This window comes from Actinokineospora pegani (assembly GCF_009745975.1).
In the GTDB taxonomy this organism is placed as follows: domain Bacteria; phylum Actinomycetota; class Actinomycetes; order Mycobacteriales; family Pseudonocardiaceae; genus Actinokineospora; species Actinokineospora pegani.
This window is the reverse complement of the sequence record NZ_WHOL01000083.1, coordinates 1-43,638: the sequence shown is the minus strand read 5'-3', so window position 1 is coordinate 43,638 and position 43,638 is coordinate 1. Positions and strand designations below refer to the sequence as shown.

The following is a 43,638-nucleotide window of genomic DNA, read 5'->3' as shown; positions in this document are numbered from 1 at the left end:
CCTCGGCGATGCGCATGGCCTCTTCGATGAGGGTCTCGACGATCTGGTGTTCGGGGACGGTCTTGATGACCTCGCCCTTGACGAAGATCTGGCCTTTGCCGTTGCCGGAGGCGACGCCGAGGTCGGCTTCGCGGGCCTCGCCGGGGCCGTTGACGACGCAGCCCATGACCGCGACGCGCAGTGGGACCTCCATGCCCTCCAGGCCTGCGGTGACCTGCTCGGCGAGGGTGTAGACGTCGACCTGGGCGCGGCCGCAGGACGGGCAGGAGACGATCTCGAGCTTGCGTGGGCGCAGGTTCAGCGATTGCAGGATCTGCGTGCCGACCTTGATCTCCTCGACCGGTGGGGCCGACAGCGACACCCGGATGGTGTCGCCGATGCCCTGGCGCAGCAGCGCGCCGAAGGCGACCGCGGACTTGATGGTGCCCTGGAAGGCGGGTCCGGCCTCGGTGACGCCCAGGTGCAGCGGGTAGTCGCACTGCTCGGCGAGGATCTCATACGCCCGGACCATGACCACGGGGTCGTTGTGCTTGACCGAGATCTTGATGTCGTGGAAGTCGTGCTCGGCGAACAGCGACGCCTCCCACAGTGCCGACTCGGCCAACGCTTCCGGGGTGGCCTTGCCGTGCTTGGCCAGCAGGCGGGGGTCCAGCGACCCGGCGTTGACCCCGATCCGGATGGGGGTGCGGTGGTCGCGGGCCGCGTGGGCGATCTGTTTGACCTGGTCGTCGAACTTGCGGATGTTGCCCGGGTTCACCCGCACCGCCGCGCACCCGGCCTCGATCGCGGCGAAGACGTACTTGGGCTGGAAGTGGATGTCGGCGATCACCGGGATCTGCGACTTGGCCGCGATCGCGGGCAGCGCCTCGGCGTCGTCGGCGGACGGGCAGGCCACCCGGACGATGTCGCAGCCCGCCGCGGTCAACTCCGCGATCTGCTGCAACGTGGCGTTGACATCCGAGGTCAAGGTCGTCGTCATCGACTGCACCGAGATCGGGTGGTCCGAACCGACACCCACCGTCCCGACCTGCAACTGCCGGGTCTTGCGGCGCGGGGCGAGGACGGGCGGGGGCGCCTCCGGCAGGCCGAGCGAGACCGGGGCCGACGCTGTCGTGGTCATCGGGGAGCTCCTTCCAGGCCCACGGGCAGGGCCTTCGGGGTTGCGGAGGTGTGCTGGGCCAGTGCGGTGTCGGCGATCGCGGCGGCGGACAGGCCTGCCTTGTCGAGGATGCCGCCGCGGGGGCCGTGGTCGAGGAACTCGTCGGGCAGGCCCAGGGTGCGAACGGGGGCGGGCACCCCCGCCTCGGCGCAGGCGCTCGCCAGCGCGGAGCCCACGCCGCCGGTGCGCACGCCGTCCTCCAGGGTGAGGACCGTGCGGTGCCGGGAGGCCAGGTGCACCAGCGTCGGGTTGACCGGCAGCAGCCACCGCGGGTCGACGACGGTCACGCCGACGCCCTGGGCGGCCAGCAGTTCGGCGGCCAGCACGGCGGGGGCCGCGAGGACGCCGGAGGACACGATCAGCACGTCCAGCGGCAGCGACTTGCTGCGGTGCAGCACGTCCAGGCCGTCGATCCGGCTCAGCGCCGGGATCTCCGCCCCCGCGCCTGCCTTGGGGAACCGCAGCGCTGTCGGCCCGTCGGTCATGGCGACGGCCTCGCGCAGCAGCGCGGCGAGCTGGACGGTGTCGCGCGGCGCGGCGACCCGCATCCCCGGCACGGTGGCCAGCAGCGCCAGGTCCCACATGCCGTGGTGGCTGGCCCCGTCCGGGCCGGTCACGCCCGCCCGGTCGAGCACGAACGTCACCGCCAGCCGGTGCAGCGCCACGTCCATCATCACCTGGTCGACCGCCCGGTTGAGGAACGTCGCGTACAGGCACACCACCGGGTGCAGGCCGCCGTCGGCCAACCCGGCGGCGCTGGTCACCGCGTGCTGCTCGGCGATGCCGACGTCGAAGACCCGCTCCGGGAAGCGGGTCGCGAACCCGTGCAGCCCCACCGGGCGCAGCATCGCCGCGGTCAGCGCCACCACGTCCTGGTTCGCCTCGCCGACTGAGACGAGTTCCTGGCCGAACACGCTCGTCCAGCTCCGCGCGCCGCCGGGGGCCTTGCCCGTCTCGGGGTCGAGCACGCCGATGCCGTGCATGCGGTCGGCCTCGTCGTTCTCCGCGTGCGGGTAGCCGCGCCCCTTCTCGGTGACGCAGTGCACCAGCACCGGGCCGGTCTCGTCCGCGCCCGCCGCGCGCAGCGCCGCCTCGGTCGCGGCGGTGTCGTGCCCGTCGACCGGGCCGAGGTAGGTGAGACCGAGGTCCTGGAACAGGTTCGGGCCCTCGTGCGTGCCCTCGCGCAGGGCCCGCAGGTGCTCCGCGAGACCGCCGACAGTGGGGTCGTAGGAGCGGCCGTTGTCGTTGAGTACGACGACAACCCTGCCGTTGCCCGTGCCCAGGTTGTTCAGCGCCTCCCAGGCCATGCCGCCGGTGAGCGCGCCGTCGCCGATGACCGCGACCACCCGCCGGTCGTGGTCGCCGCGCAACCGCAGCGCCTTGGCCAGGCCGTCGGCCCAGGACAGCGAGCTCGACGCGTGCGAGCTCTCCACCAGGTCGTGCTCGGACTCGGCGCGCGAGGGGTAGCCGGACATCCCGCCCTCGGCGCGCAGGGTGTCGAACCCCTGCTGGCGGCCGGTCAGGATCTTGTGCACGTAGGCCTGGTGGCCGGTGTCGAACACCAGGCGGTCGGCGGGGGAGTCGAACACCCGGTGCAAAGCGATGGTCAGCTCCACCACCCCCAGGTTCGGGCCGAGGTGCCCGCCGCTGCGGCACACCCGGTCGATCAGGAACTGCCTGATCTCGGCGGCCAGCGCGGGCAGGTCGCCGGGGTTCAACGCCTTGAGCCGGTCGGGGCCGGTGATCCCGCCGAGCAGACTGAGCTGGCCCGTCATGCGCTCGCCTCCGTCTCGTGCCTGCCTCGCCCGCGCAGCGCGGAGGGCAGTTCGAACTGCGTGGTCTCCCGGGTGATCTCGCGCTCCTCCACGGTGACCGGGCCGCGCAGGCGCAGCGCCTCGACGACCTCCTCGACCAGCGCGGGCGGCGCCGAGGCGCCCGCGGTGAGGCCGACCGTGGTCACGCCGTCGAGCCACTCCGGCTTGATGTCCGCGGCCCGGTCGATCAGGTACGCGGGCGTGCCCTCCTTGCGGGCCAGCTCGACGAGCCGCACCGAGTTGGAGGAGTTGGTGGAGCCGACGACGAGCACCAGGTCGGACTCGGCGGTGATCTCGCGCAGGGCGTTCTGCCGGTTGGTGGTCGCATAGCAGATGTCGTCCGCGGCGGACTCTTGCAACAGCGGGAACTTCTGCTTGAGCTCGTCGATGAACACCGCTGTCTCGTCGACCGACAGCGTCGTCTGGGTCAGGTAGGACACCTTCTCCGGGTCGGGCAGGTCCAGCGCGTCGATGTCGCCCGGCTTGTCCACCAGCACCATCGACTCCGGGGCCTCGCCCATCGTGCCCTCGACCTCCTCGTGCCCGGCGTGGCCGATGAGCACGATCGTGTCGCCGCGCGCGGCGAGCCTGCGCGCCTTGGCGTGCACGCGGGTGACCAGCGGGCAGGTCCCGTCGATCACCTCGAGGCCGCGCTGGTCGGCGTCCTCGCGCACCGCGGGGGAGACCCCGTGCGCGGAGAACACGACCGTCGCGCCGTCGGGGACCTCGTCCAGTTCCTCGACGAACACCGCCCCCCGATTGGCCAGGTCGTCGACCACGTGCGCGTTGTGGACGATCTGCTTGCGCACGTAGACCGGGGCACCCTGGTGCTCCAGCGCTTTCTCCACGATCTCGATCGCGCGTTCCACCCCAGCGCAGAACGATCGCGGACCGGCCAACAGGACGCGGCGGGCACCGCCGTCCTCGGACTGCTCCTGCGTGCTCGCGAGTTCCATGGCCGCAACGTAAGCCGACGCGCGGCGGCGCCTCAACGCCGAGTCCCGGATTTCCGAACACCCGGCCGTCGCCGCCTCGGCCGAACAGTCGCAAAGGGCCCCGCCCGATGACAGCACGGGCCAGGCGTGCTGTGCCCCTTTGCGCGAGCCGCGCAGCGGCCGGTAGACCAAGAATCGGTGACATCGAACGAGGACGGGAGGCACACCATGGGCCACACCCCGCTCAGCCCCGACAGCCGCGCGGGCGGCGGACCACTGCGCCGGGTCTTCGCCGTCCTGGAGGTCCTCGCCGAGGCGCGGGGCGTGTTGACCCTCTCCCAGCTCGCGGACCGCCTCGACCTGCCCAAGTCCTCGCTGCACCGCACCATGAGCATCCTCACCGACCTGCGGCTGGCCGAACGCGACGCCGACAAGGCCTACCGCACCGGCGACTACCTGCGCACCCTGGCCCGCCCCCGCGCGGAGGCCGCCGTCGACACCCTGCCGACCCTGCTCACGCCGCACCTGCTCGAACTCGTGCAGCAGACCCGGCAGGTGGCCAGCCTCGCCATGCTCACCGGCGCCACGATCACCCACACCGCCGTCCTGCACGACCACGACCACACTTCCATGGCCCGCGCCGTGCGCACCCCGTCGCCCGCGCACACCACCGCCCCGGGCAAGCTCTTGATCGCCACGTCGTCGCGGGCGCTCACCTCGGTCAGCCTGCGCGAGGAGCTGGAACTCGTCCGCCGCACCGGCCTCGCCTACGCCCGCCCCTCCTCCGGCCTCGTGGAGGTCGCGGCGCCGTTGTGCCTGGGCGGGCCCGCGCCGGTCGCCGCCATCGTGCTGACCGGGGCGGTGCGCCAGCTCGACCTCAAGAGCGCGGGCGCGTTGCTGCGGCGGACTGTTGCGCTGGTGGAGGAGAAGGTGGCCCTGGCAAGTTAGGCGCGCAGGCTCGACCGGTCAGGTGTCAATCTCAGCACCGCGAACGCAATTCGGTGACCCCCACTCCGGTCAGGTCGTCACAAAACGCGACTCGGCCGGTCATCGCCATCACCAGGGAAAGGGTTGGGCCCCGCACCTCGCGGCCCGTCCCCGTGGTGAACCCGGTGTCGGTGGCGGTGAGCCGCAGGCCGGTGACGCGGCTCTTGGCGAGGACGACCATGTCCGTGCCCGCGTAGTGCGCCGCGACCTCGGTGAGAACCTGCTCGGGGTAGTCGCGGCGCAGGTCAAGCGGGCGGCGGATGTCCTCGGCGTGCACGACGGTCTCCGCCAGGGCGCCCAGTGCGGTCCCCCGGAAACCCAGTGGTGTGCTGGTGTTGCCCACCGCCGCCCTGAACCGGTCGAGCGTCTCAGCGCCTGAATCGCCCAGGTGCTCGCGCAGGCGCATGTCGACTTGTTTGTCGAAGTCGAAGCGGTGGCGCAGGACGCCTGCGAACCACCGGGGGAAGCGCAGCGTCGCCCCGGCGGTGAGATGGGCGAGGACCTCCCGCGCGGACAGACCCGTGCATAGCGACGGGGTGTCCCAGTGGTCGGCGCTGATGTGGGCGAGGTCGTCGGCCAGTGTGGCGCGTTCGGCGTGGACCAGGGGCCAGAAGTCGTTCATATTCGGTGAGACTCCGCTCGGGGCGCGCAATCATCGGTGGAATCGCCTCATCGTGCTGGCCTGGCCCCGTGGTCGCAGAATGGGGCAGGTGACACCGACCGAAAAGCGCCTCGCGACCCACCACCCCGACAAGCACGACCCCGGCACGGTGGGCGAGGCCACCTGGGCCGTCCACGGGGGAAACCACGTCGACCCCGCCACCGGGGCGCTGCGCGGGCCGTTGGTCATGGCGAACTGCTACCGGCTGCCCGACGACCCGGCCACGATGGACTGGTCCGGGGCGGGCGAGTTGATGTACAGCCGCAACGGCGGGTTCAACCAGCACGCGCTCGAGACCAAGCTGGCCGCCATGGAGGGCGGGGGGTCGGCGATCGCGTTCGCCAGCGGGGTGGCGGCGCTGCACGCGCTGTTCTTCGGCCTGCTGCGCACCGGCGACCACGCCGTGGTGTCCACCGTCGGGTACGAGGCCGTGTGGCGGCTGCTCGGCGACCTGCTGCCCAAGCGCTACGGGGTCGAGGCCACCTTCGTCGACATCACCGACCACGACGCCGTCCGCGCGGCGGTCCGGCCCACCACCCGGCTCATCCACGCCGAGACCATCGCCAACCCCACCACCGCCGTGGCCGACATCCCCGCCCTGGCCGAGATCGCCCACGCCGCCGGGGCGCTGCTCACCGTCGACAGCACCTTCACCCCACCGCCGGTCTACCGCCCCCTCGCCCACGGCGCCGACCTCGTCGTGCACTCCCTCACCAAGTACATCAACGGCCACGGCGACGCCATGGGCGGCGCCATCATCGGCTCCCACGTCCTTCTCGACCCCATCCGCGCCGACGCCTTGGTCGACGTCGGCGCCACCCTGTCCCCGTTCAACGCCTGGCTCATCATGCGCGGCTCGGTCACCCTCCCCCTGCGGATGCGCCAGCAGCAGGCCACCGCCCACGCCGTCGCCCACTACCTCGCCGCCGACCCCCGCATCGCCTTCACCGCCTACCCCGGCCTGGCAGGCCACCCCCACCACGCCTTGGCGCAACGCCAGTTCCAGGGCAACGGCGGCGTGCTGTCCTTCGCCCTGGACGGCCCCCCGGACCTGCAGAACAGCTTCGTCTCGGCGCTGCGGGTGATCACCTCCGCGGTGTCCCTGGGGCACGACGAGACGCTGATCGTGCATGTGGGGACCGACGGCCGGGCGGGGACCGAGCACTACCCGGCGGTGTTCCGGGAGTACGGGCACCTGCGGCTGTCGGTGGGCCTGGAGGAGCCGGAGGACATCATCGCCGACCTCGCCACCGCCCTGGACAAGGTCATGCCCTGAGCGCTGGGCCGTGTTTCGGCAAGCCCATGGACCTAGTCGGTCCTGCGGCCGTCGAGGTAGGCCAGGACGGCGAGGACGCGGCGGTTGGCGTCGTTGGACTGGGGGATGTCGAGCTTGAGGAAGATGTTGGTGGTGTGCTTGCTGACCGCCCCCTCGCTGACCACCAGGCGGTCGGCGATGGCGGTGTTGGACAGGCCCTCGGCCATCAGGGTGAGGATGTCCTGCTCGCGCGGGGTCAGGGCGGCCACGGCGTCGCGCTTGGTGTTGCGGGCCATGAGCTTGGTGATGACGTCGGGGTCCATGACGGTGCCGCCGCCCGCGACGCAGGTGACGGCCTCGATGAACTGGTTGCCGCCCATCACCCGGTCCTTGAGCAGGTAGCCGATGCCCCCGGTGCCGTCGGCGAGCAGTTCCCGGGCGTAGAGCTGCTCGACGTGCTGGGACAGGACCAGCACGGGCAGGTTCGCGTGCTTGCGGCGCGCCTCGAGGGCGATCTTGATGCCCTCGTCGGTGTAGGTCGGCGGCAGCCGGACGTCGACGATGGCCAGGTCGGGTCGGTGCTCGTCGAGCGCGGCGCGCAGTTCGGGGCCGCTGCCGACGGCGGCGACGATCTCGTAGCCGCGGGTGCTCAGGACCAGGCTGAGCCCGTCGCGCAGCAGGTGCAGGTCCTCAGCGATCACGATGCGCACGGGATGAGCCTACCCAGGGGATTTCTGACCGGGCGCGCTCGCGGGGCTATCGAGGGGGGAGCAGGGCGCAGGGGATGCCGATGACGGCTTTGGTGGGGCCGCCGGTCGGGCTGGTCACCTGGAGGGTGCCGTCGAAGACGGCTATCCGGCGCTGGATGCCGGTGAGGCCGGTGCCCCGGGTGGGGTCCGCCCCGCCCCGGCCGTCGTCCAGGACGGAGAGGGTGAGCGTGCCCCGTTCGTGGCGCAGGTCGATCCAGGTCTCGTCGGCGTCGCCGTGGCGGATGGCGTTGCTGAGCAGTTCGGCGCCCGCGAAATAGGCGGCGGACTCGACGGGGGGCTCCAGGGAGCCGGGCAGGTCGACGGTGACGTGGGTGGTGAGGGGCAGGTCCAGGGCCAGGGCCTTGAGGGCGTCGCCCAGGCCGCGCTCGGACAGCACCGGGGGGTGGATGGAGCGGACCAGGGACCGCAGTTCGCCCAGGGCGGTGACGGAGGCGGCGCGGGTGCCCGCGGCCAGGGCCTTGGCCTGGTCGGGGTCGCTGTCGATGAGGAACTCGATGTTGCTCAGGGCCATGCCGATGGCCACGAGCCGGGCCTGGGCGCCGTCGTGCAGGTCGCGTTCGACGCGGCGCAGTTCGGTGGACTCGGCCCAGGTGGACTCGGGGCGGGTCTCGGTGATGGCGCGGGTGCGCTGCTCCTCGCGCTCCGTCGCCGTGGGGCCGAGGAGGGCGCTGGTGCAGGCGGCGTGGGCGCGCATGAGCGGCGCCGAGATCGCCGCGGCCAGCAGGGCGATGGCGTAGCCGAGGGGGATGGCCACCCAGGGGGTGAGGCCCCAGGCCCAGTGGTCGCGCCAGGGCAGGGGCCAGGCGATGCCGAAGATGCCGAGGACGAACAGGGCCGTGGCCAGCGCCGGGATGACCGCGAGCAGCGGGCTCAGCAGCAGGAAGCCCAGGTCCCGCCAGGTCGCCGGGTCGCGCAGGGCGCTGCGGGCCCGCAGGCGCAGCGCCGGGACCGCGGGGGTGCGGTAGAGGCGGTGCCCGTACTCGTACATCCCGTCCTCGCGCTGGGCGGGGGCCTCGGGGGGCAGGCGGTACGGGCGGGGGACATGCACGCCCGACCACTGGTGGGCCTGTCTGCGGTGCAGGTCGGCCAGCGGTCGGACGGCGTGGAGGAGCGGGGTGGCGACGACGCCGGTCAGGGTGACGCCGACGAGCGTCACCAGGCCGACCACCAGGTTGCCGAGCGACTGTCCTAAGAGGATCAGGGGCCTGGCCAGGGCGTAGCCGCGCGCGATGAACCAGCGGGTGCGGCGTTGGCTGCGGACGGCCGCGCGCGCTGACTCGGGGGCCAGCAGGACGCGTGTCCAGCGGGCGTGCGCGCGCAGCAGCGGCGCACCGAGCGCCAGGCCTGCCGCTATCGCGACCACCCCGCCCGCCACCTCGACCGCGGCGGGGATGGGGAGGGTGAGCAGGGGCAGGGCGATGGCGGCCGCGCCACCGAGGACGAGGGCTGGTCCGATCAGGACCAAGGGCAGTCCGACGAAGGGGTCGACCAGCATCCACAGGATGTCGCGGGCGGTGGCGCGGTCGCGGTTGAGCCAGGTCATGTTGTCGAGGAACTGCGGCCACCAGCGCCGTCGGTAGAGGCGGGCGCCGTGTTTGAAGCGGCCGTCCTCCTGCGGCTCGATGGCGGGTGGGCGTGGTTCGTACGGCTCGGGGATCTGCACCGCCGACCAGCGGCGGGCCGCCCTACGGTGCGCGGTGGCGGTGCGGCGGGCGCTGAGGACGGCGGGGACGAAGGGGAACCAGAGGCCGAAGCACAGCAGCAGCAGGCTGAGGAGGATGGCGAGGCTCTTGAGGACCTGGCAGAGCTTGAGCACGACCAGGAAGCCGCTGCGGGGGAGCGCCAAGGCGTGCTCGCGCAGGCGCTCGTGCACGGGGGCTCCTTCGGGTGCGGGCTGGTGGCACGATTGTCCGGAAGGGGGTCGGGGGGCGTCAAGGCGGGTGGGGCCGCGGGCATGATGTCGGCCATGAGTCGCACCGCCCGCCGCATGCACGAGCTCCTGGAGCCGATCTGCCTGGTCACCTACTTCGCCGACGAGTGCGATCGGGAGTTCGCCGCGCTCGGGCACCGCACCTACTGGGGCGGCTACTTCGCCAGCCGGGCCGCGCCGCTGGGGCGGGTGTCGGCGGAGGTCGTGCACGCGGCCTTCTACAGCTTCGCCGACGGGGAGGCCGCGCGGCACATCCCGAGCGCGTGGGAGACGATTCCGCCGGAGGCGTCCCTCGCGGCGCGGGAGCGGGGCAGCGCGGCGTCTTTGCGGCGGATAGTCGGGGAACTGGCCGAGTCGCCGGGGGTGGCGCGCGCTGCCGACCTGATCACGAAAGCCGCGACGAGCGCGCCCACGGAAGGTCGGGTGGTGTACGCGGGGATGCGCACGCTCGCGGTGCCCGCGGATCCGGTCGCCCGGTTGTGGCATTCCGCGACGATGTTGCGCGAGCACCGCGGGGACGGGCATGTCGCCGCTCTGGTGGCGGCGCGCGTCGGGGGGACGGAGGCGCATCTGCTCAGCGCGTTGGAAATGGGTATCTACCCGGCGGAGTCGTTCGGGCGCGTTCACCATCTGCCGGGGGAGCGGTTGGCCGTGGTCATGGGTGGGTTGCGGGAGCGGGGGCTCGTTGACAGCGATGGCCGGCTCACCGCCGTCGGGCGGGAGACCAAGCGGCGCATCGAAGCGCTCACCGATGAGTTGGCTGCTGCGCCGTATGACGCGCTTTCTGGTGCTGAGCTCGATGAGGTGGTCGCCGAGCTTGAACCCGTCAGTGCGGTGTTGGTCGCCGCGGGGTCGCGGTGATGCGGTTTCGGGGCCTTGCTTGTGGCTGGGCGGGGGCGGGAGAAAGGGGTGCGGAGCCGGTGGCGGTGCGGGAAGGGGGGCGTCCCGGACCACCACCGGCTCCATGCGGTGGAGACCTCTATCGGTGAGAGGTGAGAAAGGCCTCCACTTGGTCCGCGGCGGTGGTGGTGCCGCCTGCTCTCTCGATCGCCTCGCGCATGCGGCGGGTGCGGCGGCGGATCGTCTCGTTCTCGTCGGTCTTGTTGACCAGGTCGCGCAGGGCTGTGGCTGTGATGCCCTCGGGGGCGAGGGTGTGGCCCAGGCCCAGGTCGGTGGCCCGGCGGGCGATGGCCCTCTGCTCCGGGGTGTGGGGGGTGAAGACCAGGGGGACGCCGTTGGCCAGGGACTCCATGGTGGAGCCCATGCCGCCGTGGGTGATGAACAGGCGGGTGTGGGGGAGGATGTCCAGTTGCGGGATCTGTTGGTGGGCCTCGACGTTGGGGGGCAGGGGGGCGAGGGTGGCGGGGTCGATGTGGGTTCCGGTGGCGATGACCACGTGCCATGGCTGGTCCGCGAAGGCCTTGGCGCAGTCCCGGAAGAAGTCGGGGGTGGCGAAGCCGGTGGTGCCCATGGAGATGAGGAGCACGGGGTTGTCGGTCGGTGGGACCCAGGTGCCGGGGGTGGGGCGGGGGCAGGGCCCGACGAAGGCGAAGTTGTCCGGGAACGCCTCCCCGTCGAACTGGAATTCGCGGGGGAGGAAGACCAGGTAGAGGCCTTCGGACTCCAGGGGGTCCAGTTCGGGCAGGGGGATCTCGGCCGCGCCGTGGTCGGCCAGGTAGCGCTCCATCCGGGCCATGACCTCGGCCAGGGAGCCGGGGGGCAGGGGGGCGGGCGGGGGCGCGTCCTTGGCCAGTTCCTCCATGAGGGAGAACGCCTTGCCCGTGGCGAAGGTGGGCCAGAACTGGACGCCCGGGCGGTTCCAGTGCCTGCGCAGCACGCGCACGACGTGGGCGAAGTGGCCGTCGTAGACGACCAGGTCGGGCAGGTCGGCGCCGAAGCGCTCCTCGGCGGCGGGGACCGGGGCCAGCGCCTGGCGGACCAGTTCCAGGGGGAACTCGGCGGCCTTGCGCTCGGCCTCGGCGGGGTCGCCCTCCGCCTCCGGGTTCCACCGCGACTCGTAGACCACCGCCTCGGCGCCCGCGGCGCGCACCAGGTCGGCGAAGGCGTCCGTGGTCAGGTAGGTGACCCGGTGGCCGCGCGAGACCAGTTCGGACACCACGGCCAGCGTCGGGTAGACGTGGCCCGCGGCCGGGAGGCTGAAGAAGGCGATGTGGCTCATGCGGACCGGACCTCGTCACCCATCGGCTCGCCCTTCTTCAGCGCGGCGAAGAAGCCGGAGAACTTGCCGTGGAGCTGGGAGTAGGCCTGCAGCGCGAAGATGAGCACGACGATCAGCACCGTGTTGACCACCGGGACCGCGTCCAGGTCCAGGGTGTAGGCCACGACCACGCGGGCCACCGAGTCGAGCAGGAAGCCCAGGCCCCACACCCACGTCATGGTGCGCAGCACCCGGCGGGCCTTGGGGGAGTCGCGCCACAGCTCCTCGAGGCGCACGACGTGCTTGTTCGGCATGATCGGCACCATGAGCCGGTAGAGGAACGGGCGCGCGGCGAACAGCGTGCCGCAGATCCACACCCCCGCGATCAGGGTGATCCACGCGTCCTTGGCCAGCAGCAGCCTCGGGTCCCCGGTGAGGAACGAGGCCAACGTGCCCAGCAGGATCGCCGAGATCATGAACAGGCCGAGGCCGTCGACCCTGCGGTTGCGGGCGAACTGCCACGCGTAGTGCGCCGCGGGCGGCACGCTGCCCGCCAGCAGCGCCACCCAGATCGACACCCCGGCCGCGCGCAACCCGTAGAACAGGCCGAGCGGGGCGATGATGTCGAAGAACAGCATCGCCCCGATCGCCGCGATCCGCGCGCCGGTGCTGGGCTCGTCGACCCGGGTGTTGTCCGGCTCGTCATGTGCGATTCGACTCGTCACCTGGCTCTGTGTCATATCCGCTTCCCTGAGTCGCTGAATTCCCCTCCCCACTGACAGTAGGCCGGTGCCGGGGGTGGGGGAATCCGGCTGGGCACCCTGTTCACGGTGGGTCCAGACCCACCCCCACCCGTGCGGCGGGTGCGGGCCTGACCTGCGCGAACAGTGCCGCTCACCCCCTCTGAGCTGCCATTTAGGGGCGCGTCGGGCCACCTAGGGGTTGTCGCTAGGGGACAACCGTCCATAGCGTCGCCAGCAGTTGCGATCAGTGCCGAAGTCGCGTGTCCCGTGCTTGCGTGGAGGTTGCCTTGACATCGGTCTCGCCGGATTCGCCGGACCGGGAGCGGGCACGGGGAAATGCGGGCCGGGTCGCGGTCATCGGTATTTCCTGCCGTTTTCCCGGTGCGCCCGACCGTGTCGCGTTCTGGCGTTCGCTCGTCGCCGGGACCGACTCCGTCGGGCCGGTCCCCGAGGGCCGCTGGGACCTCGACGCGCTCGCGGGCGCGCTGCCCGAGGCCGCCCTGCGCGGCGGGTTCGTCGACGGGGTGGACCGGTTCGACGCCGCGTTCTTCGGGGTGGCGCCGCGCGAGGCCGCGGCCATGGACCCCCGCCAGCGGTTCGCGCTCGAACTGGGCTGGGCGGCGGTCGAGGACGCGCGCGTGCGCCCCGCCGACCTGCGCGGCACCCGCACCGGCGTCTTCCTCGGCACCACCTGGGACGACTACGCCGAGCTCAGCGGCCCCGCCGCCGACCACCACGCCGCCGCGGGCCTGAACCGGGGCATGATCGCCAACCGGCTCTCGCACGCCCTGGGCCTGACCGGGCCCAGCGCCGTGGTCGACACCGGGCAGTCCTCCTCGCTGGTCGCGGTGCACCTGGCCTGCGAGTCGCTGCGCGTGGGCGAGTCCGACACGGCGCTCGCGGGCGGCGTCAGCCTCAACCTCGCCACCGGGTCCACCCTGCGCATGGCCCGCTTCGGCGCGCTGTCCCCGAACGGCCGGATCGCGGTGTTCGACGAGGCCGCGGACGGGTTCGTGCGCGGGGAGGGCGGTGCGATCGTCCTGCTCAAGCCGCTGGACGCCGCGCTCGCGGACGGCGACCCGGTCCACTGCGTCATCGGCGGCAGCGCCGTCACCCACGACGGCGACCAGGAGGCGCTCACCGTCCCCAGCGCCGCCGCCCAGCGCGAGGTGGTCCGCCTCGCCCTGGCCGAGGCCGGGATCACCCCGGACGACCTCGGCTACGTCGAGCTGCACGGCACCGGCACGCCCGTCGGCGACCCGGTCGAGGCCGCCGCGCTCGGCTCCGTCGCCGGGGACCGCGCGACCGCGCTGCCCGTCGGGAGCGTCAAGACCAACATCGGCCACCTCGAGGGCGCGGCGGGCATCGCCGGGCTGGTCAAGGCCGCGCTCGTGGTCAAGCACGCCACGCTCGTGCCGACCCTGCACCACCGGGCCCCGGGGCCGGACCTGGCGGGGTTGAACCTGGTGGTGCAGCGGGAGACCGCCGCCTGGGAGCCGACCGCCGCCGGTGTGTCGTCGTTCGGCATGGGCGGCGCGAACTGCCACGTCGTGCTCCTGCCCGCCCCCGAGGCCGCGCCCCGGACCGCTCGACCCGAGCCCGCCGGTCTGCACGACGGATCGGTCGTGCCGTGGGTGCTCTCGGCCAAGTCCGAGGCCGCCCTGCGCGGCCAGGCCGCGGCCCTGGACCAGGGCGACCCCCTCGACACCGGGCTCTCGCTGGCCCGCCGCACCGCCTTCGCGCACCGGGCGGTCGCGTTCGGGGCCGGTGGGCTCGCCGCGCTCGCGGCGGGGGAGCCGTCGGCCGATCTCGTCACCGGGACCGCCCGCGCGCGGCGCCCGGTCTTCGTCTTCCCGGGCCAGGGTTCGCAGTGGACCGGGATGGGGCGCGAGCTGCTGGCCTCGTCGCCGGTGTTCGCGGCGCGGTTCGCCGAGTGCGCCGCGGCGCTGGCCCCGCTGGTCGACTGGGACCCGGTGGCCGCGCTGGACACCGAGATGTCCGAAGTGGACGTCGTGCAGCCGCTGCTGTGGGCGGTCATGGTGTCGCTGGCCCAGGTGTGGCGGGCGGCCGGGGTCGAGCCCACCGCCGTCATCGGGCACTCGCAGGGCGAGATCGCGGCCGCGTGCGTGGCGGGCGGGCTGTCGCTGGCCGACGGCGCGAAGCTGGTGGTGCTGCGGGCCAGGGCGATCGCCGACTCGCTGGTCGGGCGGGGCGACATGGTGGCCGTCGCGCTGGGCGAGGCCGCCGCCGCCGAGCTGGTCGCGGACTGGCCGGGGGTCGGGATCGCGGTGGTCAACGGGCCGTCGTCGGTCGTCGTCTCGGGCGAGAACGCCGTGCTGGACGCCTTCTGCGCCGCCGCCGTCGCCGCCGGAGTGCGGGCCCGCCGGGTCCCGGTCGGCTACGCCTCGCACTCGGCCCAGGTCGAGGTGCTCCGGGAGCGGCTGGCCGGGGACCTGGCCGGGGTCGCCCCGCGCTCGTCGGAGATCCCGTTCTTCTCCACCACCACCGGCGCCGAGGTCGACACCGCCACCCTCGACGCCGGGTACTGGTACCGCAACCTGCGCGGCACGGTCCGCTTCGCCGACGGCGTCGCCGCCTACGACGACGCCGTGTTCATCGAGGTCAGCCCGCACCCGGTGCTGACCGCGGGCGTCACCGACGCGGGCGCGGCCGCGCTGGGCACGCTCGTGCGCGACCAGGGCGGGACCGCCCGGCTCGCGCACGCGCTGGCCGAGGCGCACGTCGTCGGCGTCGAGGTCGACTGGGAGGCGTGGTTCGCCGGGTCCGGCGCGCGGGAGACCGACCTGCCGACGTACGCGTTCCAGCGCAAGAGCTTCTGGGTCGACACCCCGACCGGCGGCGCGCCCCGCGCCCTCGCGCCCGCGCCCGAACCGGTGGTCGAACCCGGCTTGGACCTGCTGCGGCTGGTCCGCGCGCACACGGCCGTGGTGCTGGGCCACGACGGCCCCGCCGACGTCGACCCGGACCAGACCTTCCGCGACCTCGGCGTCGACTCCCAGGCCGGGGTGCGGCTCGCCACCCGGCTGGGCACTGCCGCCAGCGCGCTGTTCGACCACCCGACCCCCGCCCGACTGGCCGCGCACCTGGGCACGACCGAGCCGGGGGAGACCGAGCCGGAGCCGGTCGCGGCGACCGACGAGCCGATCGCCATTGTCGGGATGGGCCTGCGGCTGCCCGGCGGGGTCGACACGCCCGAGGCGTTCTGGGACCTGCTGACCAGTGGGACCGACGCCATCGGCGGGTTCCCCACCGACCGGGGCTGGGACCTGGCCGCGCTGGCCTCGAACGACTCGGACGACCCGGACGCCCCCCGCCCGGTGACCGGCGGGTTCCTGCACGGCGCGCCGGAGTTCGACGCCGCGTTCTTCGGGATCTCCCCGCGCGAGGCGCTGGCGATGGACCCGCAGCAGCGGCTGCTGCTGGAGGCCTCCTGGGAGGCGGTCGAGCGGGCCGGCCTGGACACCGCCGCGCTGCGCGGGTCGCGCACCGGGGTGTTCGTCGGCGCGATGGCGGGGGAGTACGGGCCGCGGCTGCACGAGGGCGCGGACGGCGTGGAAGGGCACCTGCTGACCGGCACCACCGGCAGCGTGGCCTCCGGCAGGCTGGCCTACGCCTTCGGCTGGCACGGCCCGGCGATCACCGTCGACACCGCGTGCTCGTCGTCGCTGGTCGCCCTGCACATGGCGGTGCGGTCGCTGCGCTCGGGGGAGTGCTCGCTGGCCCTGGCCGCCGGGGCGGCGGTCATGTCCGGGCCGGGGATCTTCGTCGAGTTCGCCCACCAGCGCGGCCTGTCCCCGGACGGGCGCTGCAAGGCCTTCGGCGACGGCGCGGACGGCACCGGCTGGGGCGAGGGCGTGGGGGTGCTCGTCGTCGAACGGCTCTCCGACGCCCGCCGCAACGGCCACGACGTCCTGGCCGTCGTGCGCGGCACGGCGGTCAACTCCGACGGCGCCTCCAACGGCCTGACCGCGCCGAACGGCCAGGCGCAGCAGCGGGTCATCCGCGACGCGCTGGCCGACGCCGGGCTGCGGGCCTGCGACGTGGACGCGGTCGAGGCCCATGGCACCGGGACCGCGCTGGGCGACCCGATCGAGGCCGGGGCGCTGCTGGCGGCCTACGGCCGGGACCGGGAGACGCCGCTGTGGCTGGGGTCGCTCAAGTCGAACATCGGGCACACCCAGGCCGCCGCGGGTGTCGCCGGGATGATCAAGATGGTGTTGGCGCTGCGGAACGGCACGCTGCCCAAGACGCTGCACGCGGACCCGCCGTCCTCCCGGGTCGACTGGTCGGCCGGGTCGGTGCGGCTGCTGAGCGAGGCGCGGCCGTGGGACTCGGCGGTGCGCCGGGCCGGGGTGTCGTCGTTCGGCATCAGTGGGACCAACGCGCACGCGATCATCGAGCAGGCCCCGGCCGCGGTCGTCGCCGAGCGGCCGCAGAGCGCTGTGGCGCCGTGGGTGCTGTCGGCCGCGTCGCCGGAGGCGCTGCGGGCGGTGGCGACCAACCTGCTGGACGTCGACGCGGGCCACGACGAGATCGGCGCGGCGCTGGCGGTCCGGGCCCGGTTGGAGCACCGCGCCGTCGTCGTCGGCGACGCCCAGCGGCTGCGCGCGGGGCTGGCGGCGGTCGCGGCGGACGAGCCGTCCGCCGACGTCGTCACCGGCGCCGCCGGGTCGGCGCGGGCCGTGTTCGTGTTCCCCGGCCAGGGTTCGCAGTGGGTCGGGATGGGGCGCGAACTGCTCGCCGACCCGGTGTTCGCGGGCCGGATGGCCGAGTGCGCGGCGGCGCTGGGGCCGTTGGTGGACTGGGAACTGCTGTCGGTGCTGGACGATGCCGAGGCCCTGGAACGGGTCGACGTGGTGCAGCCCGCGCTGTGGGCGGTCATGGTGTCGCTGGCCGAGGTGTGGCGGGCGCACGGGGTCGAGCCCGCCGCCGTCGTGGGGCACTCGCAGGGTGAGATCGCGGCCGCGTGCGTGTCCGGCGCATTGTCTCTTGAGGACGGTGCGCGGGTCGTCGCGCTGCGGTCGGCGCTGATCGCGGCTGAGCTGTCCGGGCGCGGTGGGATGGTGTCCGTGCCGCTGCCGGTGGCGCGGACCCGGGAGCTGATCGGCGACGGCCGGGTCGGGGTCGCCGCGGTCAACGGGCCGAACGCCACCGTGGTCTCCGGCGACGCCGACGCACTCGACGAGCTGGTGGAGCTATGCGCGGCACGCGACATCCGCGCCAAGCGGGTGCCGGTCGACTACGCCTCGCACTCCGCCCACGCCGAGGCGATCGAGACAGACCTCCTGGCGGCGCTGCGAGGACTCGCGCCCCGCGCGGGCCGGGTGCCGCTGCACTCGACGGTGACCGGGACCGCGCTGACCGGCGCGGAGGTCGACGCCGCCTACTGGTACCGCAACCTGCGCCAGACCGTGCTGTTCGACGACGTCGTCACCGCGCTCGCCGGGGCGGTCTTCGTCGAGGTCAGCCCGCACCCGGTGCTGGTGTCGGCGATGGCCGGGCCCGCGGTGGGCACGCTGCGCCGCGACCAGGGCGGCCTCGACCGCTTCCTGCTCTCGGCGGGCGAGGCGCACACGCTCGGCGTCCCGGTGGCGTGGGGGAACCGGTTCGCGGGCGTACCCCGGGCCGACCTGCCCACCTACCCGTTCCAGCGCGAGCGCTACTGGCTGATGCCCACCGCGTCGGCCCCCCGGTCCGACGGCAGGCAGTACGAGGTCGACTGGCGCGCCCTGCCCCAGGGCCCGGCGCGGCTCGACGGGACCTGGCTGGTCCTGGCCCCCATGAACGGGGACGCGGCCGGGGACACCGCCGCCGGGCACGTCGCCGCGCTGGCCGCCGCCGGGGCGTCGGTGCACCGCGTCGAGATCGACCCGGTGGCGATGACCAGGGACAACCTGCGCGAGCTGCTGCGCGCCGTCGTCGAGCCGGACCTGACGGGCGTCCTGGTCGCGGTCGGTCCGCGCGAGCGGCCCGCGGCGCACCTGCTGGCCGGGCTCCTGAGCCTGGTGCAGGCGTGTGGTGACGCTGAGCTGTCCGCCCCGCTCTGGGTGGCCACGAGCGGCGCGGTGGCGGTCCCCGGCGACCCGGCCCCGACGCCCGCGCTGGCCGCGGTGTGGGGCATGGGCCGTGTTGCCGCCCTGGAGCACCCGGAGCTGTGGGGCGGTCTGGTCGACCTGCCCGCCGAGGTCGACGAGGCGTCGGGGCGCGCGCTGGCCGCCGTCCTGGCCTCTGGAGTGGAGGACCAGGTCGCGATCCGCGCGGGCGCCGCCCACGGGCGACGGCTCGCCCCTGCCCGACCCACGGCCGGGAAGCGCTGGCAGCCCCGGGGCACCGTGCTGGTCACGGGCGGAACGGGGGCGCTGGGCGCGCACGTCGCCCGGTGGCTGGCCGGGAACGGCGCCGATCACCTCGTGCTCGTCAGCAGGCGCGGCCTGGCCGCCGAGGGCGCGGCCGACCTGGTCGCCGAGCTGACCGGGCGCGGGCCGCGGGTCACCGTCGCCGCCTGCGACGTGGCCGACCGGGACGCGCTGGCGGGCGTCCTCGCCGAGGTCGACGACCTGACCGCCGTGGTGCACGCGGCGGGCGCGCTGGACGACAGCGTGATCGCCGCGCTGACCCCGGAACGGGTGGCGGGAGTGCTGGCCGCGAAGGTCACCGGCGCGGAGAACCTGCACGCGCTGACCGAGGGCGACCCGGACCTCGACGCCTTCGTGCTGTTCTCGTCGCTGGCCGGGGTGCTCGGCGTCCCCGGGCAGGGCAACTACGCGCCGGGCAACGCCTACCTCGACGCGCTGGCGCTGCGCCGCCGGGAGGCCGGGCTGCCCGCGCTGTCGATCGCGTGGGGGCCGTGGGCCGGGGACGGCATGGCCGCCGGGGGCTCGGTGGGCGACCGGCTGCGCCGCCACGGCGTGCTGCCGATGGCGCCGGAGCGGGCCGTGGCGCACCTCGACGGCGCGTTCGGCACCGGGACCATGGTCGCCGAGATCGACTGGAAGCGGCTGCTGCTGGCGTTCACCGCGTCCCGCGACTCGGCGCTGATCAGCGAGCTGCCCGCCGTGCGCGACGCCACGGCCGCGGGCACGCCCGCCATGCCCGCGAGCGGGCTCGCCGCCACCCTCGACGGCCTCGACCCCCGGGCGCGCCGCGAACGGGTCCTGGACCTGGTGCGCGGCCAGGTCGCCGCCTCGCTGAACCTGCCCGCCGGGCGGACCGTCGAGTCCGGCAAGGCGTTCCGCGACCTCGGCTTCGACTCGCTCACCGGCGTGGAGCTGCGCAACCGGCTCGGCCGGGCCACCGGGCTCACGCTGCCCAGCACGCTCGTGTTCGACTTCCCCACGACCGACCACCTCGTCGCGCACCTGCTGGACCAGGTCGCGCCCGCCGACAGCGACCCGGCTGACCCGGCTGACCCGGCTGACCCAGCCACCGCCCCGCCGCCCGCCACCGCGCGGACCGCCACCGAGGCCGACCCGGTGGTCATCGTCGGCATGGCCTGCCGCTACCCGGGCGGGGTGCGCGACCCGGAGGCGCTGTGGCAGCTCGTCCTCGCGGGCGGCGACGGCATCGGCGGGTTCCCCACCGACCGGGGCTGGGACCTCGACCCGGCCGCGGTGACCACCTCCGGCGGCGGCTTCCTGCACGACCTCGCCGACTTCGACGCCGACTTCTTCGGGATCTCCCCGCGCGAGGCGCTGGCGATGGACCCGCAGCAGCGGCTGCTGCTGGAGACCTCCTGGGAGGCGGTGGAGCACGCGGGCATCGACCCGGTGACGCTGCGCGGCAGCCGGACCGGGGTGTTCATCGGCGCGACCTACCAGGACTACGTCTCCCGGCTGGCCACCGCGCCCGCCGAGCTGGCGGGCCACCTGCTCATCGGCAACACCGCCAGCGTCGCCTCCGGGCGGGTGTCCTACGCGCTGGGCCTGGAAGGCCCCGCCATCACCATCGACACCGCGTGCTCCTCGTCGCTGGTCACCCTGCACATGGCGGTGCAGGCGCTGCGCTCCGGCGAGTGCTCGATGGCCCTGGCGGGCGGCATCGCGCTGATGGCCTCGCCGCACATGGTCGAGGAGTTCTCCAAGCAGCGCGGCCTGGCCGCCGACGGCCGCTGCAAGGCCTTCGCCGACGGCGCGGACGGGTTCGGCGCCGCCGAGGGCGTCGGTGTGCTGCTGGTCGAGCGGCTCTCCGACGCCCGCCGCAACGGGCACGAGGTCCTCGCGGTCGTGCGCGGCACGGCGGTCAACTCCGACGGGGCGTCCAACGGGCTCACCGCGCCCAACGGGCCGTCGCAGCAGCGGGTCATCCGCCAGGCGCTCGCGGGCGCGGGCCTCACACCGTCCGATGTGGACGCCGTGGAGGCGCACGGCACCGGCACCGCGCTGGGCGACCCGATCGAGGCGCAAGCCCTCGCGGCGACCTACGGGCGCGATCGCTCGACCCCGCTGCCGATCGGCTCGGTCAAGTCCAACATCGGCCACACCCAGGCGGCGGCGGGCGCGGCCGGGGTGATCAAGATGGTGCACGCGCTGCGCCACGGCGTCCTCCCGCGCACCCTGCACGCCGACACCCCGTCGACCCGCGTCGACTGGACCGCGCTGACCCCGCTGGCCGAGCGGCGCGACTGGCCCGAGGTCGACCGCGCCCGCCGGGTGGGGGTCTCCTCGTTCGGCATCAGCGGCACCAACGCCCACGTCGTGCTCGAGCAGGCCCCCGACGAGCCCGCGCCCGCGCGCGTGCCCGCCGAGGCCGTGCTGCCGTGGGTGTTGTCCGCGCACAACCCCGCCGCCCTGCGCGCCCAGGCCGCCAAGCTGCTGTCCACCCTGGATGGCGCGCCCGCCGACATCGCGTGGTCGCTGGTCACCTCCCGCACCGCCTTCCCGCACCGCGCCGCCGTCGTCGGGTCCACCGAGGCCCAGTTGCGGGCCGGGCTCGCCGCGATCGCCGACGGCCGGGCCCCGGTGTCCGGCCGCGCGGTCGAGGGCCGCACGGCGTTCGTGTTCTCCGGCCAGGGCTCGCAGCGGATCGCGATGGGCGCGCGGCTCAGCGAGCGCTTCCCCGTCTTCGCCGACACGTTCGACACCGTGTGCGCGCGGTTCGACGCGCTGCTCGGCGTCCGCCTCAAGGACAAGATCGCCACCGACGAGGTGGGTGAGACCGTCTACACCCAGGCGGCCCTGTTCGCCGTCGAGGTGTCGTTGTTCGCGCTGCTGGAGTCCTGGGGCGTGCGCGCCGACGTGCTGCTCGGCCACTCCATCGGCGAGCTGGTCGCCGCGCACGTGGCCGGGGTGTTCTCGCTCGACGACGCCTGCGCCGTGGTCGCCGCGCGCGGCCGCCTCATGCAGGCGCTGCCCGCGGGTGGGGCGATGACCGCCATCCGCGCCACCGAGGCCGAGGTGCTGCCGCTGCTGACCGACGGGGTCAGCCTGGCGGCGGTGAACGGGCCCGCGTCGGTCGTCGTCTCCGGTGTCGCCGAGGAGGTCGAGGCCGTCGCGGCCCGCTTCCCCACGACCAAGCGGCTCGCCGTCAGCCACGCCTTCCACTCCGCGCTGATGAACCCGATGCTCGCCGAGTTCCGCCGGGTCCTGGAGACGGTGTCCTACCGCGAACCCCGGGTGCCCGTCGTGTCCAACCTGACCGGCCGCGTCGCCGACCGGCTCACCGACCCGGCCTACTGGGTCGAGCACGTGCGCGGCACCGTCCGGTTCGCCGACGGGGTCGCCGCGCTCGACGGGTTGGGCGTGGTGCGCCGGGTCGAGGTCGGCCCGGACGCCGCGCTGACCCCGATGCTGGCCGAGGCCGACACCGCCTGCGTGCCGGTGCTGCGCTCGGGCCGCGACGAGGTCGAGGCCGCGGTGACCGCGCTGGCCACCCTGTTCGCCGAGGGCGCCGGGGTGCACTGGGAGGCGGTGTTCGCCGGGCTCGACGTGCGCAGGCTGCCGCTGCCCACCTACGCGTTCCAGCGCGCCCGCTACTGGCTCGACGACGACCGCGCGCCCGCCGACCCGTGGCGCTACGAGGTCTCCTGGACGCCGCTGAGCACCGGTCCGGCCGCGCTGACCGGGCGCTGGGCCGTCGTCGGCGACGGCCCGCTGCGCGCCGGGGTCGAGACCGCGCTGACCGAGGCGGGCGCGGAGGTCGCAGGCGGGGTCGCGCCGGGCCTGACCGGCGTGGTGTCGCTGCTGGCGCTGGACGAGTCGCCCGCCGCACCCGGTGTCTCGAATGGACTGGTCCGCACGGTCGAGCTGCTGCGCGAGGCCGAGTGCCCGGTGTGGTGCGTGACCTCGGGCGCGGTCGCGGTCGCCCCGGACGAGCGGCCCAGCCCCGCGCAGGCCGCCGTGTGGGGCCTGGGCCGGGTCGCCGCGCTGGAGCACCCCGACCGCTGGGGCGGGCTGGTCGACCTCGCCGAGGGCTTCGCCGGGCGGGCGCTGGCGTCGGTGCTGGCCGGGTCGGAGGACCAGGTCGCGCTCCGGCCGGGCGGGGTGTTCGGGCGCAGGCTGGCCCGTTCCGCCGCGCGCGGCGCGGCGTGGTCGCCGTCGGGGACCGTGCTGGTCACCGGGGGCACCGGCGGACTCGGCGCGCACGTCGCCCGCTGGGCCGCCGCGCACGGGGCCGAGCGGCTGGTGCTCACCAGCCGCCGCGGCGGTAGCGCCGAGGACTTCGCCGACCTGGGCGTGCCGGTGTCGGTGGTGGCCTGCGACGTGTCCGACCGGGACGCCGTCGCCGGGCTGCTGGCCGGGATCGACGACCTCACCGCCGTCGTGCACACCGCCGGGGTGCTGGACTTCGCGCCGCTGGCCGAGGTCGACACCGAGCACCTGGCCGGGCTGTTCGCGGGCAAGGCCGCGGGCGCCGACCACCTCGACGAGCTGACCGGGGACAACACAGCCCTGGACGCCTTCATCGTCTTCTCCTCCGTCGCCGGGATCTGGGGCAGCGGCGGGCAGGCCGGGTACGCCGCCGCCAACGCCCACCTCGACGCCCTCGCCCAGCGCCGCCGCGCGTCCGGCCGCCGGGCCACCGCCCTGGCCTGGGGCCCGTGGGCCGACGGCGGCATGGTCGACGCGGACACCGCAGGCCGCCTGTCCCGGCTCGGCCTCACGCCGATGGCCGCGGACCGGGCCGTCACCGCCCTGGCCTCGGCCGCCGACCAGGTCGTCGCCGACGTCGACTGGGCCACGCTCGCCGGTGTCCTGGCCAGCTCCCGGCCGCAGCCCCAGCTCGCCGACCTCGCCCCCGCGCCGGAGGCCCCCTCGGCGCCGGTCGGGGAGATCGACACCGCCGGGCTGCTGGACGTGGTGAGCGCGGAGGTCGCGGCCGTCCTGGGCCTGGGGCCCGCGGCGGCCGTCGAGCCCGACCGCGCCTTCCGCGACCGCGGGTTCGACTCGCTGATGGCCGTGGAGCTGCGCGACCGGCTCTCCGCCCGGCTCGGGGTGCGGCTGTCGAGCACCGTCGTGTTCGACCACCCGAGCCCCGCCGCGCTGGCCGACTTCCTCGCCGAGACCCTTGGCGGCCCGAGCACGACGCCCGAGACCGAGACCCGCGCGGTGGTCGACGACGACCCCGTCGTCATCGTCGGCATGGCCTGCCGCTACCCCGGCGGCGTCGACTCCCCGGCCGCGCTGTGGGACCTCGTCGCCGAGGGAGCCGAGGGCGTCACCGGCTTCCCCGGCGACCGCGGCTGGGACCTCGACGGCCTCTACGACCCCGACCCGGCCAACCCGGGCACCAGCTACGTGCGCGACGGCGGGTTCCTGGCCGGGGCCACCGACTTCGACGCGGACTTCTTCGGGATCTCCCCGCGCGAGGCGCTGGCGATGGACCCGCAGCAGCGGCTGCTGCTGGAGACCTCCTGGGAGGCGCTGGAGCGGGCGGGAATCGACCCGTCCGGCCTGCGCGGCGTCCGGGGCGGGGTGTACGTCGGCATGGCCGCCTCCGGCTACGACGCCGCGGCGACCACCGTCCCCGAGGGCGTCGAGGGCTACCTGCTCACCGGCAACACCGCCAGCGTCGCCTCCGGCCGCATCGCCTACACCCTGGGCCTGGAGGGCCCGGCGGTGACCGTGGAGACGGCGTGCTCGTCGTCGCTGGTCGCGCTGCACTGGGCGCAGCAGGCGCTGCGGTCCGGCGAGTGCTCGATGGCGCTGGTCGCCGGGGTCGCGGTGATGGCCGCGCCGACGACGTTCGTGCAGTTCAGCAGGCAGAACGGGCTGTCGCCGGACGGGCGCTGCCGGTCGTTCGACGCCGCCGCCGACGGCACCGGCTGGGCCGAGGGCGTGGGCGTGCTCGTCGTCGAACGGCTCTCCGACGCCCGCCGCCAGGGCCACCGGGTGCTCGCGGTGGTCAAGGGCTCGGCGATCAACCAGGACGGCGCCTCCAACGGCCTCACCGCGCCCAACGGGCCCGCCCAGCAGCGGGTGATCCGCTCCGCGCTGGCCGCCGCCGGGCTGGCCGCCGCCGACGTGGACGCTGTCGAGGCGCACGGCACCGGCACGACGCTGGGCGACCCGATCGAGGCCCAGGCGCTGCTGGCGACCTACGGGCAGGACCGGTCCGAGCCGCTGTACCTCGGCTCGCTCAAGTCCAACATCGGCCACGCGCAGGCGGCGGCCGGTGTCGGCGGTGTGATCAAGATGGTGGAGGCCATGCGGCGGGGCGTGCTGCCCCGGTCCCTGCACCTCGACCAGCCCACGCCCGAGGTCGACTGGGAGGCTGGCGCGGTCCAGCTCCTCGGCCAGGCCCGGGAGTGGCCGTCGGTGGACCGGCCGCGGCGGGCCGGGGTGTCGTCCTTCGGCATCTCCGGGACCAACGCGCACGTGATCTTGGAGCAGGCCCCGGACGAGGACCCCGCCGAGCCGGGCGCCGCCGGCCCGTGGGTGCTCTCCGCCCGGACCGCCGAGGCGCTGCGGGCGCAGGCCCGCGACCTGCTCGCGGTTATGCCTGATGACCCTGCAGGCAACGCCGACATCGCGTTCACCCTCGCCTCGGCGCGGGCGCGGTTCGAGCACCGGGCGGTGGTGGCCGGTGGCGACCAGCGCGCCGCGCTGGCGGCGCTGGTCGACGGGCTGCCCGCGCCGAACCTGGTGGTGGGCGAGGCTCCCGGCACGCGTCGGGCCGTGTTCGTCTTCCCCGGTCAGGGCGCGCAGTGGGTCGGGATGGGGCTGGGCCTGGCGCGGGAGTCCGAGGTGTTCGCCGCCCGGTTGGCCGAGTGCGCCGCCGAGTTGGGCGAGTTCGTCGAGTGGGACCTGATGGACGTGCTGGGCGACGCCGCCGCGTTGGAGCGGGTTGACGTGGTGCAGCCCGCCCTGTGGGCGGTGATGGTGTCGCTCGCCGCGCTGTGGGAGTCGCACGGGGTCGTGCCCTCTGCTGTGGTGGGGCACTCGCAGGGCGAGATCGCCGCCGCGTGCGCCGCCGGGGCGCTGTCGCTGCGCGACGGGGCCCGGGTGGTGGCGCTGCGGTCGAGGCTGATCGCGGCGACGCTGGCCGGGAACGGCGGGATGGTGTCGGTGCCGCTGCCGGTCGACGAGGTGCGCGGGCTGATCCTGCCGTGGTCGCACGAGGTCGGCGTCGCCGCTGTCAACGGGCCGTCGTCCACTGTGGTCTCCGGTGCGCCCGAGGCGCTGGCGGAGATCCTGGAGCGCTGCGAGGTCGAGGGCATCCGCGCCAAGCGCGTGCCCGTCGACTACGCCTCCCACTCAGACCAGGTCGAGGCGCTGGAGGCCGACCTGCTCACCGCCCTGGACGGCGTCGAGCCGCGCGCCGGCCGGGTGCCGGTGCACTCGACGGTGACCGGCGAGGTGCTGACCGGCGCGGAGATGGACGCCGCCTACTGGTACCGCAACCTGCGCCAGACCGTGCTGTTCGACGACGTCGTGACCGCGCTCGATGGGGTGCTGTTCATCGAGGTCAGCCCGCACCCGGTGCTCGTGTCGGCGATGGCGGACGGGGCCGTGGGCACGCTGCGCCGCGACCAGGGCACGGTCGAGCGGTTCGCGCTGTCGGCCGGTGAGGCGTTCACCCGCGGCGTGTCCGTCGACTGGGCCGGGTGGGGCGCCGGGCGCGCCGTCGACCTGCCGACCTACCCGTTCCAGCGGCAGCGCTTCTGGTGGGACGCGCCCAGGGCCGCCGCCGCGAGCGGGGTCGACGACCGGTTCTGGGACCTGGTCACCTCCGGGGACGTGGCGGGCCTGGCGGGGACGCTGGCCGTCGAGGACCAGGAGCCGCTGGCCGCCGTGCTGCCGGTGCTGTCCTCGTGGCACCGGCGCCGCACCGAGCGGTCCACCGCCGACTCTTGGCGCTACGGCATCACCTGGCGCCCGCTGCCCGAGCCCTCGGGGACGCCGCTGGGGACCTGGCTCGTCGTCCTGCCGACGGGCTTCGGGGACCACCCCGTCGTCAGCCGCGTGCTGGACGCGTTCGCCGAGCGCGGGCCGGTGGAGACGCTGGTCCTGGGCGACCGGGAGTGCGACCGCGCGCTGATCGCCCCCCGGCTGTCCGCTGTGGACGGTGTGGTGTCGTTGCTGGCGTTCGCCGAGCGCGATCACGCCGAGCACCCCGGGTTGCCCGCCGGGCTCGCCGCGCTGGTGGCCCTGGCGCAGGCGCTCGGTGACTCCGGCAGCACCGCGCCGTTGTGGTGCGTCACCCAGGACGCGGTGGCCGCTGTCGATGGCGACGCCGTCGCCGCTCCCGCCCAGGCGCAGACCTGGGGCCTGGGCCGCGTCATCGGCCTGGAGCACTCCGACCGGTGGGGCGGTCTGGTCGACCTCCCCGCGACCGTGACCGACGCGGACACCGACCGCCTGCTCGCCGCGATCGCCGACGCGGGCGAGGACCAGGTCGCGCTGCGCGACCGCGCCTTCGGCCGCCGGATGAGCCGGGTCCCGACCGGGGACGGGGCCACCGCCGAGTGGACCGCGCACGGCACCGTCCTGATCACCGGCGGCACCGGCGGCCTCGGCCCGCACATCGCCCGCTGGGTCGCCGACCGGGGCGCGGACCACCTCGTGCTCACCAGCCGCCGGGGCGCCGACGCCCCCGGCACCGCCGAGCTCGCCGCGGAGCTGGCCGAGCGCGGCGTCACCGTCGAGGTCGTGCGCTGCGACATGGCCGACCGCGACTCGGTGGCCGCCCTCGTCGACGGCCTGTCCACCCCGGTCACCGCCGTGGTGCACGCCGCCGCCTACATCGCCCTGGAGTCGCTGGCCCGCACCACCGTGGCCGAGGTCGCCAAGGTCGTCGGGGCCAAGGTGCTCGGCGCGACCCACCTCGACGAGCTGCTGACCGGGCACCCGGTCGAGACCTTCGTGTTCTTCTCCTCGATCGCGGCCATGTGGGGCAGCGGCGAGCACGGCGCGTACGGGGCGGCCAACGCCCACCTCGACGCGCTGGCGCACAACCGGCGCGCCCGCGGCCTGCCCGCCACCTCGATCGCCTGGGGTGTGTGGGACGCGGTCAACGAGACCGACCCGGACGACATCGAGTGGCGGGCCGTGCTCAACAAGCGGCTGCGCCGCCAGGGCCTGCCCGCGATGGACCCGGCCAAGGCGCTGCTGGGGATGCGGCACGCCCTCGCCGCCGACGACACCTACGTCGCCGTCGCCGAGATCGCCTGGGACAACTTCGCCACCGTGTTCACCTCGGTGCGGCCCAGCCCGCTGCTCTCGGAGCTGCCCGACGCGCTCGCGGTGACCGCCCGCAACGCCGCCGAGGCCGCCGCCCGGCAGTCCGCCGACCGGGCCGAGACCGCCGACCTGGGGCAGCGGCTGGCCGGCCTCGACGCGCCGGGGCGCCGCGCGCTGTTGCTGGACCTGGTCCGCGCGCAGGTCGCCGCCGTCCTCGGGCACACCTCGCCGGACTCGGTGCAGACCGCGCGCGGCCTGCTCGACATCGGGTTCGACTCGATCACCGCCGTGGAGCTGCGCAACCGGCTCGGCGCCGCCGCGGGCCGCAAGCTCCCCGCGACGCTGATCTTCGACTACCCCACGGTCGAGGCGATCGCCGAGCACCTCGACGAGCAGTTCCCGTCGACCGCCCCCGCGGGCTCGCTGCTCGACCAGCTCGTGGGCCTGGAGGCTGCTGTGTCCACTGTGGCCGAGACCGAGCGGACGGCGGTGGCCCAGCGGTTGGAGGCGATGCTCGCGCTGGTGCGCGGCGGCGACCCGGACGCCGATCTCACCGACGCCAGCGCCGACGAGCTGTTCGACATCATCCGCACCGAGTTCGGCAAGTCGTGACGGAGGCCAGGGCATGACCAACCCCCAGCACGAGAGCGCCCAGCACAGCAAAGTGCTCGAGCACCTCAAGTGGATGACCGGCGAGCTGCGCCAGACCAAGCGCGAGCTGGCCGAGGCCCTCGAATCCGCCCCGCGCGCGGACGAGCCGATCGCCGTCGTCGGCATGGGGTGCAGGCTGCCCGGCGGGGTGCGCTCGCCGGAGGACCTGTGGCGGCTGGTGCTGGCCGGGACCGACGCGGTGGGGCCGCTGCCCACCGACCGCGGCTGGGACCCGGCCGCCCTCTACGACCCGGACCCCGACGCCGTGGGCAAGACCTACGTGCGCGAGGGCGGGTTCGTCGACGGGGCGGCCGAGTTCGACCCGGCGTTCTTCGGGATCTCCCCGCGCGAGGCGCTGGCGATGGACCCGCAGCAGCGGCTGCTGCTGGAGACGTCGTGGGAGGCGTTGGAGCGCGCTGGCATCCGGCCCGGCGACCTGCGCGGCAGCCGGACCGGGGTGTTCTTCGGAATCTCCGGCCAGGACTACACGACCCTGGCCCTGCAGTCCGGCACGGAGTTCGCCGCGCACGCGGTGACCGGCACCGCGCCGAGCGTGGCCTCGGGCCGGGTCGCCTACGTGCTCGGCCTGCGCGGGCCCGCGCTCACCCTGGACACCGCGTGCTCGTCCGGGCTGGTGTCGCTGCACCTGGCGTGCGCCGCGCTGCGCCGCGACGAGTGCTCGCTGGCGTTGACCGGCGGGTCCGTTGTCATCGCCGAGCCCGGTCCGCTGGTCGGGTTCAGCCGGTTGCGCGGCCTGGCCGCGGACGGGCGGTGCAAGGCGTTCGCCGAGTCCGCGGACGGCATGGGCCTGGCCGAGGGCACCGGGGTCATCGCCCTGGAACGGCTGTCGGACGCGGTGCGCAACGGGCACGAGGTGCTGGCCGTCATCCGCGGCTCGGCGGTGAACTCCGACGGCGCGAGCAGCGGTCTGACCGCCCCCAACGGGCCCGCGCAGCAGCGGGTCATCCGCGACGCCCTCGCCGCCGCGTCGCTGACCCCCGCCGACGTCGACTACGTCGAGGCGCACGGCACCGGGACCACGCTGGGCGACCCGATCGAGGCGCAGGCGCTCATCGCCACCTACGGCGCCGAGCGCGCCGCCGGGCCGCTGCTGCTCGGCTCGGTCAAGTCCAACATCGGCCACACCCAGGGCGCCTCCGGCGTCGCCGGGGTGATCAAGGCCGTCCTGGCGCTGCGGCACGGGGTGCTGCCCAAGACCCTGCACGTCGACCAGCCCTCGACCAAGGTCGACTGGGCGGGCGTCGAGCTGGTGACCGAGCGGCGGGACTGGCCCGCCGTCGACCGGGCGCGCCGGGCAGCCGTGTCGTCGTTCGGCATGAGCGGCACCAACGCGCACGTGGTCCTGGAACAGGCCCCGGTCCAGGAGAAGCCGGAGTCCGCGACCACTGGTGTCGTGCCGTGGGTGCTGTCCGGGCGGACCGAGCAGGCCGTGCGCGAGCAGGCCGCCCGCCTCGTCGGTGTGGAGGCTGACGCGGCCGCCGTGGGGACGACCCTCGCCGCGCGCACCCGTTTCGCCCACCGGGCTGTCGCGGTCGGGGAGGACGACCTGCGGGCGATCGCCTGCGGTGAGGCCGTGGTCGGCGAGGCCGCCGGGGGCCAGCCGGTGTTCGTGTTCCCCGGGCAGGGGGCGCAGTGGGCCGGCATGGGGCGCGGGTTGGTCGACGCCAACCCGGTGTTCGCCGCGCGGATGGGCGAGTGCGCGCGAGCGCTTGAGACCTTCGTGGACTGGGAGCTGTTTGACGTCCTGGGCGACGAGACCGCGTTGCAGCGGGTCGACGTGGTGCAGCCCGCGCTGTGGGCGGTGATGGTGTCGCTGGCGGCGGTGTGGGAGTCCTACGGGGTCGTCCCCTCCGCTGTGGTGGGGCACTCGCAGGGCGAGATCGCCGCCGCTGTCGTCGCTGGCGCTCTGTCGCTCGAGGACGGTGCGCGGGTGGTGGCGCTGCGGTCGAAGGTGATCGCCGCGGACTTGGCGGGCAAGGGCGGCATGGTGTCGGTCTCCGCCCCCGAGGCCGACGTGGCGCGGCGGCTGGCCCAGCACCCCGGGGTCGGTGTCGCCGCGGTCAACGGGCCGTCGGCGGTGGTCGTGTCCGGCGCCAACGCCGGGCTGGACGCGCTGGTCGCCGCCTGCGAGGCCGACGGGGTGCGCGCCCGGCGGGTGCCTGTCGACTACGCGTCGCACTCCGGGCAGGTCGAGGCGTTGGAGGCCACCCTGCTCGGCGCGCTCGCGGCGGTCGCGCCCCGGGCCGGGCGGGTGCCGCTGCACTCCACGGTCACCGGCGAGGTGCTGACCGGCGCCGAGGTCGACGCCGCCTACTGGTACCGCAACCTGCGCCAGACCGTGCTGTTCGACCAGGCCGTGGCCCGGCTCGACGGGTCGGTGTTCATCGAGGTCAGCGCGCACCCGGTGCTGGTCTCGGCGATGGCCGACCGGACCGGCGCGCTGGGCACCCTGCGCCGCGACGACGGCGGCCCGGACCGCCTCGCCCGCTCGCTCGGCGAGGCCCACGCCCGCGGTGTCGAGATCGACTGGACCCCCTGGTTCGGCGACGCGGGCCACGTCGACCTGCCCACCTACCCGTTCCAGCGGGAGCGCTTCTGGCTCGACCGCCCCGAGCCGGGCGACCCCGGCGACTGGGGACTGACCGCCGGGGGCCACCCCCTCGTCGGCGCGGTCACCGCCGTGGCCGAGGACGACTCGGTGGTGCTCTCCGGTCGGGTCTCCCGATCGGGCCTGGGCTGGGTCGGCGACCACGCCGTGGGCGGGGTGGTGATCCTGCCGGGCACCGGGTTCGTGGAGCTGGCGCTGCACGCGGGCGAGCAGGCGGGCGCGGCCTCGGTCGAGGAACTGGCGCTGCTGGCCCCGCTCGCGCTGCCCGAGCGCGGCGCGGTGGACCTCCAGGTGGTCGTCGGAGCGGCGGAGGCCGACGGGCAGCGCCCGGTGTCGGTGCACTCGCGGGCCGAGGGGCGGGCGTGGGTGTGCCACGCGCGTGGACTGCTCGGCGCGCAGGGCCCCGCGCCGGACGTGGACGACTTCGCGGTGTGGCCGCCGGTCGGCGCCGAGGCGCTCGACCTCGACGGCCACTACCAGCGCTCCGCCGACAGCGGCTACGCCCTGGGCCCGGTGTTCCAGGGGCTCAAGGCCGCGTGGCGGCGCGGCGACGACGTGTTCACCGAGGTCGTCATCGACCCGGCGCTGCACGCCGAGACCGCCCGCTACGGCATCCACCCCGTCCTGCTCGACGGCACCCTGCACGCCCTGGGCGGACTCGTCCCGGACTCGGCCGACCCGCTGCTCCCGTTCTCCTGGCAGGGCGTGACCCTGCACGCCACCGCCGCGACCAGCCTGCGGGTGCGGCTGTCCCCGGTGGGCGACGGCGCCGTCCGGGTCACCGCGACCGACCCGACCGGCGCCCCGGTCGTCGAGGTGGAGTCCCTGGTGCTGCGCCCGGTCACCCCCGACCAGCTCCGCGCCGCGAGCGACCCCGGCCTGCTGCACGCCGTGGACTGGCCCGCGCTGCCGCTGCGCTCGGACGCCCCCGGCGACTGGGCCGTCGTCGGCGGCGACGCCCTGGGCATCGCCGTCGCCGTGGAGAAGGCGGGCGGGCGCTGCACGGTCTTGTCCACTGTGGACAAATCGGCTGGGTTCGACGGGGTCTTCTTCTGCCCCGGCGCGGATTCCGACGACGTGGTCACGGGCGCGCACGCCGCCACCGCCGACCTGCTGGCCCTGCTCCAGGACTGGGTCGCCGACGCGGACCGGCCCCGGCTCGTCGTCGCCACCCGGGGCGCGGTGCACGTCCGCGCGGGCGACCCGAGCGACCTGGCCACCGCCGCCGCGTGGGGGCTGGTGCGCTCCGCCCAGTCCGAGCACCCCGACCGGATCACCCTGGTGGACCTGGACGACGACGACGCCTCGGCGCGCGCCCTGGTCGACGCCGTCCGCTCCGGGGAGCCGCAGCTCGCCCTGCGCTCGGGCACCGCGCACGTCCCGCGCCTGGCCAAGGCCGCACCCGGCGGCGCGACCCCCGAGCTGACCGGTACCGCGCTGATCACCGGCGGCACCGGCACCCTGGGCGGCCACGTCGCCCGCCACCTCGCCACCCGCCACGGTGTGCGCAAGCTCGTGCTCACCAGCCGCTCCGGCGACCGGGCCGAGGGCGCCGCCGAGCTGAGCGCGGAGCTGGCGGGCCTGGGCGCCGAGGTCGTCATCGCGGCCTGCGACGCCGCCGACCGGGACGCGCTCAAGGCCGTCCTCGACGGGATCGACGACCTGAGCACCGTCGTGCACGCGGCGGGCGTGCTCGACGACGGCGTGCTCGACGCGCTGACCCCCGACCGGCTCGCCGCCGTGCTGCGCGCCAAGGTCGACGCCGCCTGGCACCTGCACGAGCTGACCCGCGACCGGGACCTGACCGCGTTCGTCCTGTTCTCCGGCCTGGCCGGGGTGCTGGGCAGCGCCGGGCAGGCCAACTACGCCGCCGCCAACACCTTCCTCGACCACCTGGCCCGCCACCGCGCCGCGCACGGGCTGCCCGCGGTGTCGCTGGCCTGGGGCCTGTGGGCCGAGGCCAGCGGCATGACCGCGCACCTGGGCGCCACCGACCTGCGCCGCACCGGCGACGCGGGCGTGGTCGGCCTGAGCACGGCCGAGGGCCTGGACCTGCTCGACACCGCGCTCGGCCACGGCCGGGCCGACCTGGTCCCGGTCCGCCTCGACCCCCGGGCGCTGGCCGCCCGCGCCGCCAAGGGCGAGCTGCCCGCCGTGCTGCGCGGCCTGGTCCGTCCCCCGGCCCGCCCCTCGATCAGCGCCGCGGCTGAGCGGGCGGGCGCGGCGACGCTGGCCGACCGGCTCGCCGCCGTCCCGGCGGACCGGCGCGCCGCGCTGGTGCTCGACCTGGTGCGCGGGCACGCCGCCGCCGTCCTCGGGCACAGCGGGACCATCGGCGCCGAGCAGGCGTTCAAGGAGCTGGGCTTCGACTCGCTGACCGCCGTCGAGCTGCGCAACCGGCTCACCGCGGCCACCGGCCTGCGGCTGCCCGCGACCCTGGTCTTCGACCACCCCACCCCGGCCGCGCTGGCCGCCCACGTCCGCGACCGGGTCGCCCCGGCCGCGGCCAAGGCCCCCGAGCCGCCCGTGCTGCGGGAGCTGGCCCGGTTGGAGTCGGCGCTGACCGGGCTGACCGCCGACGCGCTGCACGCGGCCGTGCCCGACGCCGAGGCCCGCGCCGAGATCGGCTCCCGGATCAGGGCGCTGGCCCGGCTCTGGGGCGGCGCGGCGGGCGAGAGCGCCGCCGGGGGGCTCAGCGAGGCCTCCGACGACGAGCTGTTCTCGCTGCTGGACAGCAAGTACGGCACCTGACCGTGACCCCAGACCGACCGGCCCGACGAGCGGGGACAGCGACACCGTGACGACCAACGAGAGCAAGCTCCGCGAGTACCTGCGGCGCGCCGTGGCCGACCTGGAGCAGACCAGCGAACGGCTCGCCGAGCTGGAGGGCCGGGGCCGCGAGCCGATCGCCGTCGTCGGCATGGCCTGCCGGTTCCCCGGCGGGGTCGACTCGCCGGAGGCGCTGTGGCGGCTGGTGTCCGACGGCGCCGACGCGCTCGGCCCGTTCCCCGCCGACCGGGGCTGGCCGGACGACCTCTACGACCCAGACCCCGACCGGCCGGGCAAGAGCTACCTGCGCGAGGGCGGCTTCCTCTACGGGGCGGCCGAGTTCGACGCGGGCTTCTTCGGGATCTCCCCGCGCGAGGCGCTGGCGATGGACCCGCAGCAGCGGCTGCTGCTGGAGACCTCCTGGGAGGCGCTGGAACGCGCGGGCATCGCGCCGACCGCGCTGCGCGCCACCCGGACCGGGGTCTTCCTCGGCTCCATGTACGCCGACTACGGCACCCGCGCCGCCGAGGTCCCCGAGGGCACCCAAGGCTACCTGTCCACCGGCAGCGCGGGCAGCGTCGTCTCCGGCCGCATCGCCTACACCCTGGGACTGGAGGGCCCGGCGATCACGGTCGACACCGCGTGCTCGTCGTCGCTGGTCGCACTGCACCTGGCGGCGCAAGCGCTGCGCGGCGGCGAGTGCTCGATGGCGCTCGCGGGCGGGGTCACGGTCATGGCCGGGCCGGACCTGTTCGTCGAGTCCAGCAGGCAGCGCGCGCTCGCCGCGGACGGGCGGTGCAAGTCCTTCGGCGACGGCGCCGACGGCACGAACTTCGCCGAGGGCGCGGGCGTGCTCGTCGTCGAGCGGCTCTCCGACGCGCTGCGCAACGGCCACGAGGTGCTGGCCGTCGTGCGCGGCTCGGCGGTCAACTCCGACGGCGCCTCCAACGGGCTCACCGCCCCGAACGGGCCGTCGCAGCAGCGCATGATCGAGGCCGCGCTCCGCTCCGCCGGGCTGTCCGCGTCCGATGTGGACGCGGTGGAGGGGCACGGCACCGGCACGTCGCTGGGCGACCCGATCGAGGCCCAGGCGCTGCTGGCGACCTACGGGCAGGACCGCGACGAGCCGCTGTGGCTGGGGTCGGTCAAGTCCAACATCGGCCACACCCAGGCCGCCGCGGGCGCCGCGGGCGTGCTCAAGATGATCATGGCCCTGCGGCACGGGGTCCTGCCCAAGACCCTGCACGCCGAGACCCCCTCGACCGCCGTCGACTGGACCGCGGGCGCGGTGGAGCTGCTGACCGAGTCCCGCCCCTGGCCCGAGGCCGACCGGCCGCGCCGGGCCGCGGTGTCCTCGTTCGGCGTCTCGGGCACCAACGCGCACGTGATCCTGGAACAGGCCCCCGCCCGCCCGGCCGCCGCTGAGCCTGCTGCCCTGCCCGCGGTCCCGTGGGTGCTCTCGGCGCGCGGCCCCGGCGGGCTCGCCGCCCAGGCGCGCGGCCTGCGCGCGTTCCTCGCCGAGCGCCCCGGGTTCGACCCGGTGGCCGTGGCCCGCACGCTGGCCTGCGGCCGGGCCCGGTTCGAGCACCGGGCCGTCGTGGTCGGCGGCGACCGGGAGGCGCTGCTGACCGGGCTGGCCGCCGTGGCGGACGAGACCCCGGACGGGTCTGTCGTCCGCGGCCTGGCCGAGGGCCCGCGGCAGGCCGTGTTCGTCTTCCCCGGGCAGGGCGCGCAGTGGGTCGGCATGGGCCTGCGGCTGCGCGCCGAGCACCCGGTGTTCGCCGCGCGGTTGGCGCAGTGCGCTGAGGCGCTGGCGCCCTTCGTCGACTGGGACCTGGTCGACGTCCTGGGCGATGAGGCCGCGTTGGAACGGGTTGACGTGGTGCAGCCCGCGTTGTGGGCGGTGATGGTGTCGCTGGCGGCGGTGTGGGAGTCGTTCGGTGTCACCCCGTCGGCGGTGGTGGGGCACTCGCAGGGCGAGATCGCCGCCGCGTGCGTCGCCGGCTCGCTTTCGCTCGAGGACGGCGCCAGGGTCGTGGCGCTGCGGTCGAGGGCGATCGCGGAGTCGCTGGCCGGGCGCGGCGGCATGTTGTCGATCCCGCTGCCGCTGGACCAGGTGCGCGAGCGGCTGGCGCCGTGGGGCGACCGGGCCGGGGTCGCGGCGGTGAACGGGCCGTCGTCGGTCGTGGTGTCCGGGGACGGCGAGGTGCTGGCCGAACTGCTCGCCGAGTGCGAGGTCGACGGCGTGCGCGCCCGGATGGTCCCGGTCGACTACGCCTCGCACTCGACCCAGGTCGAGGCCGTCGAGGCCCGGCTGCTCGACGTGCTCGCCCCGGTCCGCCCGGTCGCGGGCCGCGTCCCGCTGGTCTCCACCGTCACCGGCGAGGTGATCGACGGGTCCGGCGTGGACGCGGGCTACTGGTACCGCAACCTGCGCCAGACGGTCCTGTTCGCCGACGCCGTGCGCGCCGTCGCCGCGCAGGGGCCGACCGCGTTCGTCGAGGTCAGCCCGCACCCGGTGCTCGTCGTCGGCGTCGAGCAGGCCGTGGAGGCCATCGCGGCCGACGCGGTGTGCGTGCCGACGCTGCGCCGCGACGACGGCGACCTGGCCCGCCTGCTGCGCTCGGTCGGCGCGGCCGCCGTCGCCGACGTCCCGGTCGACTGGGCACCGCTGTTCGACGGGGTGCGCGGCGCGCACCTGCCCACCTACGCCTTCGAGCGGGAGCGTTTCTGGCTCACCGCCGACCAGGCCCCGGCCGCGACCGCCGCGCCCGCCGACGCCGACCTGTGGTCGGCCATCTCCGCAGGCGACCTGGCCACCGTGGCGGCCGAACTCGGGGCCGACGACGCCGACGCCCGGTCCTCGCTGGCCGCCGTGGTCCCCATGCTGTCGCAGTGGTACCGCTCGCGCGGCGAGACGTCCACTGTGGAGTCGTGGCGCTACCGGCTGGCCTGGAAGCCGCGCCCGGCCGCCGCCCCGGGCAAGGGGACGTGGCTCGCCGTCGTGCCCGCCGGGTCCGCCGCGCACGAGACCGTCGTGGAGACGCTCACCGCCCTGGGCGGCCCGACCGTGGTCGAGGCCCCCGCCGGAGCCACCCGGGAACAGCTCGCCGGACTTCTAGGCCGTCTAGTCGAGGCCGACTGGGTGGTGTCCCTGCTGGCGCTCGCCGAGCCGCTGGCGAACCTGGCGCTGTTCCAGGCGCTGCACGACGCCGGGTCCGCCGCGCCGCTGTGGTGCGTGACGCGTGGCGCGGTCTCGATCGGCGCCGCCGACCCGCTGACCGACCCGGCGCAGGCGCAGACCTGGGGCCTGGGCCGGGTGCTGGCCGTGGAGCACCCGGACCGCTGGGGCGGGCTGGTCGACGTGCCCGCCGCCTGGGACGACCGGGCCAGGCAGCGGCTCGCCGCCGCGCTGGGCGGGCCGGAGGACCAGGTCGCGGTGCGCGCCTCCGGGCTGTTCGGGTGCAGGCTGGTGCGGGCGCGCGCGGCGACGGGGGCCGAGTGGGCCCCGCGCGGCACGGTGCTGGTCACCGGCGGCACCGGCGCGCTGGGCGCCCACGTCGCCCGCTGGGCCGCCGAGGCCGGGGCCGCGCACCTGGTGCTGACCAGCCGCCGGGGCCTCGACGCCCCGGGGGCGGCGGACCTCGTCGCCGAGCTCGAGGGCTTCGGCGCCCGGGTGACCGTGTCCGCCTGCGACGTGACCGACCGGGACGCGGTGCGGGCCCTGGTCGCCGGGCTGGACGACCTGACCGCCGTGGTGCACGCCGCCGGGGTCGCCGGGCCGGTGCCCGCGCTGGACCTGGGCGCCGGCGACCTCGCCGCCGTGCTCGCGGTCAAGGCCGACGGCGCGGCGAACCTGGACGCGTCCACCGCCGACCTGGCGCTGGACGCGTTCGTGCTGTTCTCCTCCAACGCCGCGGTGTGGGGCAGCCGCGCCGAGTCCGCCTACGCCGCCGCCAACGCGCACCTCGACGCCGTGGCGCACTGGCGGCGCGGCCGCGGCCTGCCCGCCACCGCCGTGGCCTGGGGCGCCTGGGACGGCGGCGGCATGGTCGAGGCGGGCGGCTTCGACACCGAGCTGCGCCGCCTCGGCGTCATGCCCATGCGCCCCGACCTGGCCGTGGCCGCCCTGCGCGGCGCGGTCGGCGACGACGACACCGCGCTGGTGGTCGCCGACATCGACTGGGCCCGGCTCGCCCCCGCCCTGGCCAGCTCCCGGCCCCGCCCGCTGCTCGACGACCTCGCCGAGGCCGCCGCCGCGCTCGGGGCCGACGAGCCCGCCGCCCCGGTCGGCCTCGACGCCGGGGACCGGGCCGACCGGCTGCGCGCGGTGGAGGCCACCGTCCGCGCCGAGGTCGCCGCCGTGCTGGGCCTGGCCTCGGCCGACGCCGTCGACCCGACCCGGGCCCTGCGCGACGCCGGGCTCGACTCGGTGATGGCCGTGGAGCTGCGCAACCGCCTCGGCGGCGCGCTCGGGGTCAAGCTGCCCTCCACCATCGTCTTCGACCACCCCACCCCGGCCGCGCTCACCGCCCACCTAGGCACCGTCCTGTTCGGATCGGCCGACACCGGTCCCGCGGTGCTCACCCGCGTCGAGGACGACGACGACCCGGTGGTCATCGTCGGCATGGCCTGCCGCTACCCGGGCGGCGTCGACAGCCCCGAGGGGCTGTGGGACCTGGTCGAGCAGGGCCGGGACGGCATCTCCGGCTTCCCCGTCGACCGCGGCTGGGACCTGGACTCCCTCTACGACCCGGACCCCGACCGCCCCGGCACCTCCTACGTGCGCGACGGCGGGTTCCTCTACCAGGCGGGCGACTTCGACCCGGAGTTCTTCGGCATCTCCCCGCGCGAGGCCGCCGCCATGGACCCGCACCAGCGGCTGGTGCTCGAGACCGCGTGGGAGGCCGTGGAGCGCGCGGGCATCGACCCGACCTCGCTGCGCGGCTCCCGCACCGGCGTGTTCGTCGGCGCCACCAGCGGCGACTACGCCCAACTGCTGCTCAAGGCGTCCGACGGCTCCGAGGGCTACCTGGGCACCAGCACCTCGCCCAGCGTCGTCTCCGGCCGCGTCGCCTACACCCTGGGCCTGGAGGGCCCGGCGGTCACCGTCGACACCGCGTGCTCGTCGTCGCTGGTCGCGCTGCACTGGGCGGCGCGCGCGTTGCGCTCCGGCGAGTGCTCGATGGCGCTGGTCGGCGGGGTGTCGGTGATGTCGACGCCGATGCCGTTCGTCTACTTCTCCCGCCAGCGCGGCCTGGCCCCCGACGGCCGGTGCAAGTCCTTCGCCGCCGGGGCCGACGGGACGAGCTGGTCCGAGGGGGCGGGGATGCTGCTCGTCGAACGGCTCTCCGACGCCCGCCGCCTCGGGCACCCGGTGCTCGCGGTGCTCAAGGGCTCGGCGGTCAACCAGGACGGCGCGTCCAACGGGCTGGCGTCGCCCAACGGGCTCTCGCAGCAGGACGTCATCCGGCAGGCGCTCGCCGACGCCGGGCTGGCCGCGTCCGAGGTGGACGTCGTCGAGGGCCACGGCACCGGCACCACCCTGGGCGACCCGATCGAGGCCCAGGCGCTGCTGGCGGCCTACGGGCAGGACCGGGACGAGCCGCTGTGGCTGGGGTCGGTCAAGTCGAACATCGGGCACACCCAGTCGGCGGCCGGGGTCGCCGGGGTGATCAAGGTGGTGCAGGCGCTGCGGCACGGCGTGCTGCCCCGGTCGCTGCACGTGGACGGCCCCAGCCCCGAGGTCGACTGGGACGCCGGGGCCGTGCGGCTGCTCGCCGAGCCGGTGGCGCTGCCCGCGCTGGACCGGCCGTGGCGGGCCGGGGTGTCGTCCTTCGGGATCTCCGGCACCAACGCCCACGTCATCATCGAGCAGAGCACCATCGAGAGCCCGGCGACCGAGGCCCCTGTCGAGGCGATGACCGACGACGGGCCGGTGGCGTGGGTGCTCTCCGGCAAGGCCCCGTCCGCCCTGCGCGCCCAGGCCGCCCGGCTGGCCGACATCGGCGCCCCCGCGCTGGACGTCGCGCACTCGCTGGCCGCCACCCGGTCCACGTTCGGCCACCGGGCCGTTGTCGTCGGCGATCGGGACGCGCTGCTCGCGGGGCTGCGGGACCTCGCCGAGGACCGGACCTCCGCGCGGGTCGTGACCGGGGAGGCGCGCGGCGGGCGGCTGGCGTTCGTGTTCTCCGGGCAGGGCGCGCAGCGGGTCGGCATGGGCGCCGGGCTCGCCGCCCGGTTCCCGGTGTTCGCCGACGCGCTCGACGAGGTCTGCGCCCACCTGGACACCGTCCTGGACCGGTCGATCCGGGAGGTCATCACCACCGGCGAGGGGCTGGACGACACCGCCTACACCCAGGCCGCGCTGTTCGCGGTCGAGGTCGCGCTGGTGCGGTTGCTGGACTCCTGGGGTGTGCGGCCGGACGCGCTGATCGGGCACTCGGTGGGCGAGCTGGTGGCCGCGCACGTGGCCGGGGTGTGGTCGCTGGCCGACGCCTGCGCCGTCGTCGCCGCCCGGGGCCGCCTGATGGGCGCGCTGCCCGCCGGTGGCGCGATGGTCGCGCTGCGGGCCGCCGAGTCCGAGGTGGAGCTGACCGAGGGGGTGAGCATCGCGGCGGTGAACGCGCCCGACTCGGTGGTGGTCTCCGGGGTCGAGTCCGAGGTGCTGGCCATCGCGGCGGGCTTCGCCAAGACCAAGCGGCTCGCCGTGTCCCACGCGTTCCACTCCGGACTGATGGACCCGGTCCTCGACGACTTCCGCGCCGTCCTGGCCGGTGTCGAGTTCCACCCGCCCCGGCTCGACGTGGTCTCCAACCTGCTCGCCGACCCCGCCGAGCTGGCCACCCCGGAGTACTGGGTGCGGCACGTGCGCGAGGCCGTCCGGTTCGCCGACGGGATCGCCGGGCTGCGCGAGCGCGGCGTCACCCGCTTCCTCGAGGTCGGCCCGGACGCCGTGCTGACCCCGCTCGTCGAGGGCTGCGTCCCGCTGCTGCGCGACGACCGCGACGAGCCGACCGCCCTGCTCGGGGCGATCGCCGCCCTGTTCACCCGGGGCGTCGAGGTGGACTGGGCGGCCGCGTTCGCCGGTGGCCGCCGCGTCGACTTGCCGACCTACCCATTCCAGCGCCGCCGCCTCTGGCTCGACAGCACCGAGAGCCCGGTCGTGGCGGCCGCGGGCTCCATCGTCGACGACCAGTTCTGGCAGGCCGTTGCCGACAACGACCTCACCGCCCTGGCCGGTGAGCTGTCCGTGGCCGGGTCCGACACCGAGGCGCTGCGGACCGTCATGCCCGCCCTGTCGCAGTGGCGGCGCAGGCGCGGCGACCTGGCCGCCATCGACTCCTGGCGGCACCGGGCCACCTGGGCGGCGGTCACCGACCTGCCCGCCCCCGCCCTGCGCGGCACCTGGCTCGTGGTCGCCCCCGAGGGCGCCCCGGTCGACGGGTGCGTGCGCGCCATCGAGTCCCACGGGGGCGCCGCGGAGGTCGTCGCCCCCGGCTCCGCGCTGTCCGGCGACTACGCGGGCGTGCTGTCCCTGCTCGCCTTCGACGACGCCCCCGGTGACGTTCCCGCCCTGGGCCGGGCGGCGGCCCTGTCGGTGGCCCTGCTGCGCGACCTCGACGCGGCCGGGATCACCGCCCCGCTGTGGTGGGCGACCCGGGGCGGCGTCTCCACGGGCGCCGACGCCCCCGCCGACCCGCGCCAGGCCGCGCTGTGGGGCCTGGGCCGGGTCGCCGCGCTGGAGCACCCGGACCGCTGGGGCGGCCTGGTCGACCTGCCCGCCGCCTGGGACCCGCGCACCTCGGCGCTGTTCGCCTCGGTGCTCACCGGCTCCGCCGAGGACCAGGTCGCGCTGCGCACCTCCGGTGTCCTGGGCCGCCGCGTGGTCGCGGCGGGCGGGGTGGCCGGGGACTCGTGGACACCGCGCGGCACGGTGCTCGTCACCGGCGGCACGGGCGGGCTCGGCGCCGAGGTCGCCCGCTGGGCGGCCCGGTCCGGGGCCGAGCGGCTCGTGCTCAGCAGCCGCCGGGGCCCGGACGCGCCGGGCGCGGCGGCGCTGGTCGCGGAGCTGGGCGTGCCGACCACGGTCGTGGCCGCCGACATGGCCGACCGAGCCGACGTCGCCGGGCTGCTCGAGCGGTGCCCGGGGCTGACCGCCGTTGTGCACGCGGCCGGGGTCGCCCAGTACTCCGACCTGGCCGGGCTGACCGAGGCGGAGTTGGCCGCGACCGTGGCGGGCAAGGCGGCGGGGGCCGCGCACCTCGACGACCTGCTCGGCGACACCGAGCTGGACGCGTTCGTGCTGTTCTCGTCGATCTCGGCGCTGTGGGGCAGCGGCAAGCAGGCCGCCTACGCGGCGGGCAACGCCTACCTCGACGCCCTCGCCGAGCGGCGCCGCTCCCGGGGGCTGGCCGCGACCTCTGTCGCTTTCGGACCATGGGGCAAGGCCGGGATGGCGGCGGTCGAGGACGCCGACGCCCAGTGGCGCAAGCGCGGCCTGGCCACTTTGGACCCGGACCTGGCCATCGCGGCGCTGGCCGACGCGGTGGGGCGCGGGGACACCACCGTCGCGCTCGCCGACGTCGACTGGGACGTGTTCCTCCCGCTGTTCACCATCGGCAGGCCGTCGCGGCTGTTCCCCGAGCCCGTCGAGCGGGCCCAGGGCCCGGCCGTCGACGGGCCCGACGGCCCCCGGCTGGCCGGGCTGGTCGCGGGGCTGTCCGGGCAGGAGGCGGAGCGGGCCGTGCTCGACCTGGTCCGCGAGCAGGTCGCCGCGGTGCTCGGCTACGCCTCGCCCGCCGAGGTGGTGGCCGCACGCGCCTTCCAGGAGATGGGCTTCGACTCGCTGACCGCCGTGGAGCTGCGCAACCGGCTCACCGACGCGGCGGGCGTGGCGCTGCCCGCGACCCTGGTGTTCGACCACCCCACCCCCGCCGTGCTCGCCGAGCACCTGCGCGCGCGGGTGGCGGCGGGCCAGCCCTCCGTCCTCGACGGGCTCGACCAGGTGGAGGACGCGCTCGACACCCTCGCCGAGGCCGAGCGGGCCGAGCTGGTCCGCCGCCTGGAACGGCTGCTGGGCAGGACGAAGACGGCCGAGCCCGAACCCGAGCAGGCCGACGAGCTGGGCGGGCTGTCCGACGACGAGATCTTCGGCTTCATCGACCAGGAATTCGGCAAGAGGTGATCATGAACGGGCCGGATGAGCGCACGGGCAACGAGGCCAAGCTCCGCGAATACCTGAAGTGGGTGACCACCGACCTCAAGAAGACGCGCAAGCGGCTCGAGGAGGTGGAAGCGGCTCAGGGGTTCTCGGACGAGCCGCTGGCCATCGTGGCGATGGCCTGCCGCTACCCCGGCGGGGTCGACTCGCCGGAGGCGTTGTGGCGGCTGGTCTCCTCGGGCGTCGACGCCATCGGCCCGTTCCCCGACGACCGGGGGTGGGACACCGACGCGCTCTACGACCCGGTTCCCGGCGCCGTGGGCAAGACCTACGTGCGCGAGGGCGGGTTCGTCGACGGGGCGGCCGAGTTCGACCC

The 43,638-nt window shown here is 75.4% G+C and carries 15 protein-coding genes; 7 read left to right on the top strand and 8 right to left on the bottom strand.

Annotated features, from left to right (window positions below):
• The 3 genes from ispG to GCL84_RS13585 all read right to left on the bottom strand — a co-directional run.
• Positions 1 to 1,120 (bottom strand): flavodoxin-dependent (E)-4-hydroxy-3-methylbut-2-enyl-diphosphate synthase (ispG, locus tag GCL84_RS13595; RefSeq protein WP_156755820.1); only part of this gene is annotated, 1,120 nt, incomplete at its 3' end.
• Entirely contained in the window at positions 1,117 to 2,934 is a 1,818-nt protein-coding gene (locus GCL84_RS13590; RefSeq protein ID WP_156755819.1) for a 1-deoxy-D-xylulose-5-phosphate synthase, read from the bottom strand. The genes ispG and GCL84_RS13590, both read right to left, overlap by 4 nt.
• On the bottom strand, positions 2,931 to 3,929 hold the full coding sequence (locus tag GCL84_RS13585; protein ID WP_156755818.1) for a 4-hydroxy-3-methylbut-2-enyl diphosphate reductase: 999 nt from the start codon (positions 3,927 to 3,929) through the stop codon (positions 2,931 to 2,933). Before GCL84_RS13585 ends, GCL84_RS13590 begins: the two co-directional genes overlap by 4 nt.
• Before the next feature lie 177 nt (positions 3,930 to 4,106).
• On the opposite strand from GCL84_RS13585, the gene GCL84_RS13580 reads away from it, so the two are divergent.
• Positions 4,107 to 4,856 carry a helix-turn-helix domain-containing protein gene (locus GCL84_RS13580; RefSeq protein ID WP_156755817.1) on the top strand — a complete coding sequence of 250 codons (750 nt, stop codon included), beginning with the start codon at positions 4,107 to 4,109 and terminating at the stop codon, positions 4,854 to 4,856.
• A gap of 31 nt (positions 4,857 to 4,887) precedes the next feature.
• Here GCL84_RS13580 and GCL84_RS13575 read toward each other — a convergent pair whose 3' ends face one another.
• Entirely contained in the window at positions 4,888 to 5,517 is a 630-nt protein-coding gene (locus GCL84_RS13575) for a maleylpyruvate isomerase family mycothiol-dependent enzyme (protein WP_156755816.1), read from the bottom strand.
• 88 nt (positions 5,518 to 5,605) lie between these two features.
• On the opposite strand from GCL84_RS13575, the gene GCL84_RS13570 reads away from it, so the two are divergent.
• Positions 5,606 to 6,832 (top strand): trans-sulfuration enzyme family protein, encoded by a 1,227-nt coding sequence (locus GCL84_RS13570; protein ID WP_235926222.1) that lies wholly within the window; start codon positions 5,606 to 5,608, stop codon positions 6,830 to 6,832.
• Positions 6,833 to 6,864: 32 nt separating this feature from the next.
• On the opposite strand, the gene GCL84_RS13565 is transcribed toward GCL84_RS13570, so the two are convergent.
• Both GCL84_RS13565 and GCL84_RS13560 read right to left on the bottom strand, forming a co-directional pair.
• Positions 6,865 to 7,521, bottom strand: coding sequence for a response regulator (locus GCL84_RS13565; protein WP_156755814.1), 657 nt, complete (start codon positions 7,519 to 7,521; stop codon positions 6,865 to 6,867).
• Positions 7,522 to 7,567: 46 nt separating this feature from the next.
• Entirely contained in the window at positions 7,568 to 9,454 is a 1,887-nt protein-coding gene (locus GCL84_RS13560) for a sensor histidine kinase (RefSeq protein WP_197523223.1), read from the bottom strand.
• Between the two features lie 84 nt (positions 9,455 to 9,538).
• Between GCL84_RS13560 and GCL84_RS13555 the strand changes: the two genes are divergently transcribed.
• Complete coding sequence (locus GCL84_RS13555) at positions 9,539 to 10,372, top strand: SCO6745 family protein (protein ID WP_407924391.1); 834 nt, start codon at positions 9,539 to 9,541, stop codon at positions 10,370 to 10,372.
• Between the two features lie 118 nt (positions 10,373 to 10,490).
• Here the strand turns inward: GCL84_RS13555 and GCL84_RS13550 are convergent, their stop codons facing one another.
• Both GCL84_RS13550 and GCL84_RS13545 read right to left on the bottom strand, forming a co-directional pair.
• Positions 10,491 to 11,690: a macrolide family glycosyltransferase gene (locus tag GCL84_RS13550; RefSeq protein ID WP_156755811.1), complete on the bottom strand. Its 1,200-nt coding sequence runs from the start codon at positions 11,688 to 11,690 to the stop codon at positions 10,491 to 10,493.
• Positions 11,687 to 12,394 (bottom strand): VC0807 family protein, encoded by a 708-nt coding sequence (locus GCL84_RS13545; protein ID WP_156755810.1) that lies wholly within the window; start codon positions 12,392 to 12,394, stop codon positions 11,687 to 11,689. The genes GCL84_RS13550 and GCL84_RS13545 overlap by 4 nt, the downstream gene beginning before the upstream one ends.
• 305 nt (positions 12,395 to 12,699) lie before the next feature.
• Between GCL84_RS13545 and GCL84_RS30015 the strand changes: the two genes are divergently transcribed.
• From GCL84_RS30015 to GCL84_RS13475, 4 genes are all read left to right on the top strand, one after another.
• The gene (locus GCL84_RS30015; RefSeq protein WP_235926221.1) at positions 12,700 to 28,662 is read left to right on the top strand and encodes a type I polyketide synthase; all 15,963 of its coding nucleotides are present in this window, start codon (positions 12,700 to 12,702) and stop codon (positions 28,660 to 28,662) included.
• 52 nt (positions 28,663 to 28,714) lie between these two features.
• Positions 28,715 to 34,081: a type I polyketide synthase gene (locus GCL84_RS13485; protein WP_407924390.1), complete on the top strand. Its 5,367-nt coding sequence runs from the start codon at positions 28,715 to 28,717 to the stop codon at positions 34,079 to 34,081.
• A gap of 46 nt (positions 34,082 to 34,127) precedes the next feature.
• The gene (locus tag GCL84_RS13480; protein ID WP_156755808.1) at positions 34,128 to 43,286 is read left to right on the top strand and encodes a type I polyketide synthase; all 9,159 of its coding nucleotides are present in this window, start codon (positions 34,128 to 34,130) and stop codon (positions 43,284 to 43,286) included.
• 2 nt (positions 43,287 to 43,288) lie between these two features.
• Positions 43,289 to 43,638 (top strand): beta-ketoacyl synthase N-terminal-like domain-containing protein (locus GCL84_RS13475; RefSeq protein WP_197523222.1); only part of this gene is annotated, 350 nt, incomplete at its 3' end.

Bases quoted from the DNA above. Each gene is read 5' to 3' on its own strand.
- GCL84_RS13590 (WP_156755819.1), bottom strand. From the start codon at position 2,934: ATGACGGGCCAGCTCAGTCTGCTCGGCGGGATCACCGGCCCCGACCGG.
- GCL84_RS13585 (WP_156755818.1), bottom strand. From the start codon at position 3,929: ATGGAACTCGCGAGCACGCAGGAGCAGTCCGAGGACGGCGGTGCCCGC.
- GCL84_RS13575 (WP_156755816.1), bottom strand. From the start codon at position 5,517: ATGAACGACTTCTGGCCCCTGGTCCACGCCGAACGCGCCACACTGGCC.
- GCL84_RS13555 (WP_407924391.1), top strand. From the start codon at position 9,539: ATGTCGGCCATGAGTCGCACCGCCCGCCGCATGCACGAGCTCCTGGAG.
- GCL84_RS13550 (WP_156755811.1), bottom strand. From the start codon at position 11,690: ATGAGCCACATCGCCTTCTTCAGCCTCCCGGCCGCGGGCCACGTCTAC.